Annotated in this window: 47 protein-coding genes (1 of these 47 running past the window's edge); 42 read left to right on the top strand and 5 right to left on the bottom strand. The window is 38.8% G+C overall.

Annotated features, from left to right (window positions below; genetic code table 11):
• The first annotated feature begins 297 nt into the window (after positions 1-297).
• From D6853_RS12910 to D6853_RS12930, 5 genes are all read left to right on the top strand, one after another.
• A complete protein-coding gene (locus D6853_RS12910) occupies positions 298-1,503 on the top strand; it encodes a galactitol-1-phosphate 5-dehydrogenase (protein WP_120658426.1) in 1,206 nt (401 codons plus the stop codon).
• Positions 1,504-1,548: 45 nt separating this feature from the next.
• Positions 1,549-2,115: a rubrerythrin gene (gene rbr, locus D6853_RS12915; protein WP_120658427.1), complete on the top strand. Its 567-nt coding sequence runs from the start codon at positions 1,549-1,551 to the stop codon at positions 2,113-2,115.
• 66 nt (positions 2,116-2,181) lie between these two features.
• On the top strand, positions 2,182-4,347 hold the full coding sequence (locus D6853_RS12920) for a hypothetical protein (protein ID WP_120658428.1): 2,166 nt from the start codon (positions 2,182-2,184) through the stop codon (positions 4,345-4,347).
• 251 nt (positions 4,348-4,598) lie between these two features.
• Positions 4,599-5,984 (top strand): sugar transferase, encoded by a 1,386-nt coding sequence (locus tag D6853_RS12925; RefSeq protein ID WP_120658429.1) that lies wholly within the window; start codon positions 4,599-4,601, stop codon positions 5,982-5,984.
• Between the two features lie 75 nt (positions 5,985-6,059).
• Complete coding sequence (locus D6853_RS12930; protein WP_120658430.1) at positions 6,060-6,683, top strand: flavin reductase family protein; 624 nt, start codon at positions 6,060-6,062, stop codon at positions 6,681-6,683.
• 87 nt (positions 6,684-6,770) lie between these two features.
• Here D6853_RS12930 and D6853_RS12935 read toward each other — a convergent pair whose 3' ends face one another.
• Positions 6,771-8,153 carry an ATP-binding protein gene (locus tag D6853_RS12935; protein WP_120658431.1) on the bottom strand — a complete coding sequence of 461 codons (1,383 nt, stop codon included), beginning with the start codon at positions 8,151-8,153 and terminating at the stop codon, positions 6,771-6,773.
• 235 nt (positions 8,154-8,388) lie between these two features.
• On the opposite strand from D6853_RS12935, the gene D6853_RS12940 reads away from it, so the two are divergent.
• The 12 genes from D6853_RS12940 (at position 8,389) to D6853_RS12995 (ending at position 22,239) form a co-directional block, all read left to right on the top strand.
• Positions 8,389-8,628, top strand: a complete 240-nt coding sequence (locus tag D6853_RS12940) for an HNH endonuclease (protein ID WP_120658432.1) — start codon at positions 8,389-8,391, stop codon at positions 8,626-8,628.
• 309 nt (positions 8,629-8,937) lie between these two features.
• Complete coding sequence (locus D6853_RS12945; protein WP_120658433.1) at positions 8,938-9,306, top strand: DNA translocase FtsK; 369 nt, start codon at positions 8,938-8,940, stop codon at positions 9,304-9,306.
• A gap of 28 nt (positions 9,307-9,334) precedes the next feature.
• Positions 9,335-10,135, top strand: a complete 801-nt coding sequence (locus tag D6853_RS12950) for a hypothetical protein (RefSeq protein ID WP_120658434.1) — start codon at positions 9,335-9,337, stop codon at positions 10,133-10,135.
• Between the two features lie 261 nt (positions 10,136-10,396).
• On the top strand, positions 10,397-12,412 hold the full coding sequence (locus D6853_RS12955; protein WP_120658435.1) for an HAD-IIIC family phosphatase: 2,016 nt from the start codon (positions 10,397-10,399) through the stop codon (positions 12,410-12,412).
• Positions 12,382-13,821 (top strand): hypothetical protein, encoded by a 1,440-nt coding sequence (locus D6853_RS12960; protein ID WP_147367761.1) that lies wholly within the window; start codon positions 12,382-12,384, stop codon positions 13,819-13,821. Before D6853_RS12955 ends, D6853_RS12960 begins: the two co-directional genes overlap by 31 nt.
• A gap of 4 nt (positions 13,822-13,825) precedes the next feature.
• A complete protein-coding gene (locus D6853_RS12965; RefSeq protein ID WP_120658437.1) occupies positions 13,826-14,899 on the top strand; it encodes a hypothetical protein in 1,074 nt (357 codons plus the stop codon).
• A 60-nt stretch (positions 14,900-14,959) separates the two neighbouring features.
• Complete coding sequence (locus tag D6853_RS12970; RefSeq protein WP_158588751.1) at positions 14,960-15,994, top strand: glycosyltransferase domain-containing protein; 1,035 nt, start codon at positions 14,960-14,962, stop codon at positions 15,992-15,994.
• A 25-nt stretch (positions 15,995-16,019) separates the two neighbouring features.
• Positions 16,020-17,105 carry an FkbM family methyltransferase gene (locus D6853_RS12975; RefSeq protein ID WP_120658439.1) on the top strand — a complete coding sequence of 362 codons (1,086 nt, stop codon included), beginning with the start codon at positions 16,020-16,022 and terminating at the stop codon, positions 17,103-17,105.
• Positions 17,106-17,137: 32 nt separating this feature from the next.
• Positions 17,138-18,274 (top strand): glycosyltransferase family 2 protein, encoded by a 1,137-nt coding sequence (locus tag D6853_RS12980; protein WP_120658440.1) that lies wholly within the window; start codon positions 17,138-17,140, stop codon positions 18,272-18,274.
• 12 nt (positions 18,275-18,286) lie between these two features.
• Positions 18,287-19,798, top strand: coding sequence for a glycosyltransferase family 4 protein (locus tag D6853_RS12985; RefSeq protein ID WP_120658441.1), 1,512 nt, complete (start codon positions 18,287-18,289; stop codon positions 19,796-19,798).
• Entirely contained in the window at positions 19,788-21,104 is a 1,317-nt protein-coding gene (locus D6853_RS12990; RefSeq protein WP_158588752.1) for a DUF4422 domain-containing protein, read from the top strand. Before D6853_RS12985 ends, D6853_RS12990 begins: the two co-directional genes overlap by 11 nt.
• A gap of 25 nt (positions 21,105-21,129) precedes the next feature.
• Positions 21,130-22,239, top strand: coding sequence for a DUF4422 domain-containing protein (locus tag D6853_RS12995; protein ID WP_120658443.1), 1,110 nt, complete (start codon positions 21,130-21,132; stop codon positions 22,237-22,239).
• Between the two features lie 114 nt (positions 22,240-22,353).
• On the opposite strand, the gene D6853_RS13000 is transcribed toward D6853_RS12995, so the two are convergent.
• A complete protein-coding gene (locus D6853_RS13000) occupies positions 22,354-23,214 on the bottom strand; it encodes an Rpn family recombination-promoting nuclease/putative transposase (RefSeq protein ID WP_158588753.1) in 861 nt (286 codons plus the stop codon).
• 173 nt (positions 23,215-23,387) lie between these two features.
• On the opposite strand from D6853_RS13000, the gene D6853_RS13005 reads away from it, so the two are divergent.
• The 13 genes from D6853_RS13005 to D6853_RS13065 all read left to right on the top strand — a co-directional run bounded on the left by D6853_RS13005 (position 23,388) and on the right by D6853_RS13065 (position 38,134).
• On the top strand, positions 23,388-24,518 hold the full coding sequence (locus tag D6853_RS13005) for a DUF4422 domain-containing protein (RefSeq protein WP_120658445.1): 1,131 nt from the start codon (positions 23,388-23,390) through the stop codon (positions 24,516-24,518).
• A gap of 48 nt (positions 24,519-24,566) precedes the next feature.
• Positions 24,567-24,806, top strand: coding sequence for an aspartate dehydrogenase (locus tag D6853_RS13010; protein ID WP_243108357.1), 240 nt, complete (start codon positions 24,567-24,569; stop codon positions 24,804-24,806).
• Between the two features lie 165 nt (positions 24,807-24,971).
• The gene (locus D6853_RS13015) at positions 24,972-26,252 is read left to right on the top strand and encodes an O-antigen ligase family protein (RefSeq protein WP_147367763.1); all 1,281 of its coding nucleotides are present in this window, start codon (positions 24,972-24,974) and stop codon (positions 26,250-26,252) included.
• Positions 26,253-26,336: 84 nt separating this feature from the next.
• A complete protein-coding gene (gene cps2T, locus D6853_RS13020) occupies positions 26,337-27,530 on the top strand; it encodes a beta 1-4 rhamnosyltransferase Cps2T (RefSeq protein ID WP_120658447.1) in 1,194 nt (397 codons plus the stop codon).
• A gap of 21 nt (positions 27,531-27,551) precedes the next feature.
• Positions 27,552-28,637, top strand: coding sequence for a glycosyltransferase family 4 protein (locus D6853_RS13025; protein ID WP_120658448.1), 1,086 nt, complete (start codon positions 27,552-27,554; stop codon positions 28,635-28,637).
• Between the two features lie 71 nt (positions 28,638-28,708).
• Positions 28,709-29,569 (top strand): glycosyltransferase family 2 protein, encoded by an 861-nt coding sequence (locus tag D6853_RS13030; protein ID WP_120658449.1) that lies wholly within the window; start codon positions 28,709-28,711, stop codon positions 29,567-29,569.
• A gap of 11 nt (positions 29,570-29,580) precedes the next feature.
• A complete protein-coding gene (locus tag D6853_RS13035; RefSeq protein ID WP_120658450.1) occupies positions 29,581-30,786 on the top strand; it encodes a glycosyltransferase in 1,206 nt (401 codons plus the stop codon).
• Between the two features lie 42 nt (positions 30,787-30,828).
• Entirely contained in the window at positions 30,829-31,608 is a 780-nt protein-coding gene (locus D6853_RS13040) for an ABC transporter permease (protein WP_120658451.1), read from the top strand.
• Positions 31,609-31,627: 19 nt separating this feature from the next.
• Entirely contained in the window at positions 31,628-32,935 is a 1,308-nt protein-coding gene (locus D6853_RS13045) for an ABC transporter ATP-binding protein (RefSeq protein WP_120658452.1), read from the top strand.
• A gap of 2 nt (positions 32,936-32,937) precedes the next feature.
• Positions 32,938-35,133 carry a glycosyltransferase gene (locus D6853_RS13050; protein ID WP_120658453.1) on the top strand — a complete coding sequence of 732 codons (2,196 nt, stop codon included), beginning with the start codon at positions 32,938-32,940 and terminating at the stop codon, positions 35,131-35,133.
• A gap of 15 nt (positions 35,134-35,148) precedes the next feature.
• Positions 35,149-36,168, top strand: a complete 1,020-nt coding sequence (locus tag D6853_RS13055; RefSeq protein ID WP_120658454.1) for a GHMP family kinase ATP-binding protein — start codon at positions 35,149-35,151, stop codon at positions 36,166-36,168.
• Positions 36,165-37,490, top strand: a complete 1,326-nt coding sequence (gene gmhB, locus D6853_RS13060) for a D-glycero-beta-D-manno-heptose 1,7-bisphosphate 7-phosphatase (RefSeq protein ID WP_120658455.1) — start codon at positions 36,165-36,167, stop codon at positions 37,488-37,490. The genes D6853_RS13055 and gmhB overlap by 4 nt, the downstream gene beginning before the upstream one ends.
• Entirely contained in the window at positions 37,490-38,134 is a 645-nt protein-coding gene (locus D6853_RS13065; RefSeq protein WP_120658456.1) for a D-sedoheptulose-7-phosphate isomerase, read from the top strand. The genes gmhB and D6853_RS13065 overlap by 1 nt, the downstream gene beginning before the upstream one ends.
• A gap of 59 nt (positions 38,135-38,193) precedes the next feature.
• Here the strand turns inward: D6853_RS13065 and D6853_RS13070 are convergent, their stop codons facing one another.
• From D6853_RS13070 to yidC, 3 genes are read right to left on the bottom strand one after another with little or no spacing between them, the layout of a single operon-like run.
• On the bottom strand, positions 38,194-40,962 hold the full coding sequence (locus D6853_RS13070) for a membrane protein insertase YidC (RefSeq protein ID WP_120658457.1): 2,769 nt from the start codon (positions 40,960-40,962) through the stop codon (positions 38,194-38,196).
• A 28-nt stretch (positions 40,963-40,990) separates the two neighbouring features.
• On the bottom strand, positions 40,991-42,226 hold the full coding sequence (locus D6853_RS13075) for a CDP-glycerol glycerophosphotransferase family protein (RefSeq protein ID WP_120658458.1): 1,236 nt from the start codon (positions 42,224-42,226) through the stop codon (positions 40,991-40,993).
• A 14-nt stretch (positions 42,227-42,240) separates the two neighbouring features.
• Complete coding sequence (gene yidC / locus D6853_RS13080) at positions 42,241-45,006, bottom strand: membrane protein insertase YidC (protein ID WP_120658459.1); 2,766 nt, start codon at positions 45,004-45,006, stop codon at positions 42,241-42,243.
• 134 nt (positions 45,007-45,140) lie between these two features.
• Between yidC and aepX the strand changes: the two genes are divergently transcribed.
• From aepX to D6853_RS13140, 12 genes are all read left to right on the top strand, one after another.
• Complete coding sequence (aepX, locus tag D6853_RS13085) at positions 45,141-46,442, top strand: phosphoenolpyruvate mutase (RefSeq protein WP_120658460.1); 1,302 nt, start codon at positions 45,141-45,143, stop codon at positions 46,440-46,442.
• Positions 46,443-46,458: 16 nt separating this feature from the next.
• Complete coding sequence (locus D6853_RS13090; RefSeq protein WP_120658461.1) at positions 46,459-47,205, top strand: metallophosphoesterase family protein; 747 nt, start codon at positions 46,459-46,461, stop codon at positions 47,203-47,205.
• Between the two features lie 15 nt (positions 47,206-47,220).
• A complete protein-coding gene (locus D6853_RS13095; protein ID WP_120658462.1) occupies positions 47,221-48,228 on the top strand; it encodes an NAD-dependent epimerase/dehydratase family protein in 1,008 nt (335 codons plus the stop codon).
• Positions 48,229-48,236: 8 nt separating this feature from the next.
• Positions 48,237-48,995, top strand: a complete 759-nt coding sequence (locus D6853_RS13100) for a DUF6564 domain-containing protein (RefSeq protein WP_120658463.1) — start codon at positions 48,237-48,239, stop codon at positions 48,993-48,995.
• Positions 48,992-50,179 (top strand): saccharopine dehydrogenase NADP-binding domain-containing protein, encoded by a 1,188-nt coding sequence (locus D6853_RS13105; RefSeq protein ID WP_120658464.1) that lies wholly within the window; start codon positions 48,992-48,994, stop codon positions 50,177-50,179. Before D6853_RS13100 ends, D6853_RS13105 begins: the two co-directional genes overlap by 4 nt.
• Before the next feature lie 12 nt (positions 50,180-50,191).
• Positions 50,192-51,313, top strand: coding sequence for a phosphonopyruvate decarboxylase (gene aepY / locus D6853_RS13110; RefSeq protein WP_120658465.1), 1,122 nt, complete (start codon positions 50,192-50,194; stop codon positions 51,311-51,313).
• A 209-nt stretch (positions 51,314-51,522) separates the two neighbouring features.
• Entirely contained in the window at positions 51,523-51,891 is a 369-nt protein-coding gene (locus tag D6853_RS13115; protein WP_120658466.1) for a hypothetical protein, read from the top strand.
• Positions 51,892-52,390: 499 nt separating this feature from the next.
• The gene (locus D6853_RS13120; protein WP_120658467.1) at positions 52,391-53,638 is read left to right on the top strand and encodes a glycosyltransferase family 4 protein; all 1,248 of its coding nucleotides are present in this window, start codon (positions 52,391-52,393) and stop codon (positions 53,636-53,638) included.
• Between the two features lie 15 nt (positions 53,639-53,653).
• On the top strand, positions 53,654-54,820 hold the full coding sequence (locus D6853_RS13125; protein ID WP_243108358.1) for a glycosyltransferase: 1,167 nt from the start codon (positions 53,654-53,656) through the stop codon (positions 54,818-54,820).
• Positions 54,821-54,826: 6 nt separating this feature from the next.
• Positions 54,827-56,224: a hypothetical protein gene (locus tag D6853_RS13130; RefSeq protein WP_120658469.1), complete on the top strand. Its 1,398-nt coding sequence runs from the start codon at positions 54,827-54,829 to the stop codon at positions 56,222-56,224.
• A gap of 223 nt (positions 56,225-56,447) precedes the next feature.
• Positions 56,448-57,539, top strand: coding sequence for a polysaccharide pyruvyl transferase family protein (locus D6853_RS13135; protein WP_158588755.1), 1,092 nt, complete (start codon positions 56,448-56,450; stop codon positions 57,537-57,539).
• A gap of 24 nt (positions 57,540-57,563) precedes the next feature.
• Positions 57,564-57,671, top strand: the 5' end (the start) of a protein-coding gene (locus D6853_RS13140) for a lipopolysaccharide biosynthesis protein (RefSeq protein WP_120658471.1). It continues 1,443 nt past the right edge of the window; only the first 108 of its 1,551 coding nucleotides appear in the window; the start codon lies at positions 57,564-57,566; the stop codon falls past the right edge of the window.

Genomic DNA, 57,671 nt, shown 5'->3' on the forward strand with positions numbered 1-57,671 from the left:
ATATATAGTAATCGCGTGTAGCTTGTTTAGTAAGCATTCACGCGAAATCAATCAGATTTTGAAATTGCGTGTCGGTATGTCCGAAAGCATGCACGCGAAATGCAACAGAGATTGAAATTGCGTGTCGCTACGCCCGAAAGCATGCACGCGAAATGCAACAGAGATTGAAATTGCGTGTCGGAATGTCCGAAAGCATGCACGCGAAATGCAACAGAGATTGAAATTGCGTGTCGGCATGTCCGAAAGCATGCACCCCGAAATAAAAACTTGATCACCGATATACGGAGAAATTGATAGATGAAAGCACAAGTTCTATACGACATAGGCGAAATAAGTTATGCGGATGTGGAGAAGCCCGTTCCGAGAGCGAACGAGGCGCTTGTTAAGGTGCGCGCGTGCGGCATCTGCGGCTCCGACATTCCGCGCATATATAAGACGGGCGCGCACAATATGCCGCTCATTCCCGGTCACGAATTCTCCGGAACAGTAGAGGAATGCGAGACTGCACCTGAACTTGTAGGAAAAAGAGTCGGCATCTTCCCGTTAAAACCTTGCATGGAGTGCGCTCAGTGCAAAAACAAGCACTACGAGATGTGCTCTAACTATGACTACCTAGGATCACGCTGCGACGGAGGATTTGCGGAGTACGTGGCGGTTCCTACCTGGAATTTGCTGCCAATCCCCGATGAAATAACGGACAGCGAGGCGGCAATGCTTGAGCCCATGTGCGTTGCGGTTCATGCAATGCGTAAGGCCGGCCTTGAAATATGCTCCGGTGCGGGTACGCAACAGTGTACTCCAATACCTTCAGACGCGAACAAGTCTATCTTCATCTGTGGCCTTGGCACAATCGGCCTCTTGCTTGCAATGTTCCTTAAAGACGCGGGCTACCGCAATGTCTATTGCATATACAACAAAGGCATCCAGTTGGAAAAGCTTGTAGATATGGGATTTGCGCTCAGTAACCTGTGGGATTATCGCGAGGGCGACCCTGCAGACTTCGTCCGCGAGAAGACCTCCGGCGCGAGAGGCACCAACGCAGGCACAGACGCAACTTCCGGCGCTGAATCAAGCGCAACCGCAGCCACAAGCCCCGGTGCCGATGTCTTCTTCGAATGCATCGGAACGTCCGAAGCCTACGAGCGCGCAGTATCCTTAACCGCTCCGCTTGGTACTGTCGTTCTTGTCGGAAACCCCGCCTCGGACATGAGCTTGAAGCGCGAAGTCTACTGGAAGATCCTCCGCAACCAGATTAAACTTGTCGGAACCTGGAATTCCTCATTCTATGGAAATCCGTTTGCCATGAAGGCGGTGGAGGCTGCAGGAACCCTCGCCCTCGACGACTGGAACTACGTTCTTTCAAGGCTACCCGAGATCAGAAAGAGCGGATTCTCGCCCGAGAACCTCATTACCCATAGGTTCACACTCGACGAGATGCAGCAAGGACTTGAAATTATGCGCGATAAGGCTGACGAATATATCAAGATAATGGTAGAATATTGAAACAACCACACATCAAAAGCTTTTTTATATCGAAAGGAGATTTCTATGGCAGAGAACAACAAATGGAGATGCAGAGCAGCGGACCTCAAGGGCACCGAGACAGAAAAGAACCTGATGGCAGCATTCGCCGGTGAGTCCGAGGCAAGAAATAAATACACATTCTTCGCTTCAAAGGCTAAGAAGGAAGGATATGTGCAGATTTCAAATATATTTGCCGAGACGGCAGCCAATGAAAAAGAACATGCTGAGATCTGGTACAAGATCCTTGAAGGCATCGGAACAACAGTAGATTGCCTCAAGAACGCGGCAGAAGGCGAAGAGTACGAGTGGAAGGAAATGTATCCCTCATTTGCAAAGAAAGCAAGAGAAGAAGGCTTTGACGAGATCGCTGAGCTCTTCGAGGGCGTAGCCGCTATCGAAAAAGAGCATGAGGAGCGTTACAGAAAGCTTCTTAAGAACGTCGAGGACAAGATCGTCTTCTCACGCGACGGCGATTGCATCTGGCAGTGCAGCAACTGTGGTCACATCGTGGTTGGCAAGCAAGCTCCCGAAGTTTGCCCCATCTGCAACCACCCGCAGGCATACTTCCAGCTCAAGGCTGAGAATTATTAAAGACAATTTAAATAATAAAACGGCGTAGCTTAGGCTGCGCCGATTTCTAGGAAAGAGAAAATGGGGATGAAAAAGAGACATAACCTGCAAGCCGCGATACTTGCAACAATAGTGGCTGCCGCCCTTATCACAGGCTGCAGCACGAACAAAACTACAGAAACGAACAAAACTACAGAAACGAACACACAGGAAGAAACAAACTCAACGACAGAAACAAGCACAAACTCAGCCGCAGAGGACTCCACAGCGACTGCCGCTGCGCAGAACTCCACCACCGCGCCAGCTTCTTCCTCCAATCTTAGCGCGGAGGAACTTGCAGAGATTGAGGAGGACTTCATGCACATGGAGAACAATTTCTTTTTGTGCCAGGAGTTCTCGGATGAGGATGACATTGATTGGGAGGCTATATACAAAAGAAGAACGCAGGATACTTTTGAACCCGATCAGTATAAATGTGTGTCGGGTGGAAAACTGGGCTATACATATCGCGTGAGACTTGAGCGCGTGGGCATTCCCAAGAATGAGGAAAAAGCCGCGCATTCATCATACAATGACGATCCCGACAGAATCGTGGTATTTGAAAAGAAAGGTTCAAAATATACTTTTAGAAAGAATGAATTTCTATGGGATAAAAACTGTGATGATACATTTGACGTGTATCTGAGACAGCTTGGACAGTGCAAGTTTGCGGTTTTCTACGATTCTCGTTACAAAGAATGTGCGGATATAGTTGTTCTTTCGGGGAATAAGAAAGTTGCCAGTGTTACCGGAGCTTATTTTTCCAAAATAGATAATATATACCCGGTTGACTACGATGCAAACGGTTTTGACGACATTGTGATAACAGGAGACCACGGCAGTAAGAAAAATCTGGGATTCATGGAATTTAATGCGGGATGGGACAGTGATACTCCTTATTTTTTTGAGGAGCGTCCAAATACATCCGAAGATGCCAAGAAGAAACTGGGTGATGACTACAGCCTTGATAGGATAAAAGAGTATGTGCTTCAAAATGACATAAAAGACGTAGAATTTTGGGGCGAAGAGTATACGCATTCCTACGATTCATATAAAGAGGCTTACTATGCCTTGGCGTCAAAAGTAGAGGCTGAGGAAGATATGAATGAATCCCGCGAGCCTCAAAAGGCATCTTGCCGCTATGAACTTAAAAAGCTTGATAATGACGGAATTCCGGAGTTCCTCGTTAAGGACAGCGAAGGGAAAGTCAATATCTACACCTTCAAGGATGATGAACTGCGCGTATATGAAGAAGAGGGCGCCGCTTCAGAAACAGGTGAAGACTCCACCGATACCAAAGATTCCCTTCCGGAAGCAGACTCTTTTACCATAAAAGACTCTTTTCCTGTAATACAAAAGAAACTTGGCTATAGCGCCGATAAAGTGACGCTTCTTTATGATAAAAAAGAAAATGACAAAAACAAGAAAAAATCTGACAAGCCAAAGGCAGTAAGAGACGTAGCCAATGATTTTAACATGATCATAAATTTCTCTGTGGGTTATAAAGAGTATTCATTTGGAATAAAAGATGATTCATGGGGGCATATTAAACTTGGCCTCATGGATAAGGAGAATTTAGTGGAAACTCAGACCGAATTTTCTGTTTCCAAGGTTTTCCTTGTGGAAAAAGCGGATGGACATGCATTTCTTGTTATGTTCAACATGAATAGGTGGTATCATGGCACGGCTTTTGTCTACAATCTTAACGGCAACAAAGTAACTGCGCCGATAGAGCTTAACGGAGATTATATCTATTGCCTGACTGACATAAAAGACTCATCGAACTTTGAACTTATGTCAATATCAGAGCTGATTGGTTCTACTTTGACCAAAAAGACTTTTTACATGGATCCTTGCGGAGAGATCAAATCTACCGATGAGTACGGCTATTATATCAAAGGAAATTCAATCTGCGATGGGGAGCCTATTGCCAAGAGCGGAGATGTAATGACGGCCAAGAAGGACTTGGAGCTTGAAGCTAGCAAAACACCCGAAGATCCCGATTCCATGGAGGATATCACCCTCCCCAAGGGAACGAAAGTTACATTCTACAGGATCAAAGACAGAGATGTTTATCTTTTAATACCAGACGGCAGACAAATCTGTTTCCACATGCTGGGGGAAGACGAAGATCCCGGCGATGAACCTGTCAACCACATAGATGATATGTTTGAAGACTTACCATATATTCCCGAACCGGAAGTTGAGTGGTAATGGTGCGAATATACGTTGAGAGTACCAAGATAGGACCGGATTTTCAGATACTTTAATGAAAAGCCGCAGATTATGTCAAAAACATCAACAATGAAAAGACTATGGAAAAAGAGATAGAGGCGTTTTCGAAGTCATTTGTTTTATAACCTCTTACAAGGTATAATGTACAAGGCAGGTTTGAAATTTACAATCTGATATTATGCTCTTTTTGAGTATGACCACCAATATTATCACAATATAAGAGGCCTTCAATGAAAAAGAACAAAATTCAGAAAAGATATATATACAGAGGAATGTGCACGATGGTTCTTTGCGCCATCGCGACAGGCCTCTTTTTTGCGGCATGGTACGGCTTTGTACACAAGAACAACAACACAGGCTATCTCCTTGGTCTTGGTAACCTCGGAATGGCCATTGGTATATATTTAGTACTTTATTACTTCATAGGCAGATCTCTCAGAGCCTTCAGGATCGGTGTAGACAGAAAGGCCAATCTTTTGGCGTCTCAGGTCATGACCATCTTTATGGTGGATTTCTTTGAGATATTTATTTCATGTGCCATCACCGGTCAGTTCAGATTTTTCCATATATTTTTTGTAAGATACCTCATCCTTGCGCTTATTCAGAGTGCGGTACTCTGTGGTCTTACACTTCCTCTTGTGGATGTCTACAGGAAGTTCTTTAAGCCTCAGCGTATTCTCGAGATATATAGTGAGGACTCCAATGAAAAGACTGAGTTCATGAACGAAAGACCTGATAAATACAGGGTTGCGGAATCTATCGGTATCTACGAAGGCGTGGATAAGATTCTTGCTGTTGTACCCGATTATGAAGCAATCCTTCTCAATGATATTCCGTCCGAACTCAAGAACATCATACTTAAGGAATGCTTCCGCATAGGCAAAAGAGTCTACTTTACGCCTAAGATCTCAGATATTATCGGTAAGAATTCCGAAAACATAGACCTATTTGACACACCTCTTTACTTGTGCAGAAATAGCGGAATAGGCATGGGCCAGCGAATACTCAAAAGATTCTTTGACCTTTTGTTCTCTGTACTGGCGTTTATCGTATTCAGTCCACTGTTTCTCATAGTTGCTATCGCAATTAAACTTGAGGATGGCGGTCCGATATTCTACAAGCAGGACAGAGTTACAAGGGGCGGTAAGGTATTCGGTATCCTTAAGTTCAGATCAATGATCGTTGACGCCGAGAAGGACGGAAGACCACATCCTGCGGGCGAAGCGGATGACCGTATCACCAAGGTCGGACATGTTATAAGACCTACCAGAATTGATGAGCTTCCGCAGCTCCTTAACATAATTGCAGGAGATATGTCCATTGTCGGACCCAGACCCGAGAGAGTTGAGCACGTTGAGAAATATACGAAGGATATTCCCGAATTCGAGTTCAGACTTAAAGTTAAGGGCGGACTTACCGGTGTAGCTCAGGTTTTTGGTAAATACAACACAAGTCCCTTAAGTAAGCTTAAGATGGACCTCTATTACATCACAAACTATTCACTCCTTCTTGACCTACAGATCATCTTCGAGACAGTCAAGATTCTCGTTCAGAAAGAGAGCACTGCAGGATTCTCCGAAGAGAAACAAAAAGAGATGGGGCAGGCGCATAAGTAAATAAAAAATAACAAGTAAATTCAGGATATTTGGCAACGTCAATTCTTTTCAACAGGTGGAAAGGAGATTTCATCTATGAATACCAAGGCAATGTACAAGTTATCTTACGGTTTATTTGTATGCACAGTAGTAAACGGTGATAAGAAGAATGGCTGTATCACCAACACTGCGGTTCAGGTTGCATCCGATCCAAACAGGATTTCTCTTGCGATCAATAAAGCCAACCTGACTCACGACATGCTAAAAGAGACAGGCAAGTGCAATATCTCTGTGCTCAGTACCGATGCATCATTTGACACCTTCAAGCACTTCGGCTTCCAGAGCGGAAGGGACGTCGACAAATTCGCTTCGTTCACCGATTTCAAGCTTGCCGATAATGGAATCCCTTACATCACAAAGGGCACCAATGCCTATTTCTCCTTGAACGTGGAAAAAGAAGTTGACCTTGGTTCGCATACTCTTTTTATCTGCGAGCCTGTATTTATGGATGTTTTGGCTGATACTCCTTCCTGCACCTACGAGTATTATCAGAACAATATCAAGCCCAAGCCTCAGCCCGTCGGCGAAACACCCAAGGGCGAGACTATCTGGAAATGTACGATCTGCGGCTATGAGTATGTGGGTGAGGATATGCCCGACGACTTCATCTGCCCGATCTGCAAGCATCCCAAGGATGATTTTGAGAAGATAATAAGATAATAATGTAATAAAGTAATAGTGTAATAAAATAATAAAGTAATAATGTAATGCCACATATCCGAGAGGGTATGTGGCGTTTTGCTTTGATCAGTACATATCATCTATTGATATAAGTCTACATCCTTTAGCGGTTTTCTTTATATAGTCAGTAAATCCTCCAAGTGAAAAGATACAGATTAGGGGATTGGTGGTTGGTAGATATTTAATCTTATCAATCAATTTTTCGTATTCAGTCTTATCGAACGGAGCGTTTTTAAATTTGCACTCTCCGACTAGAAGGACATCTTTTCCGTTTTTTCCAAGCAGATCTATTTCTATTTGCTTTGGCTTTTTGTTTTCATCAAGGACAGAGTCTTGATAGTCTGATATTTCAGTGAGAATAGGAAAATTATCTTGTCCTGCATGCATCATTAGGAATTCTTTTGCCATTTTTTCGAATATCTTACCCATGAAATCATGGAGATGTTCCTTTACGTTAGAGTAGTAGTATGCAGAGCCGTTATCTGCGTTTATCAGACTTGTTGCTCTGTTTACATAACGGAACCAGAATTCAAGCATACTGTCGTTTAGCATATAATATGGCTTTTTTGATATTCTCTTTTCCAGAATTTCTGCACCTGTGAGAACTTTAAGCGGGTAGTTGACATCATCTGAGCCGACAAAAGATGCAATTTCACTATTCTTGGTATGACCGGTTGCGACGGCTGAAATAATTGAATTGTACAGCGCAGGGTTCTGCTTCTCATTTGTTATCACGCTTTTAATCTGCTCTTCGGAGAAATAGCCTCCGATAGAGTAGAATTCTTCTAAGATGTTTTCTTCCAGGCTAAGATTGGTATCGAACTGGTCTATGTATTTTGCAACACCGTTAGTAAGCCCATAACAAATAGCTTTTTCTTCATTGGTGTATCCATCAAGAAATTCAGCAGTTTCCAAGTAATTAAATGGACGAAGCTTTAATTCCAGATTGCTTCTTCCGTGAAGTGGCGCGGATTCAGCCAGGACCTCACCTTTCATAAAGCTTACAAGAGATCCGCATAAAACAAAGAATAATTTGCTGCTTTTCCACTTTGTATCAATTGTTTTTTGAAGAACAGATTGGATATATGGGCACTGTTTGGCAAGATAAGGGTACTCGTCAATGAAAAAAATGATTTTTTCTTTCTCAGCTTGCTTTCCGATAAACTCAAAGAGGTTATCAAAGTTATTAAAACTGACACTACCGAGCATATCGGGAGCCAAGGCACTTAATACAGATTCAGTCATCATGGATAATAACTCTGACTCCCCGCGCTCTACGGCTGTAAAAGAGATATGTTTGCATTTATGTTCGGCGATGAATTTATTTATAAGCATTGTTTTTCCGATTCTTCGTCTTCCGTATAAGACAATCATTGAGAATCCGGACTGTTTGTACTTTTTATCAAGTATAGCAAGCTCTTTTGTTCGTCCTCTGAATATTTCGCTCATGATTTAACACCTCTCTTACTGAAATGCATTTCACCGAAATCAATTTCACCGAAATCAATTTCACCGAAATGCATTTCGGTTAATTAAATTATAGCTCAATAAGTGAATATGTTCAATAAATATATTAAAACCATCAAAATGATGGCAAAAACCACTAGATTTACCATCATTTTGATGGTTTCATTATTATAGAGATAGAGGCTTTGATATTGTATAACATTATGAGGAGGAACTTATGCGAGGACAAAAGCAAAAGAAACAGACAATAAAACGCATAATCCTTGAAAAAACAGGCGGTATATGCGCCAAGTGCGGCAGGTCGCTTTCGCTCGAAAAGACAACCATCGATCACCTTATTCCCAAGTACAGAGGCGGAACGGATGAGCTTGGCAACCTCATCCCTATGTGCAAGCGCTGCAATAAGCAGAAAGGATCTAGGATTGTGGGAGTGGAAGAATTGAAATATTTGAAGTAAAACGAAAAGTGCGGAATCTCCGCGCTTTTTTCTTTTTATGCGAACGATTGGCGAACGCAAATTGATAAAAGGTAGAAAAATGCGAACGCAAACGCGAACGCAAAATAAAAACAATCATAAATTGCGAACGCAAACGCGAACGAAAAATGCAAAAAGTTGCATTTGCGTTCGCGATGAAAATATGCTTGCGCAAATCACCCCAAAAGAAATACGAAAAACCGTGATAAGATAGAAGTATCTACAGTATAGTCAATCGGAAGTGGAAAAAGGTGCAGATGGTTTGATTCCCCTAATATAGGAAGAACTACTATGATCAATTCCAATAACATGTATGACCTTCTGGATTATCACAATATTCAAAACGATTTCACTGACAATGAGTATGTTCAGACGATGAAAGAAAAACTCGTAGAACTACTCAAGTCCTATGGCGTCTATGGAGAGATTGTTGAATACTACATGACTCCTTTTGCTGTTACGTTTGTAGTCGACCCTGATTCCGGCGAAAGCATAAAGGAATTCAAAAGACTCCGTGTGGATTTGGAAGTTCATATGGCGTGGCCTATAGAGATAGTCAATATTTCTGAAGGTTCAGCAGCTATACCGGTCCACGCCCAGGCTGCGTATGTAAGTTATGAGGAGATTGATAGGGTGATAGATGCGGTGAGAAAGAATTGATTTATCCAACGAAAGGAGGGCATGTTATATGAATGATAAAAAGCACTACATTGATGTTTACAAGCAAGCGGAAGCTTTTTTACAGTCAATGACGCCATCAGGAATAGATCTTGAAAAGTATTATATTGTAGACCGTGGAGAATATAAGTCATTGGATGACATTTTTATACAGTTTATTTATTCTGCTCAGAACTATCAAAGAATGCCCAATGTAATTGCTTTTAATAAAAGAAAAAAAGAAATAGGGAAAATACTGCATAATTTCGATCATAAAAAAGTAAGTACAATGAACCCTGAAGATCTTAATAGGACATTTCGCGAAAAGTTTGATGTCAAAAGCGCCGATACCAAACAAAACAGCTGGTATAAGTGGAGTAACGCCATTGTGGACTCAGCCAAGTTCTTGACCGAATTCGAAAAAATAGCAGATTTCGAAGAGTTTGTAGGTCGCTTTGATTATAACGTTCACACAAGCATGGCGCTTCCGCTCCTGATATCACATAAAATAAACGGCATAGGCTTTGCACTGGCTTGCGACCTCCTTAAAGAACTTGGATTTACGAGGTATCCTAAGCCGGATGTTCACTTGATTGATATTATTAGTAGCTTGGACCTTTCGGAAAAAGATCAGATATCAACGTATGAATCTATAGTAAGAATGTCAGATTATTGTATAGAAGCCGGAGATACAACCGCCACTCCATATAAGGTTGATAAGATTTTCTGGCTGATATGTTCCGGAAACTTCTACAAAGATGAGGCAAAAGAGATCCCTAAAAAGGGGAAGAAAAAAGAGTTTATAGAGATGATGCATAATAAAAAAGCTTAGAGTTGAATATAGAGAACGATTTTGATAAGGCGCAGGGCACAAAAACCGTGGATTCTGCGCTTTTTTCTTTTGTAAGTCAAAAATATTGATAATGACGGCAAAATTTAGCAAAAGAAACATGAAAACACGCATGGATAGCGGTAAAGAACATGGCATGTTCTGCCGATATACATCTATATGGGGTTAGTACTAGTGCATCAGGTATGATAAAATAAACATATACTACGAAATAACGATAATAACTAATAGGGAATATAAGTTATGGATACTATAAAGCTGGTTATTTGGGATTTGGATAATACATTATGGAAAGGGATACTAGCTGAGGAGGAAGTATGTCTTTTTGACGGCAGAAAGGAACTCATAAACAACCTTGTTGATCGCGGAATAATGGTATCAATCTCCTCTAAAAACGATTATGACAAAGCCAAGGCTAAGTTAGAAGAATTAGGGTTATTTGATCTGTTCATTTTTCCTGATATATCGTTTGATGGGAAAGGAGAAAGCGTAAAACATATCCTTTCTCAGGCTAAATTACGGGCTGAGAATACTCTTTTTATTGATGATAATATAACTAACAGAAAAGAAGCAGAATATTACAATAAAGGAATTAAAACAGCTGATCCAATCGAAGTTGATAATGGAACTATATTGAGAATTGAAAAAGTTGAAAATGATGGAAAGCATTATCGTGAGCGATTGAAACAGTACAAAAACATGGAGCTTCGTGACAAATCAAAACGTGAATCTTCATCTGACAAAGATTTTTTGTTCCAATCTGATATCGAGATAGATATTAGACATAATTGCATTGATGTAGAAGATAGAATATATGAATTAATTAATAGAACCAATCAGCTTAATTATACTAAAAAGAGACTTACTAAAATACAAACGCGAGAATTATTGACAGATAATACTGTAGAAACTGCCTATATTTTAGCGAAGGATAAGTATGGCGACTATGGCATTATCGGATTTTATGCGGTAGCAGAAGGCAAGCTTGAGCATTTTTTGTTTTCATGCAGAATTTTAGGTCTTGGAATAGAACAGTATATTTATAAAAAACTCGGTTGCCCAATACTAAATATTGAAGGTGATATAGCTGTAGAATTATCAGATGAAACAATTGATTGGATAAGTGAATCTTATATTGATTATCATGAACATGACACGGATGAATCGAAAATCCTAATGATTGGCGGTTGCGATTTGGAAGGCATGAAATATTATATTGCTGATTCCGGTATAAGAACAGAGTTTTCAACCGTTGAGGACGGCGTGCCTTATAAAAGATCTTATACAAATCTTTTGCTGGGTAATTCAACTTTTACTGAAGAGATGAAGGGGGATCTTTGCGAAAAAATACCTTTTTTAAATTATAAAATTAGTTTTTCTTCAGAGATATATGGCGGAAAATATCCGACTATAGTTTGGAGTTTAGTCGACGATTATATCTGCTGTGTCTATAAATATAAAGAAAACCCGAGTATAGAAGTATCTATAGGTGATTATTATGATGATAAGAATAATGACACTCTAAATCAAAGATATGGGAAAGATAAATTAAAGTGGTTTTATGAAAATTTTGAATTTGTAGGCTTAAAAGATAAAAAGCAATTTTATGATGATTTGGTAAAGATTATTTCTAATATTGGAGAAAATATCAGAATTGTATTGGTAAACGGAACTGATCTTGACGTTAGCGATTGGATAGGTGAAGACAGAGTTAGAAGAAATATTGAGATGAATAATGTTATTGATGAAGTAGTGCGCTTGTTTCCAAACGTTAAATTATTGGATATGAGGAAAATAGTCAAGAGAGTAGAGGATTTACCGAAGAAAGATAATAGACATTTTTCAAGGCAAGTTTATTACAAGATGGCTCAAGAATTGGAGTCGATTTTATCTGATCAAATTGGAGTAATAGAAAGAAAAAAGATTATTTCTAGCGATGAGGAATTAGTTAAGACTTGTTTGCTTGGGAATATATTTTTATATGGTGCCGGATTATATGGTAGGTCGTTAGAATCTTGGGCAAAAGATAAATCAATACAGGTAGATGGGTACATTGAAACTAATCCAGTAAAATCATTATCGGATAATGGAATAAAAATATATGCGATAAATGAGATACCCTCTGATGCTCATATAATCGTAAGCGTTGGAAATAAGTTTAAAGATGATGTAATCAGAAATATACAGGCTCAAGGTATTAGTGAGTTTTATATTATAACGGAGGATTTTTGGGAGGAAATAAAGAAATGCGCTCGTTAGTCATATTTGCAGATATGCTAGGTGGTGAATACATTAATCTGTGTAATGGGGAAATGCCTTATGCGGATATAGATGAATTCTTGGAAAGACTGGGCGGCACAGTTTACACTAATTGCTATACTCCTGCTCCGGATACCGGAAGGTCAAGTGCATGTATGTGGACAGGATATTATCCCAAAAAGAATCATTGTGATCACAGACTCAAGTATCCAAGGTATTATCTTAATGATGAGATTGATAATATATGGAAACGAATGGAAGAAGCAAAATATAGAGTAAATGTTTTTGCGGATAGCCTAGTTGTTGAAGATGGTTTATTTCCAATATCTAGTAATATGCATATATACTCGGACGGAATCGCAGACTTCTTGAATAATGCCGAGATACAGGATAATACACTTTGTTTTTTTTATCTTCCGGATATACATGTGGTATTAAATGAATTGGGATATTCGGCACATGCATATAAAGAGGGCGTTACAGAGCTATTAAGAGGACTGAATTGTATTTTTGAAAAGTATGATGTGAAAGAAAAATTTGATTATGTGATAATTTTATCTGATCATGGATTCAGACTATCAGATAAGATGTATAAAAATGTTTTATATAGAGACCGGACGCATACATATATTCAATTGTGGAAGAAAGGCGATACAGGAATCGAATTCGATGATAAGTTAAGATCTAATCTTGATCTTTATCCAACAATATATGAGTTAGAAGGGTGGAATTTAAAAGAGCAAATAGATGGGGTAAGCTTACTGGACAAAAATGGCCATTCTTATATCTTGATGGAAGATCATGAGAATTTCTATCCTAGTGTGTCTCAAGGGATATGTGCATGGGGGGTTATTACAGAGAGTGGCGTGCATCATTGGATAGGCGCGGATGATATTTGGAATGATGAAAGCAAAGAAGAATCATTTGATGAGATATTCTTTATAGATGAGATTCAAAAGAAGATGTGTGATTATCAGAGGCAAAAAGAGATATTTGAGTATGCCCAAATATATTTATCTCATGCACAAAGAGAATGCAGAAATTCACTTGGAGATAAATTAGAGAAAAAGTTTATATTTGAAGATATCGAAAGACTTAGGGGTAATAAGGTAATACTCTATGGTGCCGGAAGAGTCGGAAAGGATTATTTTCGACAAATTATGTCAGAGAAAGATATACAACTTGTAGCATGGATTGATAATAATTATGAAAAATTAAATGACAGAGACTATCCGATGATTCTTTCTGACATAAGCGAGGTATATAAACACAGTTTTGACTATATTATTATTTCTATATACGACAGAAAAGAATCAAATTTTATAAAGAAAATATTAGTAATGCTTGGAGTTGATGAGAAAAAAGTCTTAAACAGTATTCCAAAAGAAATACTTATGAAAGGGGAATGATATAGTGGATAAATTAATGAATATGGGACTTTACGCTAGTCAATTTATTGAAATGTGGAATGAAAACCTAATCTTGGTTTCATATGTTTCTAATCAGATATACATAATTGATCCCAAAGAACATGTTATTAGTGATGTAATATCAATTAATGGAACAGGTCATGAAAGCACGCAATATCGCTCTTTTTGCTGTTACAATAATTTCTTGTTTCTTTTTCCTTATAATGCGCAGGATATTATAAAAGTTGATCTTATTTCTAAAAAACAGTTTGTTATTAGGGAGAATATTACAATTAAAAGTAAGGATGTTGACCGAAAATTCTATAGGGTCATTCGTTATAATGATATAGCTTATGTTCTTGGAGAAGCAGTAAATATAATCATGAAAGTGGATTTGGAAAATGATAATTGTATAGGTTTGTATAGTTATGATTCAGATCAGGATATTTATTGGTCAAGTAGCTATGTGATTTATGGCGATGTTATATATGTTCCATGTAGGACTAGAAATGCTGCTCTTTGTATCAATATAAAAACGGATTCAGTGTTATATAAGGATATAAGTACTAATGGGGGAAATGGAGGATTTTTGGATATATATGAAGAAGATCAGATTATACATCTGTTTGATGAAATAGGAAATGAATATCTATGGAATCCCGAGGAGTCTAAGGCAATATATGAGAAAGGTAATAAAGATAATATATATACAAGTAGGCAATGCGTAAAGTACAAGAATAAAATTTTTAGGATTGCGCTTCATGAAGATTTAGTTTTATGCAGAGAGGGAAAGAATAGCTTTAATATTATTCAAAGTAATATTGTTCAAAAGAATGTACCTAGCAATGGTTCTAGATTTCAAGAAGGAATACAACATGGACAATTCTATTATTTTCAGAGTAGAAATGGGATAATTTATATGATAGATATGGAACAAAATATAATAGAGGAGGTGTGGATAAAAAAAGATAGTAAAGCATTAGAAAGCAGAAAAGAGTATTTTATATCTTACGCTAAACGGGATATTTTAAAAGAAAGTGAAGAATATGATCTTACTGATTTGATAGAGTTTGTATAAAAATTATAGTCATACTCAATGAAGATTGACTATTGAAAAGTATATTGATGAGGTATGAGTATGAAAACTGATGTCTTGCTATGGGGTGCTGGGGCGGAATTTAGAAAGTTTATAGCAGAAGCGGTATGCTTACCGCAAGTATTTGATTTAGATCATTTATTTGTCGTTGATTCTGACGAGATAAAATGGGGGACAGAATTTCGAGGGTTATCTATCCATTCTCCAAAAGAAGTAGACGGACAAAAGTATAAAAAAATAGTTATTTCCTCAACCGATTATTTTGAAGATATTGTAAATACAATTAGAGGGTATAAAGTAGACTGTTCAAATATCCAGAGCCTATTAGAGTTCAAACAACAAGCGATAATTGATTATCAATATACAAAAAATTTAATTATTACTAAAAATAATAATTACATTCCTACAAGATATAATAATGATAAGTTGGTGATATATACGGCTATAATAGGAGATTATGACTATTTGGCTTCACCGTTGTTTATAGATGATGGAGTGGAATATGTATGCTTTACCGACCAAAGAAAATTGCAATCAGATATATGGAATATTGAGTATATACATACGGATCCTTCTTGTAATCATGAAGAAGTTGTAAGAAAATTCAAGTGTTTACCACATATGTTTTTTGGAGAATATGATTCAAGCATATGGATGGATGCCAGTATTACAATTAAAAGTTCTATGATTGAAATGATATATAAGTATCAGAATTCAGCAGATTTAATGCTGTTTCCGCATTATGAGAGAGTTTGTATCTATGATGAGGCTGCGGTATGTATAGCCAATCATAAATCAGATAAGGAAAGAATAATAAAACAAATTAATTATTACTACAATAACGGATATCAGTTTAATAATGGACTTTATTGTGGAGGGCTTATTGTTCGAAACCACAACATTTCTGAAGTAAAAAAAACAATGGAGGATTGGCATTCTGAAATCGTTAAGTATTCGAAGCGTGATCAGATAAGTTTGCCATATGTTATAGATAAAAATAGATTACAGATAGACCTTACTAATCTGTATATATATGATAATAAATATTTTACTGTAAGAAAGCATAAACATAACTAAATGTCATTTATGAGAGGGTATTTGCATGAATAAAAAAGCTTTAATTTGGGGAGTAGGCAATTCGGCGGTAGATTTATTAAAAAAGAAATGTTTATATTCTGATTATGAAATAATAGCATTTGTTGACAATAATAGATTGTTATGGGGGGGAGAAAAAAGTTTTAAGGGACTTCCTATTCTTTCGCCATTTGAACTTAAAACTATAGAGTATGATTTGATTATTATAGCTTCAATATATAAAGATGAAATATACAATCAATTGCTAGATATGGGGGTGACTCCCGAGAAAATTACTGATGTTGAAAGTTTGGAAGAGCGTATAAAAGCTAAGATAATTGATAAGTACAGATACTCAGATGATGAAGAAATTAAAAAAGTTGTTGATTATTATAAAAAGAATAAATTGAATATTTTTGGCACATATTTCCCTAGTACGCAAGAGTACGAAGTGTTTTGGGATGAAGATTATCCATATGTTATGTTAGATGGGAAAAAGATGTATTATCCTAGGGCTTTTTTTGAAAGAAAAACATCCGAAAGAGTATTTGTTCCGGATGTGCTTTATGAACAATATGAACAATCTCCGCACTTATATATAAAGAAGAATCATTGTGTGAAACGAGGAGATGTGATTGTAGACGCAGGAGTTTGTGAAGGGAATTTTGCATTAAGGTACATTGATGAAATAAAAAAAGTTTATTTAGTTGAGTGTTCTTCGATTTGGAGAGAACCATTAGAGAAGACGTTCCATCCATATAAAGATAAAGTGGTTTTTTGCTGGAAGGAACTTTCTCGAAGCTCATCATCAAAGACAATAGCACTAGATGATCTTGTTCAAGAGAAAATAGATTTTTTAAAAATGGATATAGAAGGGGCTGAAGTTGATGCAGTTTTGGGAGCTAAGAAACTACTAAAAAGTAGTAATGCAAAATGCTCAATATGTTGCTATCATCGTCGCGATGATGAAGAAAATCTTAAGTTTATTTTGGAATCATTAGGCTATTCTACAAGTACTTCTGAAGGAAGAATGTTTTTTAGCTATGACCCTATGATAGGTGAATCATTGGATTTAAGGCATGGGATTGTTTATGCTGAAAAGAATATTTGGTAGATGAGGAGTAGTTATAGAGTAGAGGGCTACATATGATGAAAGTTAGTGTTATTACACCTTTATATCATGGAAAAAAATATATTAACAGACTATTTACCATGATTGAATCAGCAGCTGAAAATGCAAAACAAGTTGCTAAAGTTGAATGGATTATTTCAAATGACGATCCATCAGAAGAAATAGATAATCAATTAGTTTCCGATAAGATGGATATAGTGATAATAAACACGAATATAAATAGGGGGATTCAAGGTGCGCGTGTAAAAGGGCTTGAGAAGTGTACTGGTAATTATATCTTGTTTTTGGATCAGGATGATACAATACATCCTGAATGGATAAGTAGTCAATGTAGAGCAATAGGAGATGCAGATGCTGTTGTTTGTGATGCAATATATGATGGAAAGCCTTTATATAAAGAGGGAACGATAAAAGATTCGTTAGATTTATGCATTACAAGAAAGTTTAATGTAGAACAGCACATTGGTTTTACATTGGGACAGACATTGATAAAAAAACAAAGTATTCCAAGGATTTGGCTAAGAAGATGTATGGTAACAAATTGTTGTGATGATCATTATCTTCTTATTTGTATGTATGCATCAGATTGTGTTTTTGTAAAAAATGACAGAGTTTTATATGAGCATGTAAAGACAGGAAGCAATCAGTCTGAGGATTCTTACGTTTGGGTTAAATCAACACATGAGCTAATTCATATTGTTGAGGACGAAAAGATTCTTTTGGGAGATGAGCTTCATAGTTTTATAAGAAGCAGGGAATTGCATATAGAAGAAGTTATTAGCTATTATGAGGATCGACAACGAGAAGTTAATTTGCTCAGGAATATTTTGCTTTGTCAAAACGGTGAGGTCTCAATAAAGAAGGTAAATATAAGAGGCAAAAAAATTGCTATTTATGGATATCGTATTGGTGTCTTTTTTAAAAAGCTTCTTGAGGATGCTGGATTTATTAACCTATGCTACATAGATCGTAATTCAAAAAATATAGCGTCAGATATTCCGATATATAAGATGGAAGACACTCCGGAAACAGTAGATTGTATTATAGATACTCTAGTAAATGATAAATATAAGAGAGACATTAGAGAATACTATGAAAAACAGTTACCTAATGCTCTAGTTATAGAAGCTCGAGATATTTTTGATATATAAAGGGGGATTGTATTGAATCGAGAGAATGAACTTATAGATAGAATAAAAGATGAAGAGCGGATATTTATCTATGGAGCTGGTATGGTGGGGAGATTGGTGTTGAAGAGACTACTATACCAAGGGATACGGAAAGAACATATAGTTTTTCTTACAACAAATCCGATTGATAATTGCTGGCTTGATGGTTGTCCTATATATACCTGTTCAAATCATATCCTTGATAAAGGCGTGGTTATTGTTGCAACTAAGGAACGATTTCACGAAGAGATTATTAATAATTTAAGTTTGAACGGGTGTGATATACCGATTATTATTTGTAATTCTGAATTGTGTTCGGATCTTGAGAATAATCATATGAGGTTATATCCGGTACCGGATAATGGGGAGATTATAGATGTTCTATTAATGACATCAGATAATTACAAAGGATCAGGAGCATTTCTTTGCGCAGTAGAATTATGTGAGCAAATGAATCAATCTGGAATTAAGATGATGATTATTCTTCCTGAATATGGTGAGGGAGAAGATATTTTAATAGAAAGAAAACTTCCTTATGCGTACATACCATCAAAAAATTGGTGTGTAGATAAGAACAATAATTATACATATAATTTATTTGATAATAGATATGCTAGACAGACAATTAAAGAGGTTATTATATCTCATAAGGTGAAAATAATACATAATAACACCTCTTATACATATGTGGGGGCTGAGGCAGCTATTGAGGCAGGTATCACTTATGTTTGGCATTTACGAGAAAATATAAGCTATCAGGGACAGAGGTTTATTGATGAAAAATATACCGCCAAACTTATGAACGGAGCTGGAAGGATTATTTGTGTTTCGCAGTTTGAAAGTAAAGCGTATGAGTTTTTAGATTGTGAAAGAATTTCAGTGGTTTATGATGGGATTGAAGAAAATAGTTTTATGCCGGCTAATAATGATCGTTTTAGTGGAAGTGAGGTGAGAATAGTCAATGTTGGAGGAATTAACGAGTTAAAAGGACAGGAAGATATTATACGAGCGGCTGCTATTCTTAAGAATTCAGGGATGACTTTTTCTGTTAAATTAGTTGGAAGAGGCGATGAATTGTATATAAATGGTTTAAAATTACTTGTGGCTGAAAACCATATGGAAAAAGAAGTATCTTTTATTGGCTTCTCTGATAATGTAAAGCGGATTTATGATAGCTCGGATATAGCCATAATTTCTTCTAGAGCAGACTCTTTTGGTAGATTTACTGTTGAAGCTATGTGTTCTGGCTGCTTAATGATTGGTGCGAATGCAGGTGCCACCCCAGAAATAATACGCAACGAAATAAATGGATATTTATATAATGTAGGTGATTATCATCAATTGGCAAGAGTGATAATCAATGCTTACAAAAATAAAAAAAAGGTCAGAGAATTAATAGACGAAGGAATAAGAACCGGTAAACAGTATACTGTAACATCAAATATGAAAAATATCAAAGAAATATATGATGTGTTGTCAGGTAAAGGAGAGGGCTGTGAAGTATAAAAACTACGAACAAGCAAGGGCTGAGATATGGAAAGAACTGATTGGTGGGCTGTATATTGGTGGTGAATCTCCCATTATTCTTTTTGGCTGTGGTTGGATGGGTACAGAACTTGTAAAGTGTTTTGGCAAAGATATTAGAGAAAGGCTTGTGGGTTTTTGTGATAATAATAAATCTTTATGGGGAACAAAGAAATATAATATTGAAATTAGATCTCCTAAAGAATCATTAATCCTTTTTCCTGAAGCTATATTTATTATAGCTATTGCAAGAGGGGCATTAGAAGTAAAAAAGCAGTTGATTGATATAGGCATTGCAGAAGAAAAAATTAGAGTTTTTAGGTTGAATGACAATGGTGTTGCTATAAGAGGATATTTATCTGAACGCCTAGGGGCTAAATATGAGATTGATTATGATTTTCCTGCAGAAGCGGATGTTCCTGTGGTGAGAAGTGTCGATAGAAATGAAAAAAGAGATTTTCGTGTTTCAATAGATGAATATTTAGGAAGACGTCTTGATAATAATGAACTTTTTGATGCTCCGGTCATTGATGAATATGAGAAATGCTATGGAAAGTATCTTGATATTTCTGAAAACAAAAATGAGGGCGAAGAAAACTCTGTAATAATTATGATAGCGAAGAGCCATATGGATTATTCAAATATGGAATTGGACAATCCTGATATTTATATTCCTATTCAGGCTGGGAGCGCACTTACTGATAAAGATATATGTGATTTGAAAGATAATCAAGGAGAAAATATATCGGATCGAAATTACAACTATTGTGAATGTAGTGTCCTATATTGGGCTTGGAAAAACGGTTTTGCCAAAGAATATCAATATTTGGGATTAAGGCACTATAGAAGAAAATTTGAAATATCAGTTGAACAACTTAGGCATCTCTCCAGTAATGGTATTGATATTGTTCATTTAGATCCAATGTATCATGAGGATATAAGAGCTAGATTTTCATTTCACACAAAAAATGATAAAGATTGGGATGTTATGAAACAAGCTATACATACTGTATTTCCGGAATATGATGAGGCCATGAGAATATATGAGAATCAGCATTTTGTTATCGGTTACAATATGAGTATTTTAAGACGAGATATATTTGATGATTACTGCAATTTTTTATTTGGAGTTTTGACATATGTTGAGGATTACTATCTTAAACGCTGCGATAGGAGGGATAGGTACCTAGGTTTTTTGGCTGAAAATTTGTTTGGAATATATTTGATAAAAAATAAAAATAAATATACTCACGCTGTAACTAAGCTTGTTCCTTACATAAAGTATTAAACAACATTTGAATATGGGAGATTGAATGGAACAGTTGATAAGAACTAATAGTAATATAATGATTTTTGGGGCGGGGGATGTTGCCAAAGAAGTGTGTTTTTGTATGGAAAGAGAACCATATAACTGTAATGTTATTTCATTTTTGGTTAGTAGTATTGCAGAAACAACACCCGAAAAAATTGGCAATATTCCAGTCGTTAGTTTTTGCGAAGAAAATTTGGATAAAAACGCATTAATATTGGTTGCTGTTCTTGAAAAATATAGAGATGATATATGCGATTTACTAGATAGTCTAAACGTGAAGAATAGAATATTTTTGACTTTTGAAAGTAATCTTTGGTCGGCTGTAAGACTAAAGACGTACGAAGAATACTGTTTGAGGGAGGGATATCCATATAAATTTGGGGTAGATAGCTTGGCGAGTGATAAGACAATAGACTCAGAGAAGAAATCTGATATTTGTGTCTATGTGACCAGAAGCACAAAGGATAAGCCAATCAAAACAGAATATAAGCCAAGAATATGGGAAGAAGAGATATATGCAGGAGCTGCATTGGATTTCATCGAAACCAATGTTATAGGAGATAACATGGGAGAAAATATATCCGATAAGAATCGCAAATATTGTGAATTGACAGCGATGTACTGGATGTGGAAAAATACAGATCATGATTACATCGGACTTTCCCATTACAGACGCAGATTTGATTTTACGGATGAAGAAGTATCGAAAATAACGGCAGGAGATGCAGATGTTATTTTAACTACCCCTGTTATAAATGTACCTTCTGTTGAGTATATGTATGGTAAGAATCATGACATTAATGATTGGGAGATAATGAAAAAAGTGGTGAAAGATTTATCACCTGATTATGCTGATTCACTTGAGGCAGTTGCGGATTCCAATTACTACATTCCGTACAATATGTTTGTTATGAAAAAACAGGTATTTGATAAGTATTGTTCTTGGCTGTTTCCTGTTTTGGAGGAATGCGAAAAGATAATAGGCGATAAGGAAGATGTGTATCAGAACAGATATATCGGATTCTTGGCAGAGCGCCTGATGACAGCATATTTTCTGCATCACAAAGATGATTACAATATAGTTTTTTGTAATAAACATTTCTTGGAGTGAGAAGGGAAAGCGATGAGGCTTGTAATTTTCGGAGTTCAGAACTACTTTCATAAAAACCCCCGCATTTCTGCGGGGGATAGATACAAATTTATGCAACTTGAAAAAAATAAAAGTTTACTTTTTGTATTTTTCAAGCTCGGCTTGTAATTTGGCGATGGTGGCGTCTTTTTCAGCAAGTGAAGCATCCTTTTCAGCAACTACAGCTTCATATTTTTCTTCAGCATCAGTATAGCCCGCAGTGTACTGAGAGTTCATCTGCTCTCTGTAACGGCGCTGACCTTCAAGAGCCTCTTTAGCCTGATTGTCATAATTAAGTTCAAAGATCAAGGTGCCCACCTCCTCTATATCAGGATGATTCTTGGCTAAGGCTTTGAATTCTTCCCAGGTTGTTGCCTTGAAAAGATCAGCCCAATAGACAAGATTGTTTTGTTTATCTTCATCTGTAGCTTTGTCTGTGTGGTTTAATTGTAGCACATTTATACCAAATTTATCAGTATACAAGTGATGGCTTTTGAGATTGATAAGACGGTATTTCGCATAGAATTCCGGTTCTGCATGGGGGAGAAGCTCCTGATCGGTGATGCAAAATAAAGTTGTGGGTTTGACTAGGGAATAATTGTCGCCATTGCCGATGTTGTCATATGCGCGGCACAGATAGATTATTGAGCGAGATGTCCAATACTTGTCAGGGTATACCTGGAGCTCAATATTGAGAATCTCATTATTGTTGAGAGTGAGCTTTACATCCATGATTGTTTCTTTACCTGCGCTGTTGAGGTCAATGGGATTCGTGACAATGACACTTTTTACATCATCCGGAGATAGGCCTTTTAGGGCGCATACAAGGCCGGTTAAGGCTCTCTCGGATTTTTGCATGACATAATGGAACATCATGTCGCTCATGAGAGTGAACTCGATTTCTCCTGTTGCTGTTTCGTAGGTTAATGTTTTGCGATTGTCATTTGTTTTTGACATAATAGAATAAAATCCTTTCTGGATACGTAGATTTGGCGGATTCGCCATACATCGGCTTAGAATTGTCATTGAAAGACTGCCGATGTTTTCTATGATATCAGACAAATCTTAAGAAATACTGTCGAAAAAACTTAAGATTTTATGTAGATAGGTCAAATTGAGCAGGGGGCTATATGAAAACTATCATCTACGGCGCCCAGGGTTATGCCCTTGGCACGTATGAAGCGATGAAAACTTTATATCCGGAGCGAGAGATTTTGTTCTTTATGGTTTCTAGCTTTGAAGGTAATCCGGTGGCGCTTGCCGGGGTTCCGGTAAAAGAGCTTGCGGATGTCTCTGCGTCTTTTTCTGATGAAGAGAAAAAAGAGATTGAAGTCATTATCGCTACACCCGAGAACGTTCAGCAGGAGATAGAGGAGACGCTGGATGGATGCGGATTTAGTAATCACAGTAGACTTACTGGCAAGCGCTGGGGCGAGCTGATGGATGCTTTCCATGCAAAGAGTGGAGAGTTCAAGCCGCTTGCGTCATATAAAGCGGTTAACGCTGAGAACGATAATGAGATACAGGAAAATGCGGCAGCAGAACAGTCTTTTGATAAAGATAATTTTGGATTGAATATCTTTTTCGCCAGATCCCACAAAGATAAAGAACTTAAAACCAAGATAATCAGACCGGATTATATGCATCCTATTCAGGTGGGCGCGGCAAATACAGATGAGCGGATCGCTGAGATTACGGATGCTACAGGGGATAATATTTCTGCCAAGAACGGCAACTACTGCGAGATTACAGGACTATACTGGATTTGGAAAAATAGTCTGCGTGACTCTGAATCTGAATACTTCGGCCTTGCCCAGTACAGGCGAAGCTTTGAATTAACTGAAGATGACCTTCGAAGGCTCTTTTGCAATGATATCGATGTTTTGCTTCCGTATCCACTTATGTACGAGCCGGATATCAATAAACATCATGAAAGATATTTAAAGGACGCGGACTGGACAGCTCTTTTGACAGCGCTTAAGGAGGTTAGTCCTGAGTACGCAGAAGCTTTCCCGGGAGTACTGGGGCAGCAGTGCATGTACAACTACAATGTTATCTTAGCCAAGGCGCAGGTCCTTAAAGACTACTGTGAATGGCTTTTCCCCGTGCTTTCGCGGGTGGAGGAGTTATCAGTACCCAAGGGAAGTGAGCGCGCCGACCGTTACATCGGTTATATGGTAGAGATACTTGAAACACTGTATTTTATGAAGAATGCAGACAGGCTTAAGATTGCGCATAAGGCGTGCAGGATGTATGTATGAGGAAGCGCATTAAAGCCGCAAACGCGCTATTATCCAAGAAAGGTACCCATGTTATTCGATTTCATTTTTGGAAAAAATAAGAAAACTACATCCATCCCTTCATACACCTACAATCCGACAAAAGAAAAGCCGATAATCCGGGCATCTATCTGTACCGGTGAGCAAGTTGCGGGCTTTAAAGATTTAGTGACAGGTCAGTTCCACGAGATCATGCTGATCTGCAGCGATAAGGATGTTGAGGATTTCAAGAAGACTTATGGCATTGAGAAAGTGGAGAAGGAGTACTGATAAAGTCGAGTGTCGAGCTCGGCTTTTTATGTTTTATCCATGCGAAATAATACATAGAGAAATACCATGTGAATATGGTACAATTAACAAGTGCCAATCACTGAGCGATTATGCTTCGCTAAGGCACAGAGAATAGATATACATGTTGAGGGTGAGAAAAAGCATATGAAGATAACATATAAAGGCATATTAGATAAAGCTTTTGAGGTTTTGGGGATCATAACATTACCATATATTTTTATACTGAGTATCATTGCTAATCTGGGATACTATCAGAAATTGTTCTTTAGATCACTTTTGATTCTGTTTGTCATATGGCTTGTGATTGGGATATGCAAGCGTAAGAATATCACGATTCCCCCAATTTATCGATTTATTATAGCGGTGACGACGATAATTGTGTCAACCAGCAGTGTGAGCATTTATATCTTGCAGAGGAAAGGAGAACTGCACAATCCGGAGTGGACATATTTTGTGTACGTAGATGCAGCGGTTCTTTTGATCAGTATGATCATATATGTATGCAAGAAAGAGTTGTTTGATTTAGGACTTAGACTCACATCATTATTCGTGCTGTTGACCGGAGTATGGGGATATATTGATTATATAAAGCTTGCCTTTGAGTATATCAATAAGGATAGAGCATATGTGTTGTCATATAGACCCTTCTCAATTTACATGAATCCTATACCTGCAGGGCAGATATTTCTGATGTTCCTATGGATACCTTTTTTTATGGGCAAAAGAGAACCTGATAAAAAAGAGCAGATAATAAATGCCGTTATAAGGACAATAGTATACGTTCCGTTTATTATTCTGACAAAATCCAGAAGTATATGGCTTGGACTCATATTGACAGCTGTAGTGTGGTTTTTTATTTACAGAAAAAGCATTGTTTCAGGTTGGAAGCAGCTCTCTGTAAAGAAGAAATATATATGCGCGGTATTGATGGCTGCAATAGCATGTGTTGGGATTCCGGCTTTTATAAAGGTTGTTATTGCAAGATTCACAGGCCTCAAGGCGCAGCAGCCGTATTATCTGAGATTAAACTATATAAGATACACTCTGGAACAGTATGCAAATAGTAGATTACTTCGCAAGATATTTGGACATGGCCCCGGAAGAAGTAAGGATATGATAACCGCATCTCCATATTTTGAGCCACCTTATAACATCTGCGACAATGCATATATGTCGATGCTCTATGAGTGGGGGATTATAGCGATAATAGCTGTATTTGTCATCTATATATTTGCTTTTAGAATAGTAATTGATTCTGCAAAAGAAAACAGAAAAAGCATAGCTGTTTATTGTGCGTTTGCTGTTATAGCTTGTATAATACCAATCTTCTTTTATGAGGCCCAGATGTGGTTTATGGTTGGTACACCGATGGCTATATTTATAGCAGGTGGGGTGTATAAAGGGATGCAGCAATTGCATAAATGAATTGGCTGAGAGATTGCCATATTTTGGTAATTATACTATCATATTAGGGATTATTGATTAAATTAAGATGGTTGTACATTGTTTATGGGAAAAATTAAGATAAAAGAACAATATCATACAGATAAACGCCAGGTGTTTTGCATCGGAAGTAAAGGAATCCCTGCGGAATACGGCGGATTCGAGACATTCATGGAGAATCTTACTCTGTGCAAAAAGAGCGCCGACTTACGCTATCATGTTGCCGTTATGGCAAGAGAAGATTCAAGATATGAATATAATGGTGCCAAGTGCTACAATGTCAAGGTTCCCGAAATCGGAGCTGCCAAGGCTATCATTTATGATATCAAGGCGCTTGCCAGAGCAATCAGATACTGCGAGGAGAGACCTTCTATTGAGAAGCCTGTTTTCTTTATTATGGCTTGCAGAATTGGACCTTTTATAAAGCATTATAAGAAAAAGATAGAAAAGCTCGGCGGAGTGCTGTATGTCAATCCCGATGGACATGACTGGGAGAGAAGAAAGTGGAGTGCTCCTGTAAGAGCTTATTGGAAGCTTTCCGAGAAGCTTATGATCAAGCATGCGGATAAGGCTATCTGCGACAGCAAGGAGATAGAGAAGTATATTAACAAGGAATATGCTTCATACAATCCTGATACAACATTTATCGCTTATGGCGCGGATCTTTCAAGATCTACATACGCAGACGATGAGGTTAAATTCACAGAATGGCTTTCGGAGTACAATACCAAGCCTCACGGCTATTACCTTGTAGTCGGCCGCTTTGTTAAAGAGAACAATTTCGACATCATAATAAGAGAGTTCCTTAAGAGCTCATCCGATAAGAAACTGATAATCATTACGACTGAGAATGGTAAGCTGCTAAAAGAGTATGATGAGCACTTGCATTTCCTTAACAGCGACAGAGTTATTGTTGCAGATTCAGTATATGATAAGCAGTTACTTAAGAAAATAAGAGAAAATGCCTCTGCTTATATGCACGGACATGAGGTTGGAGGCACCAATCCAAGTCTTCTTGAGGCGCTTGCTTCGACGGACGTCAATCTGGTTCTTGATGTTAAGTACAACCATGAGGTTGCAGAGGATGCAGCGGTATATTGGGACAAGGAAGGCAGGAATCTGTCCGATGTTATCATGCAGGTAGAGGCTTTGTCTGATGATCGCAGGGCGGAGTACGGGAAACTTGCCAAGAAACGCATATCCGATGATTATACATGGGAGAGCATAGCAGAGAAATATGAAAAGGTATTTCTTGCATAAAAGATAGAGAGACTATTTGATATGAGAGTTGGCATAGATGTTCATATGCTCGGTGATCGCTCCGGTGGAAATGAGAGCTTTTACAGAGGCATTCTTTCGGGGATGACTCCCGATTCCGGAGATGAATATTATTTATTCGTCAATAGTGGCGTGGATGTAACCGAGTACGAAGACAGATTTAATATAGTTTATTTTAAAAAGAATAGCTCAATATACAGAAATTGTGTTGAACTAAGGAAGTTGTGCAAGAAGTACAATATCGACGTACTTCATACGCAGTACTATCTTCCTTTTTTTGCACCTTGCAAAACAGTAGTAACGATACATGATCTTTCATTTGAGCATATAAAAGATATATTTACCAAGTCAGAATATATCAAGGACAAGATACTGGTTTCACATGCGGCAAGGAAAGCCGATATGGTTGTCACTGTTTCTGAGTTTTCCAAACAGGATATATGTACAACCTATGGTACTGATCCATCCAAGATAGAAGTTGTTTATAACGCTGTGGATTCTGATTTTACAGTTCTTCCCAAAGATGCCAAGATCAGGTCCGAGGTTAGAAACAAGTTTGGAATCGCAGATGATAAATATATTGTTTGTGTCAGCAATCTTCAGCCAAGGAAGAATATTCCAAGGCTGATAAGAGCATTTAATAAATATTCTGATAATACGGGCTTAGATCATAAGCTTGTGATCGTAGGTAAGAAAGCCTGGATGTACGACGAGATCGAAAAGAGTGTTTCGGATAGCAAGGATAAGGTTATTCTTACGGACTATGTGACCAAGGATGAGCTGATAGCGCTTCTTAATGAGGCATCAGGATGTGTCTATCCTTCGATATTTGAAGGATTCGGAATTCCTCCTCTTGAGGCTATGGCTTGTGGCACGCCTGTGGCGGCATCGGATATTCCAGTTATGAGAGAAGTTCTTGAGGATAACGATTTATTCTTTGATCCGATGGATGAAGATGGAATTGCTACTGCTATTAAGACTCTTTTGGAGACTGATTGCAAAGCTAACACTGAGATTGTAGGCAGATACTCATGGAAGAAGAGTGCTGATATTCTCAAGCAGGTATATAAAAAGGCACAATTGGGTTAGTTAGGACGGATTTATTGTTTCCCAAGCGAGGAAGAACTTGCTTGGGAAATATTTAAGTGCAGAGGAATAGTATGAAACTGGGACTGGTTGTACTAAACTATAATGATTCTGAGACAACTATATCATTTTTGAATCACATCAAAAAATATGGAATAATAGAGAGGATTGTTGTTGTAGATAACTGTTCCACCGACGATTCATTTGATAAGCTTAAAGAGCTTGAAAACGACAAGATTGACGTGATCCGAACGGATGAGAACAGAGGATACGCAGCCGGAAACAACTATGGAGCAGGATTCCTGACCAAAGAATGCAATCCCGAGTACATCATCATATCCAATCCCGATGTGTTTTTTGAGGAATCCGTGGTAGAAACAATGCTTGGCTACCTAGAAAAGCTTCCGGGGGCGGCAGCTGTTGCTTGCAAAATGAATTGCCTATCGGGAATAAATCTTCCAATAGCATGGAAACTACCTAAGTTTAGAGACTGCCTCATTCAGGATTCATATATATTCAAGAAAGTGTTTGGAGATCCTTTGGAATACAAGGAGGACCGTCTTAAATCTGAAATCAGCTTGGTCGATGTACTTCCGGGATCAATGTTCATGATCAAAACAGAAGCTTTTGATAAGGTCGGGGGATTTGATGAGCACACATTCCTGTACTATGAGGAAAACATCCTCGCATTTAAGCTTCAAAAAGAAGGCTATAAGAATTATCTTATAAACAACTGCACTTATGACCACATGCATTCAGTCAGCATAGACAAGAACATAGCATCCGTCAAAAAACGCTTTGAAGTAGCTTATTATAGCAGAGAATGGTACTGTAAGGAATATCTTGGAGCAAGTTCCATACAGCTCAAATTACTGCATATTTTCTATAAAATCGGTGTTTTTAACTATTTGATCTATAAGAAAATAAAGGGATGAGAAAGTAATATATGAAGATATTATGGATATCGCCTTTCTTGCCGTATGACAATGTTGATCACGCCGGCGGAAAGCTCCTAAATCATTATATTAATTCAATTATTGAGAATACATCCTATGATGTGAGATATGTTGGCTTTGCCAAAACTGATGAATACAAGCAATTTACCTTGGACAAGAAGATCAAGTGCTACATAGATTTTTATCATGATCATGGGATCAAGAAGCTTGTCCGAAATGCTTATGACCTGTATTCACTCAAGTGTCCGTTAGACAGAAACGGCAATATCACGACAAGTTACTTGAAATTATGTATAATAGAGCGTCTTAAGGCACTTAAAAAAGAAGGCTATGAACCGGATGTTATAATACTTCATTGGACACAGACGATAGTTTTCGTCAAAGATGTGAAAAAAATCTTTGCGACCTCCAAGATAGTAGGAATAGAAGAAGATGTCAGCATACAGGCATGCCTTCGCAAATACGAAAATGCCAAGAGCAAGCTACAAAAAATGATCACAAAAATGCGCTATGATAACATAGAAAAGTCTGAGATTGCCGCATTAAACAATTGTGATCTTGTAATACTCAACAACGAAAAAGACCTAGAAATGTTGAATAAGCGTGGTATTCGCACGCCTGTTAAAATATGGTCTACATATTATGATAGAATAACTGTTAAAAGGGAAACTGAGCCTCAAAAGAACATTCTCTTTTACGGAGATATGTCAAGGCCTGAGAACTACAGACCGGCCTTGTGGTTGATCGATGAGGTTTTCCCTCTTGTTGAGAAGCTTGGTCTTAAGCTTGTGATACTTGGGGGACATCCCACCAAGGAATTGCTTGACAGAGCTTCGGATAAGGTGATAATAACAGGCTTTGTTGAAGATATAGAACCGTATTTGGCTTCAAGCCTATGCCTTGCAGCACCGCTTGTTCTGGGAGCGGGAATAAAGGTTAAGGTGTTGACCTGTATGGCTGCGGGAATTCCTGTTTGTACCAATGATGTGGGAATAGAAGGAATACCGGCCGAGGAAGGCAAGCATTATCTGCACTGCGAGGACAAGAACGAGTATGCAGATGCTATAAAGAAGCTTTATGAGAATAATAGTTATGCGGAAGAAATAGCAATAAATGCCCGCAAGCTGATAGATGATAAATTTGATTATCATAAGAGCAGCAAAGATTTTGCAAAGTGGCTGCAAGAATTAGTATAATTGGAAGTAATGTAAAGCGAAAAGGAGTGTTTGTAAGATAACATGAAAATTTCCAAAGATGATATAAGGCTGCTTCTAAGCCTTGTAAAAAACGACTTAAAATCAAGATATTCAGGCTCGGCCCTTGGACTTGTATGGGCGTTTGTTCAGCCGCTTATCACTGTATTGGTATTCTGGTTTGTATTTACGGGATTTAAAAATCCACCGGTTGATGACGTTCAGTTTATTATATGGTTTGTAGCAGCATATATACCGTGGACTTTCTTTAATGATGGACTTTTGTCTACCACTAACGTTTTTTATGAATATTCATATTTGGTCAAGAAGATGAAATTTAAGATCTGGCTGCTTCCACTGATCAAGTTGCTTTCATCATTTTGCATCCATGTATTCCTGCTTTTATTTGTGTTCCTTATGTATTTGATATATGGATACACTCCAAATATTGCGTGGATAAGTGTTTTCTACTATTCGTTCTGTGTATTTGCACTGCTTATTGGACTTGCATATTGTGTAGGGGCTGTATCAGTATTTTTCAAGGATGCGGCGCAGCTTGTTAATATTATTTTGCAGCTTGGCTTTTGGATGACGCCTGTATTTTGGAGTCCTGCGACAATGAACGGAAAAATACTGAAGATACTCAGCTTCAATCCGCTTTACTATGTCATGGAAGGAAACAGAGCGGCACTTATATATAGTGTGGGCTTTTGGAACAGACCCATATTGGAAACGGTATATTTTTGGGGGTTTGCACTGGCTATGTTTATAATAGGTACCAAAGTATATAAGAATCTTCGAGTACATTTTTCGGATTTACTATAAATTATATGGAGCATTATAGATGGAAGATATTGTTGTAAGAGCTGAAAATATTACAAAAGAATATAAGCTGTATAACTCTGAAATGGATAGACTCAAGGAGGCTTTTCATCCTTTTAAAAAGTGCTATCACAAGAAGTTCTATGCATTAAAAAATGTTTCCTTTGAGATCAAGAAGGGTGAGAAGATAGGAATCATAGGATCCAACGGAGCAGGTAAATCAACGCTTCTTAAGATCCTTACGGATGTCCTTAATCAGACATCCGGAACACTTGAGACAAAGGGAAATGTGGCTGCGCTGTTGGAGCTTGGTGCCGGCTTTAATCCTGACTATACCGGAATGGAGAATATTAAGCTAAACGCCACTTTGATGGGAATTCCTCAGAATCAGCTCGAGGAGATCACTGAGAAGATAATTGACTTTGCGGATATAGGTGACTTTATCAATCAGCCCGTAAAGAGCTATTCAAGCGGTATGTTTGTGCGCCTTGCTTTCGCAACACAGATTTTTTCCGATCCGGATATCTTGATCGTTGATGAAGCACTTTCTGTAGGAGATATAAGATTCCAGCAGAAGTGCTACAGGGCAATGGATCAGCTCATGAAGAATAAGACGGTTATTCTTGTTACGCATGATACAGCGGCCGTGACCAGATTCTGTAAAAGAGTAATCTGGCTTAATCACGGTGAGAAGATGTTTGACGGTAATACGATCGAGGGACTTCATAAATATCAGGAATACATATTACACCAGATCAGTGATGATAAAAGTACTTTCGGTACACACGATTATGATGATATGCTGGATGGTGATGTGGAAGTAGAAAGAGACGAGCGAAAAGAAAGCATTGAAGTTCCGGATGTTGTTCCGGGTGTATACAACAAGGGCAACGGTGACGCTGATATATATCAGTGCGGCTTATTTAATGATAAGTATGAGATCATTGATGTATTGGAACCCGGAATGAAGGTTCATTGTATTATAAGGATTGATTTCAAAAAGACGGCTGCACGTCCTATTTTCGGATTGTCCATAAGGGACCGTTTGGGCAACGAAGTTATAGGAATAAACACAGAAACACTTGGCGTGAAGTTGGAAAGTGCAAGCGGTAAGGTGGAGTATGATATGAGCTTTACTGTACCGCCGCTCAATAAGGGGGAATTTTCTGTAGCGATGGCGGTGGCAAACGGATATCAAGACGATCATGTTCAGTTATGCTGGCTGGATGATGCATTGGTATTCTCGGTTCCGAGACGAGAATTTGATATTCCGGGGCTTATATATATAAACAGGGGGAATGTTAAAGAGTATGTTGTTAAGGAGAATTAGTTTTGAGCTCAGAAAACAGTAAGTTGAAGTTCTTTGCGAAGGTTATTGCCAGATGCATAAGACACCCTAAGTTTATTTTTATCGCGCTCCATCCAAGGAGAATATTTAATTTTTTTAAAGCACTCAAAAATGAAGGCATGGCGGGCGTAAGGCTTCGTTATAAGTATGTCGTAAATGACAGTATCGGACGCCCCATGACTATTTTTAACAATGAATTGGATCTTTTCCCAGTTCTGAAAGACGGCGTGGAGAGACCGATTGAAGAATACAAACAGCTAAGCTTTACGGAATACGACAATCCGGAAGTTTCGATAGTAATACCGGTTTACAATCAGCTTGATTATACCTATAACTGCTTAAGATCTATTCAGAAACACAGCGGTGATGTGACCTATCAGATCATAATCGCAGACGATCGTTCTACAGATGCAACACAGCGTATCAAAGAAATAGTATCGGGAATTACAGTTGTAAGAAATGAAGAGAATTTAAGATTCCTGCTTAACTGCAAAAATGCGGCTAAGTATGCCAATGGCGAGTATATTTTGTTCCTTAATAATGATACACAGGTTCAGAAGAACTGGCTTAGACCCCTTATTGACCTCATGAGTGATCCCAAAGTCGGCATGACGGGTTCTAAACTGTTATATCCGGACGGAATGCTTCAGGAAGCGGGCGGTATCCTTTGGAAAGACGGCTCCGCATGGAACTACGGTAATAAAAAAGATCCGTTGGATCCGGAATATAACTATGTCAAAGAAGCGGATTATATTTCAGGCGCAGCGATCATGATCAGAAAGAGCCTCTGGGAAGAGATAGGCGGATTCGATGAGAGATTTGTACCTGCATATTGTGAGGATTCGGATCTTGCGTTTGAAGTAAGAAAACACGGATATAAGGTGCTTTATCAGCCTTTGTCTGTTGTTGTACATTTCGAGGGCGTTTCAAACGGAACCGATGTTAATTCCGGTCAGAAATCATATCAGGTAACCAACAGCAAGAAATTCTATGAGAAGTGGAAAGACGTTCTGGAAAAAGAGAATTTCAACAATGCGGAGAACGTCTTTATAGCCAAGGATCGCAGCAGGTTTAAAAAGCATATCCTTGTGGTCGATCAGTATGTTCCGTGGCATGATAGGGATGCAGGCTGCAAGACTTCTTATATGTACCTTAAGATGTTCGTTAAAATGGGCTTGCACGTGACATTTATCGGAGATAATTATTACAAGCATGAGCCTTATACAACTGAGCTTAATCAGCTTGGAATAGAGGTGCTCTATGGCAGTTATTATTGCAAGAACTGGAAGAATTTCCTGAAAGAGAACCTTAAGTTTTTTGATTATGTATATCTTCAGAGACCTCATATTGCATCAAGATACATGGATGTTGTTAAAAAGTATGGCAGTAACGCCAAGGTAATATATTATGCCCACGATCTTCATCATGTGAGAGAAAAAAGAGAATACGAGATAACCGGTGATCCGAGCAAATTAAAAGCTTCCGAGAAATGGAAGGCAATAGAGTATGATCTTTTCTCTAAAGCTGATGTGGGACAGGTTGTAGGAAACTATGAGCAGGCTATAATGCAAGAGGCTTTTCCGGACAAGCCTATCAGGAGTATACCGATCTTTGCTTATGAAGATATTCCGGATAATGTCAGAAAAGACTTTTCACAGAGACAGGACCTTATGTATGTAGGAGGCTTTGGACATCCGCCTAATGTTGACAGCGTTCTTTGGTTCGCCAAAGAGATTTTGCCGCTTATCGTTGAGAAATATCCCGATATAAAATGGCATGTTGTCGGAAGTAAAGCACCTGAGGAAGTGGAAGCTCTTGCGAGTGAGAATATAATAATACACGGTTTCCTTTCTGACGAAGAGCTTGCAGCTCTTTATAACTCATGCAGAATAGATATTGCGCCTCTTCGTTTTGGCGCAGGTGTGAAGGGAAAGGTTGTTGAGGCTGCATATTATCAGACACCTCTTGTTACAACTTCTATCGGAGCCGAGGGGCTGGATGATACCATGGGCAACATGATCGTTGTTGACGATGCCAAGGAAATGGCAGAGCGTATTTGCAGCTTATATGAGGATTATGATGCGCTCAGAAAAATGTCAGATGCAGGTAAAGAGTTTGTAGAAAAGTATTTCACACCCAAGAGTGCTGAAGATATTTTAAGATTGGATATAGAGGTATAAAGAAGGGAATTAAGCATGGTTATATCAAAAACACCGTTTAGAATGTCGTTTTTTGGTGGCGGCACGGATATGGAGGAGTTTTTCAAGGAGCACGGAGGAGCAATAATATCGACAACCTTTGATAAGTATTGCTATGTAAATGTCAGACATTTACCGCCCTTTTTTGATTACTCCACAGAGCTTGCATATTCCAAGATGGAGAGGGTTAGTGAGATCGGTAAGATTGAACATCCCGCCATTAGAAATGCTATGGATATGCTTGACATGCAAGAAATCAGACTTACATATGAGGCTGACCTTCCTGCGAGATCGGGTCTTGGAACAAGCAGCTCATTTGCCGTTGGAATGCTTAATGCTTTTTATGCACTTAAGGGTAAGTATGTAGATAAGAAGAAGCTTGCGGATGATGCCATCTATCTTGAGAGAGTACTCTGCAAGGAAGCCGGTGGCTGGCAGGATCAGATTGCAGCAGCATATGGTGGACTTAACAGGATAAGCTTTAATGCTAACGGATATGAAGTGGATCCGATTATCATTTCTCCCGAAAGAAAAAAAGAGCTTAACGGAAATCTCTTGATGTTCTTTACCGGATTTACAAGATTTTCTTCTGAAGTTCAGAAGGCCAATTCCGGCGGAAACAAGGAAGAGAAAGAGCGCCAGTTACTTGAGATGCTTGGTCTTGTTGACGAAGCGGAAAAGGCTCTTACGGATAAGAATGTAAGCCTAAATGAGTTCGGAAGACTCTTGGATTATACTTGGAAGCTTAAGAGAAATACAGGATCTGCTGTTACAACAGATCATATCGACGAGATCTATAAAAAGGGAATCGATGCCGGTGCTTTGGGAGGCAAACTTCTCGGAGCCGGCGGCGGTGGATTCTTTGTTTTCTATGTTGAGAAAGACAAGCAGGATAAGGTTAAGGAAGCTCTCAGTAATCTTATGTATATTCCGTTTGAGTTTGAAGACGGCGGAACAAGGATCATTCACTATACACCGGAAGCATTTGTTCCGAATAGCGGGAGAGTTCTTGCATGAAAACTATAATTATGGCAGGAGGCAAGGGAACTAGAATAGCTTCGATAGCAGGAGATATTCCCAAGCCGCTCATAAAAATAGCCGATAAGCCGATACTTCTGTATGAGATAGAATGCCTGAAAGAGCAGGGATTTACGGATATTATTCTTACCGTTTCTCATATGGCTGATAAAATAATGGATTACTTTGGCGACGGCAGTAAATTCGGTGTAAACATCAAGTATTTTGTCGAAGACAAGCCGCTTGGCAATGCAGGAGCATTGTTTAAGCTCTATAAGGAGGGAGTGTTTTCTGCCAATGAAGACTTTTTACTCCTTAACGCTGATTCGATGTTTGATGTTGATTTCCGGAGATTCCTGGATTTTCACAGATCCAAGAATGCTTTGGTATCTCTTTTTACTCATCCCAATTCACATCCGTATGACAGTGGCCTTATAATCTCTGAGGGCGGTATTGTTAAGAATTGGCTTACCAAAGAGGAGGCGAGACCCAAGTGGTACAAGAATAGGGTAAACGCCGGATTACATATTGTTAATTCGCAGATTTTTGGAATGACAGATATTGATATTGACAGTATTGGAACAGAAGTAGACGGCAAGCCTTATAAAGTTGATCTGGACAGGCAAGTCATAAAACCTCTTGTTAAGACCGGTAAAGTGGCTGCCTATGATAGCCCTGAGTATGTAAAAGATATGGGAACACCTGAGAGATTTGAACAGGTTACAGGTGATCTTATATCAGGCAAGGTTTCAGCCAGAAATCTGATGCATAAGCAAAAGGCTGTATTCTTGGACAGAGACGGTACTATCAACAAGTATGTCGGATTCTTGAGAAATATCGATGAATTTGAGCTTCTTCCCGGTGTGGTAGACGCTATTCAAAAGATCAATGATTCGGGATACCTTGCGATAGTTGTTACCAATCAGCCGGTGATTGCAAGAGGCGAAGTTACATACGCAGAGCTGGATGAGATTCATAACAAGATGGAGACGCTCCTTGGTGAGAAAGGAGTGTATATTGACGCGCTTTATTATTGCCCGCATCATCCCGACAAGGGGTTTGAGGGAGAAATTCCGGAATTAAAGTTCGAATGCGAATGCAGAAAGCCCAAGCCGGGTATGCTTTTACAGGCTGCTAAAGATTTTAATATTGATCTTGAAGGCTCTTGGATGATCGGTGATGGTAACAATGATGTTCTTGCCGGAAAGAACGCCGGCTGCAAAACAGCGATAATATCAGATAAGAACGATTGCGACGCTGAGGAATGCGTTAATGATCTTCTTGAATTTGTAGATAAGTATTTAATTAGTGGAGATAAGTAATGGAACAAAGAGTAGAAAAACATTTGGATTCTTTGATTGCAAGGTATCCTAAGCTTGAAGTGTGTCGTGAGGATATAGCAAAAGCATATGAGATCATGGAGGGCACCTATAATCATGACGGCAAGCTTATGATAGCGGGAAATGGAGGCTCTGCTGCGGATTCGGAACATATTGCAGGAGAACTGATGAAAAGATTTAAGATTGCTCGTCCTATAGATAAGGAATTAGCTGATAGAATACTTGAAATTGATCCTGTTCGCGGAGAGGGTCTTGCCAAGAATCTTGAAAAATCTCTGATGGCTATCCCGCTTGTTGCTCATGAGGCATTATCCACAGCCTATATTAATGACGTTGATGGCTATGGCGTGTTTGCTCAGCAGCTCATGGGGTTCGGAAGAAAGGGCGATACTTTCCTTGCTATTTCGACATCCGGTAACAGTGAGAATATTATGAACGCTGTTGTAGTTGCCAAGGCTATGGATATAAATATTATCGGCCTTACAGGAGACAATGGAGGCATGCTTAAGGAACTTGCCGATGTAACAATAAGAGTTCCCGAATCTGAGACATATCTTATTCAGGAGCTTCACTTACCTGTTTATCACTGTCTGTGTATGATGCTGGAAGAAAGATATTTTGGATAATAGTCACAAAAAAGCTGCAAGGTGAATTTTCCACCGTTGCAGCTTTTTTGTGACTATTATCAATTTGAGTATGTCCAGTTGTCCGTATCAAAAATATTCTGATTCTTTAGTGTGTATTGTTTAGCATCACTGAAGGTGTTGCCGTTGTTCTTTTCTATGGATGCTTCGCAGTAAACACCATATAGGACATCATCGTTCTTTCTGTCCTCATTTATAGGGACTCCGGTGAATGGATTGACCGGATTATCTATGAGCCCCTTAAAGGCTTCTGTAGGAACGTCAGCACAGGTCATAAACTCATCGGATATAGTAAATTCTGTGCTACCGAAATCTTTAATCATAAAGAGCGGATTGGCACTCATGGGATCGAGTTCATCCGATGAAATACCATCACCTGTTAAAAGGTCAAGTCCGATACATCTTCCGTGATCTGCGGTTATTATTATTCTGGTGTTGTCCCACACTCCGTTTTCTTTTAAGTAATCAAACCATTTTCCGAGCTGTATAAGACCTGCCATGTTGGACTGATAGTGCTCAAACTGTTCTACGGTCGTGAGCTGTAGGTCCTTCATACCGGGAGCTGTTCTTACGGCGTGCTCTTTTTCATATTCGGTATTATCAACTTCGTTCTTTGGCTCAAATTCCGGCTCCTGAAGCATGGTAACATCATGTGTGGCGCCGTTTACCAATGACAAGTAAGTATTCTCATTGGTATCAGTGACCTGAGTCATAAAAGGTAAGTTCTCAAGAGCGCTGTATTCCGTAAGGAAATCATCGTTTACTCCGGTGCTGGTGTAGTTGCCGGAGGGAGTATAACCAAATACCCACTGATCATCATTATAGCGGGAGCGATAGTCTGCGTAGTTGTAGATTCCTTCATTGTAGACTTCCTTATGAAGGAACACGGGACAGACCCTAAAAAGGGAATAACAGAAAAGGTTTCTGTTAAGAGAATGTTCCTTCTGCACAATCCTGTCTGCCTCGTTGTCATCGTAGGCTCCGCTTGTGAGATAAGCATTGATATCCTTGTATTCATCAAAAATACTAAGATCGGGAGTCCACTGATAGTTGGCATAAGGTGGATCGCAAACAGTAACCTTAAATCCTTCATTCATAAAGAGAACAGGCATCACCTTGAGAGCTTCGTTGTGCTTGTCTTTGAGAGATTCATTGGACCTTGCATCCATTTCACTGGGCATGTATTCATAACCACCAAAGATCGGAGGAGCACCCGCATTGGTTGTGAGTCCGAATGAGAAAGCGTTGGGATAGAAGGTAAATCCGGCGAACTGCTGCTTGAGCTCAGGCTTTTCCTCCATCAAATAAGGAACCAATGCACCAATTGCCCTGTCCATCATAATAACCACAACATTCTGACCGGTAGTACTTAAAGTGAATTGAGGAGCTTCCTGTTTACTTTGCTCTGCAATAACTTTAAGTTCTGATACTTCGCTATTTATCTTCACCACATTAACGACTGACATAACCGTGATGGCAATGCAGCCGATTATTCCTACGGCCTTAAGTAGCTCGCCCTTACCCTTTTTCCATACCAGGTATACGATACCTGCTACTAAGCCAAGTATCAGCAGATTAAATATATATTCCTTGGCTGAGATCTCAATGGGAAGGTCATATCTGAGTGTTGAAGATATATTGCCGTATCCCTTTCCGAAAAACATATATTCAATAACCGCACAGAATACTGCGATCACGGAGCCCAGGCTGAAAGCTTTCTTGCCTTTATCGGATGATAGCTTATAGAAAACAATGCACCATACCATAAAGGTTCCTATTGCCATAAGAGCTGTTCGAAGCACGTACCGAAGAGGAGAGTGCAGGTCGGACATTTCAACAAATTCTGCCGTAGATGTGCTGATGATGGCAGAAGGGATTAGTACACCGATAAGCACTGTCATAAGGAGACAGCAAGCATAGAAGATCACTTTTGCTGTGTCGGCATTTATGAGTTCTTTTTGCTTAGATTTATTATCCTTACCTCTCTTTATGTACTTATTAAGGAGAGGAAGCTGCAATATTAAGGCTACGATCAGAGAAAGTGCTTTCCTTCTAAGGCCGGTAAAGAATACAAATCCGGCTATCAGTACTGCTATTCCCGCAATAGAGCATATGATCTTTATTACCTTCTTGGGATTAGGTATCTTGTAGAAAATGTTCTTAACCAGTGAGAACAGGTTGTTCAATGTCCAGTAGAATACTAATCCTGCCGGTGATTCATACAGTAGTACAAGGAAAATAAGAGCCATTCCGTAGAGCTGTATCTTGCTCTTAAGAGGCATCCCCTTGGTGTATATGATACCGGAGACAATGTTTATGGCAGTCATAAGTATGGGCAGCAGATGTAAACTGATACCGCCCAGCTTTATCAGATTGTCAGGAACTCCAAGATCTGCAATAGGTCCAAATGATGCTCCGTTTAAAAGATTTAAATTGGAAAGATAGTGATATGCTGCTATAAAGAACGGAATCTCAAGTAGAAGTGACAATGAGCCCTTAAGTGCATAGTAGGGCTTATAGTCATTCTGTCTGTAGAAGGTCTGCAGCATCATGAAGCGCTCATCACCCTTGAAGACCTTCCTGATATGATCAACGCCGGGCTTGAGCCTCAGCGACTGATCTCTTTCTTCTTCCTGCATGGCGTCAGCCCTGCGATAGAGGGGGAGTACCAGCAAGTTGATAGTAAGGCTAAGGAAGATAAGGGATAGTCCCGGATTTCCGGTAATTCCATTCGCGATCGCATAAACTACATCAAAAAGCAGCTCAAGCGGCCCTAATACAATTGTATGTAGAATCTGTAGTATTGTCATAGCTTGTTCTAATAGAAATCAAAGGCAATCATTCTGTCAAAGCGGTGCGCTTCTCAATGAGATAATCAACTGTGCTGTTTACTGAATTGCCTATATTGGCCCAGCACTCAGACCTTGCCTGATTTCTTCCTTCTTTGAAACGATTGTCTGTAAGACAGTGATCTATTGTTTCTTTTATATTCTCTATATTACTGTCGGTAAGCTCTACACCGATCCTGTCGAGAACTTCAAAAGTCCATTCCTTTTTCTTGAGCCACCATGAATCATATATTCCGTTGTCAAACTTGGCCTCGGTATATATAACAGGTTTGTCGAATACAAGTGAGTAATCAAAGATTACACCGGAGAAATCAGATATCAGGATATCGGATTGGTTCAGTGAATCGAAGTTATCGGAGTTTCTGTCCCATACGAGCTTGTCTGAGTCAGGATATGCTTTTAAAAGCGGATCCAATACTTCTTTCTCTGAAACGAAAGACTGGGGATGGGGTCTGATAATGATCTTATAGCCTGTAGCTACAAGCGCATCGATCATAGTCTTGCCGTATTTGCTCAATATAGAGTTGGCACCCCATGAAGGAGCAAGAAGCACTGTGGTTTCATGCTCCGACGCAGGACCTGCGTCCAAGAGCTTCTGTCTGAGGTAATCCATGTGAGGAAGACCAACAAGCTTAACTTCCTTTTCGGGAAGATTACGCAGGGATTCAAGCTCACGGATCTGCTCTGTCTGAAAATCACCGCTAAGGAGCAGAGCATCATAGTAATCCACGCCGAACATACGATACATTGATATATCACCTGCAGCATGAAGAATGTGGGCATACCACTTGACGTCTCTTGATCTCTTCCACTGGTAGACATCAAGTCCCGGTGTTGTTGACAGTACAACATCTGCCTTCAACATGTTCATCTTGGCAAAGGCCTTGTTGCCTTCTCCAATAAACTCTGTTTTTACAGTCTTATATTCCTCATTAAGAAGGGGATCATCCTTCTCTGCGGTGAGGTATATCAGTGATTGTCCGCGCTTATCCATTTCATCGCATATAGGTTTAAAGATGGTCTGATATCTCTTGCTGTCTGTAAATATAGCAAAAGGTACGTGGTCTTCATCCTGGCTTTTCACATTTCCTCCGGAAAAAGAGAACTTTATCTTCATAAAAGTATCTCTAAGGAAATAATATCCTGCGCCCAGGAGACCGATCAATATGGTAAAAAGCATACTTCCGGTTCCCGGATCAATGTACATTAACAGCATCATGTTCATATATATTTATCCTCTCATTCTTCGAATGACCAATTATCTGCATCAAAGATATTGTGATTCTTTATTGAATAGCGTATCGGATCGCTAAAGGTGTTACCATTGTTCTTTTCTATAGACCATTCTGTGGACATACCGTAAAGTACATCATCTTTTTTCGCGTCCTCGTTTATTGGAACTCCGGTAAATGGATTTACAGGATTATCAATGAGGTCTTTAAATGCTTCCGTAGGAACATCTGCATTGGTCATGAATGTGTCATCTACAGTAAAGTCTTTGCTTCCAAAATCCTTTATCATCAAGAGCGGATTGGCATTCATGGGATCTATATTACCTGTTGTACCTTCGCATATTAAATAACCAAGTCCGACGGCTCTTCCGTGATCGGCGACAATGATTATTCGGGTATTGTCCCACACACCGTTCTCTCGCAGATAATCAAACCACTTTCCAAGCTGTATCATGCCTGCCATATTGCACTGATAATGTTCAATTGAGTCTATATATGTAAACTCTAGATCTATTTTTCCGGGAGCAGTTCTTACGGCATGAGCCTCTTCATAGGCTGTATTGTCAATATGATTCCGGGGTTCGAATTCCGGCTCCTGAAGCATTGTGATGTCATGCGGCACAGTGTTCATAAGAGACAAATAAGTGTTTTCATCGGAATCGGTAAAATTAGTCATGGTTGATAAGTTCTTCAAAGTATTGAATGAAGAGACAAAATCAGGATTTACACCGGTACATGTATATAAATCATTGGATGTATGTCCCATTATCCATTCATCATCATCTTCAGAAGTGTATGAATGGTCTGCATAGTTGTAAACGCCGTCGTTATAGACCTCTTTATGGAGGAATACCGGGCATATCCTGAAAAGAGAATAACAGAACAGATTTCTGTTGATGGTCTTATCTTTCTGCGCGATATGAGCTGTTTGATCCTCGTTAAAAGCTCCGTGGGTAATATATGCATTGATTTCCGGATACTCGTCAAAAATGCTTAGATCCGGAGTCCACTGATAGTTGGCATAGGGAGGATCGCATACAGTAACTTTGTAGCCCTCATTCATAAAGAGAACAGGCATAACTTTAAGAGCTTCATTATTTTTGTCTTTAAGTGATTCGTCGGCCCTTTCGTTCATTTCATAGGGCGTATATTCATAGCCTCCAAAAAGCGGAGGAGCACCTGCATTGGTGTTCAGACCAAAAGAAAAAGTGTTGGGATAGTATGTAAATCCTGCAAACTGTTTCTTGAGCTCCGGTTTTTCCTCCATTAAATAAGGAACCAATGCACCAAGAGCTCTGTCCATCATCAGAACGACAACATTTTGACCGGTTTTACTTAAGGTGAACTGAGGAGCGTCCTGCTTTCGCTGTTCGGCGATGACTTTTAGATCTGCAACGTCACCTCTGATCTTGAATACATTAATAAGTGACATTACTGAGATTGCAATGCAGCCTATTATACATATAGCTTTAACAAGCTCTTCTTTTCCCTTTTTCCATATAAGATATACAGCACTTGCTACTAAGCAGAGGATCAATAAGTTTACAAGATAATCCTTGGAGGATATTTCGAGAGGATCATCATACTTGAGTAAGGATGAAATATTGCCGTATCCCTTACCGAAAAACATGTATTCCACGATTGAGCAGAAGGTTAAGATCGCAGAACCGAGGCTAAATGCTTTCTTGGCTTTGTCGGATGACAGTTTATAGAAAACCACAAACCATACCATAAAGGTTCCGATTGCCATAAGAGCTGTGTGAAGTACGTACCTAAGGGGTGACTGGAGATTGGACATCTCAACGAATTCCGCAGTGGATGTGCTGATGATCGCGGAAGGAATGAGCACGCCCACAAGTACAGTCATAAGCAGGCAACATACGTAGAAAATAACTCCTGTATTACCGAGATTAACAGTTTTAGTACTTTCTGCTTCTTCGGTTCCTTTTTTGAAGTACTTTTTAAGGAGAGGGAGCTGTAATACTAATGCTACGATAAGAGAAAGCGCTTTTCTTCTGAAGCCTGTGTAGTACATGAATCCGGCAATGAGAACAGCTATTCCCGTAATAGAGCATATGATCTTTATTACCTTCTTGGGATTAGGTATCTTGTAGAAGATGTTCTTAACCAGTGAGAACAGGTTGTTCAATGTCCAGTAGAATACTAATCCTGCCGGTGATTCATATAATAGTACAAGGAAAATGAGAGCCATTCCGTAGAGCTGTATCTTGCTCTTAAGAGGCATCCCCTTGGTGTATATGATACCGGAGACAATATTTATGGCAGTCATAAGTATGGGCAGTAGATGTAAACTGATACCGCCCAGCTTTATCAGATTGTCAGGAGCTCCAAGATTTGCAATAGGTCCGAAGGAAGCTCCGTTTAAAAGATTTAAGTTAGAAAGATAGTGGTATGCTGCAATAAAGAACGGAATCTCAAGTAGAAGTGACAATGAGCCCTTAAGTGCATAGTAGGGCTTGTAGTCATTCTGCCTGTAGAAGGTCTGCAGCATCATGAAGCGCTCATCGCCTTTGAAGACCTTCCTAATATGATCAACGCCGGGCTTGAGCCTCAGTGACTGATCTCTTTCTTCTTCCTGCATGGCGTCAGCCCTGCGATAGAGGGGGAGTACCAGCAAGTTGATAGTAAGGCTCAAAAAAATAAGGGATAAGCCCGGGTTATTGGTGATCCCATTTGCGATGGCATATACAACATCAAAAAGGAGCTCTAACGGCCCCAATACAATTGTATGCAGAATCTGTAATATTGTCATAGCTTGTCTCCATTTTTTTTCTAAATATAGAACAATAGTAATATACCACAATTAAAACAACTAGAAAAAGGAATTTATTCAATGTATAATATTGTAGGTGTTTTCACTTAATTACTAAATGTGAGGAAATTGATATGAGTAAGACAGCATATACTTGTTTTAGCACGGATGTTATTCATGCCGGACATTTGAATATTATTAAGGAAGCGCAGAAATACGGTAAAGTTATCGTAGGATGCCTTAGTGACAAGGCGTCTATTCGCTATAACCGTTTTCCTACTGTTCCTGAGAAGGATAGGATCGAACTTTATAAGAGTATAGAAGGCGTGGATTCTGTAATACTTCAGAATGACATGCTCTATGATGATGTTATTGAGCAGCTTCATCCCGATTATATAATCCACGGTGATAACTGGACCCAGGGCGTTGAAGCGGCTATCCGCAGTCATGTTGATAAGCTTGTATCTGCCTATGGCGGACAGATTGTAGATGTGCCCTATACATACAATGAAGAGGTTAGTAAGATCGATCTTCAGCTCAAGGAGCGTCTATCAATGCCTGAGTATCGCAGAAAGCGTCTTCGTCAGCTCATAGAGATGACTCCTGTTGTCAAGGTTATGGAGGCTCACTCAGGTCTTACGGGCCTTATCGTGGAGAAGACAGTCATTGAGGGAGACAACGGCAAGCTTGACCAGTTTGACGCTATGTGGATCTCCAGTCTGTGCGATTCTACTGCCAAGGGTAAGCCTGATATTGAGCTTGTAGATATGACTTCACGTTTCCGTACCATAGAAGATATCACGGAGGTTACAACTAAGCCCATTATCTTTGACGGAGATACAGGCGGACTTACCGAGCACTTCGTATATACAGTCAGATCCCTTGAGCGTCTTGGAGTATCTGCAGTAATCATTGAAGATAAAAAGGGACTTAAGAAGAACAGCCTCTTCGGAACAGAGGTTGAGCAGACCCAGGCGACCATTGAAGAGATGAGCGCCAAGATAGCAGCCGGCAAGAAGGCACAGCTTACAGATGACTTCATGATCATTGCCAGAATAGAGAGCCTTATTCTCGAGAAGGGAATGGATGATGCTCTTGAGAGAGCATTTGCCTTTGTGGAGGCAGGTGCTGACGGTATTATGATCCACAGCCGCAAGAAGGACCCTGCTGAGATAGTGGAGTTCTGCGATAAATTCAGAAGCAAGGACAAGACTACTCCTATAGTTGTGGTTCCGAGTTCCTTTAACGTCATTACTGAGGATGAGCTTGCTGAGCACGGCGTTAATATCGTTATATATGCCAATCAGCTCACAAGATCGGCTTTCCCTGCTATGCAGCAGACGGCCAAGGATATCTTGAAATATCACAGAGCCAAGGAAGTCGATGACAGGCTTATGTCCATTAAGCAGATAATTACACTTATTGATGAGATTTAAAGAGGATAGATAACTGTTGGAAGAGAAATATTTAGTTTTATCGGATATTCATGGAAATGTAAGCGCCTTTGATTCGGTGCTGGAAGATTGCTCCGATGTTGATTTTAATGGAGTGATCCTACTTGGAGACCTTATCGATTACGGTATGAGATCCAATGATATTGTTCAGAAATTGATGGATCTTGCCAAGGGAGCATGGAAGGATAAGATCCTTGTGAATATCTGGGGCAATCATGAGAAGCTGGTTGTTGATAAGGACCTTGAGCGCCTTTCATCTGACAGAGGCCGTGTTATGGCAAGATATACCGCGCAGCAGCTGACAGAAGAGTCGGTGGACTATATCAATAACTGTATGAATAAAGCAGGTATTCAGGAGTTTGAATTAAAGGGCCTTAAGTGCCTTGCTGTTCACGGATCTCTTGAGGATAATTACTGGAAGGCAATAGGACCTGACAATCTTCGTGGGGAATATGTGGACTACGATATGGTCTTTGGAGGCCACTCCCACTATTCACACTGCTTTACACATTTTTATCCGGTAGAGGATCCGGAACTTAGGAATAAGAAAGCAGTGACTTTTGTTAATCCGGGATCCGTGGGACAACCAAGGAATCAGAATCCATGTGCTCAGTATGCTATTCTTAGCCTTCCTTCAAGGACGGTGGAGCTAAGAGCAGTGGAGTATGATATAGAGTATGAACAGTCTCTGTTTCCTGATGAGATTGATGTATTTTATAAGAAAAGACTCACAAGAGGCGTTTGAAAGGTGGAATAAACAATGAGTAAGTTATATGCGATCAGCGGCGTTACCGGTATGACGGGCAATGAGCTGGTAAGACAGATTTTGGTAGAAGGAAGTACCGATCATATCCTTGGATTTGATAATTTCTATGCTTCATCAATCGATACGGTTTCAGACCATATTGATGACGATAGATTTGAGTTCTTTGAGTATGATCTGAATAATAAAGAGCAGATGCAGGATTTCGAGAGCAGGGTGAAGGCGCTTTCATCAAGCTATGACGAGGTTATCTATATCAACTGCGCTGCTGTTGTTCATACTGAGCATTTTTATCATGTCTACGAGACATTTGAGACCAATGTTGAGGGAATGAATGCTTTCCTCCAGCAGGCAATTAGAGTTGGGGCTCAGAAGTATATTAACTGTTCAACATCTGAAGTTTATTCCATGAACTCTTGGAATGAGAACGGCGGAGTCAAGGAGAGCGATTATCTGACAATGGCTGTTGCAGAGCATAGCCAGAGAACTTCCTACGCTACAGGTAAGCTCCTTACCGAGTTCTTCATGAAGGATGCGGTGGATGAGGGCAAGATCAAGGGATGCAGCATTCGTTTTGCCAATGTTTATTCCAAGGATGAGCGTTATCCCAAGCATATCATTCCGTTTATCATCAACAGTTTTAAGAAGGACGGCAAAGTCACACTGCTGGAGAACAGCAGAAAGAACAGAAGAACTTTCCTTAACAATTATGACAGTTGCAGCGCTGTACTTGCACTCGCATCTACAGATTCAGCATTGGACGGAACTGTATACAATGTGGCTACCGATGAAGAGATCTCTATAATCGATCTTGCCAAGTTATGTGCAGCCAAGATGGGAATAGACAACCCTGTGATAGAGTTTGAGGGCTATCGTGAGTCAGATCCCGAGAGAAGACTCCTTAGCACAGAGAAGATCAAGACAAGAACTGATTGGAAGCCGGTTGTTGACCTTGATAAAGGTCTGGAGGAGTGCATATCCAATTATCTTAAGGTAAAAGGGTGAATTGGTCTATGAAGATAGCAATCATTACAAACGCAGGAATATCCAGTAGGTTCAACGAGGGGATCCCTGAAGAATCCAAAAGGCTGAAAGCTATATATTATGAAAATGACAGCAAGGAAACACTTCTTTTTCATCAGCTGTTAAAATGCTCCTATGCCGATAAGATCGTTCTTGTAGGCGGCTACAAATATGAATCCCTACAAGAGTATGTGCAGACGCTTGAGAGCGGCTTACAGAGCAAGATCACTATGGTGAAGAACGATCACTTTGAGGATCTTGGTTCCGGATATAGCCTTTATTTGGGACTGGAAGAGACCTTTAAGTATGAACCAGATGAAGTGCTTTTTATTGAAGGAGACCTTGATATAGACAATACTTCTTTTGAGAGAGTTGTGTCAGCCGATAAGAGTGTTCTTACTTACACGTATGAACCGATATATGCCAACAAGGCGGTGGTACTGTACAAGGATGATACGGACAGGTACCGTTACGCCTTCAACAGCAACCATGGAATGCTTACAATAGAATCTCCGTTTTCATGTATCCTTAATTCAGGACAGACCTGGAAATTTACGGAGACGGATAAGCTTAAGAAAGCCAATACCAAGTTCATTGACGAGGCAAAAGGCGACACCAACCTTAGGATCATACAGAATTATCTGGACATGGGAGTGGAAGCAGCAATTGTTCCGCTGGATAGGTGGACCAACTGCAATACGCGGGATGATTACAGAAAAATAGTTTCATATTGGGAGAATGAGAAATGAAGAGCTTACAGGAAAGACTCAGTGTAGTCGAGAAACATGTAAAAAACAATGACATTAAGGTCATGATCATAGGACTTGGAAGTGTAGGTGCTTACCTGCTTGATTATCTTATCAGCAAGAACGATCCGGCTATCAACGTGGTTGTAGTCGGACGTGATGCGGATAAGATGCAGACCAAGGTTAATATTACAAGAGTTGCCGGACTTATCCGTGGCGTCAATAAGAGCCACATCGAAGTTGAGGGCGGAGTTGATCTCAATGATATAGCTGCTATTCAAAAGGCCGTTGAGAAGCATCAGCCTGATTTTATCGTTAACTCAAGCCGTGCATATCCCGGACTTAAATACGGAAGTATCAGCTGGGCCAATGTCAGAGCATATGGTATTTGGAGTCCTCTGGCAATCCGTTTTACCAAGAATGTGATGGAAGCCTGTGATAAGGCTGATACAAATGCTATTGTCATTAACACATCTTATTCTGATGCTGTTATTCCATGGCTTAAGAGTGCAGGAAAGGCATATCCCGATTTTGGTTCAGGCAATCTCAATCACCTTGTTCCTCGAATGAAGTTCGCCGTTGCAAATATGCTTGGCGTTGAAGACTTCTGGAATGTAGATGTGATGTTTGCCGCAGGTCACTTCCACGATGTATGCATCAGTAAGGAAGGCCAGACAGAGGGAGTTGAGCTTCCCCTTAAGGTATACTACAAGGGAGAAGAGAAGAATCTTCCTGTAGCTGAGATCTATAAGGCTTGTCACATATCCATGCCTGTGGATCAGACCAGAAATATGATGAATGCTTCAAGTAATTATCAGATAATCACAGCTATCATCGATGCAATCAGAAGCGGAGAGGATCAGAAGGTATTCACACCCGGATTTGACGGTAATATCGGTGGATATCCTGTTCTTGTAGGCTATAAGAACGGAGCGCTTGATGCATGGATAGATGAGTCGGTATTTAGCTTTGAAGAGATGAATAAGGCTGATAGGGCTTCTATGGCTCTTGACGGTGTGGAAGACGTTACAGATGGTAAGCTCATATACACTGATGCGCTTATAGAAAAGGCTCAGAAGGCATTTGGCAAGACTCTTCCCAAGGAAGTTCCTTTTGCGGAAATTGAAAAGACTGCACAGTGGATCATCGATGAGATAATCTTGCCCCAAACCGAGAAAAAAGGATGATAGGACGATAAAATGAAAGTAGAGAAGTTAGTAGATATAATAGGCGCGGATTTTTACACGGGAGTACCTGATTCACAGCTTAAGGCCCTTTGTAATTATCTTATGGACAGATACGGAATAGATCCTCATCACCATGTGATCGCTGCCAATGAAGGCAATTGTACAGCTTTGGCAGCAGGATATCATCTGGCTACAGGGAAGGTTCCCGTAGTATACATGCAGAACAGTGGTGAGGGTAATATCATAAATCCCGTAGCAAGTCTTTTGAATGACAAGGTATATGCCATTCCTATGATCTTCATAGTGGGATGGAGAGGAGAACCGGGAATTCATGATGAGCCGCAGCATATCTATCAGGGAGAAGTAACAGTTAAGCTCCTCGAGGATATGGGCATAGAGACGTTTATTATCGGCAAAGAAACTACCGATGAGGAAGTTGCCGTTGCTATGCAGAACTTTAGGAAGACTCTTGATGCGGGTAAGGACGTAGCCTTCATCATTCGTAAAGGATCACTTACAGATGCGCCTTCCGTTAAGTACGAGAATAGCAACACAATGCAGCGCGAGGAGATAATTCAGCATATAGTAAAGGTATCCGGAGAAGATCCTATTGTGAGCACTACAGGAAAGGCATCACGTGAGCTCTTCGAGACCAGAGTGGCCAATGATCAGAGCCATAAATATGATTTCCTTACTGTTGGATCCATGGGACACAGTTCTTCAATCGCTCTGGGTGTGGCTATCAATAAGCCCGATCAGAAGATCTGGTGTATTGACGGAGACGGAGCGGTTCTTATGCACATGGGAGCTATGGCTGTCATCGGTGCCAATAAGCCCGCCAATTTGGTCCATGTGGTCATCAATAACGGTGCACATGAGACTGTGGGCGGAATGCCTACAGTAGCTGCGACTATGGATGTTGTGGCAATTGCCAAGGCATGTGGCTATCCTAATACAGTATCTGTTGATTCATTTGAGGCACTGGATAAGGAACTTGAGAAAGCCAAGATTACCAATGAACTTAGCCTTATTGAAGTGAAGTGCTCGATTGGCGCAAGAGAGGATCTTGGAAGACCTACAACAACAGCTATTGAGAATAAGAATAACTTTATGGATTATTTGTCCGGCATCTAAAATAATAAAGATTTTGAGAAGATAATAATATAAAAAAGATAATAATTCTTTGATAGAACGCATATAAACAAATGGATGCAATGTTTAAAGATAACAAACATTGCATCCATTTGTTTATATCATATTCTTTTTGAATAATCTAAAGTCTCCAAGAGCATTCCATCCAAATTGCTTTTGTGGCTCCACCATTAAGCCTGTGTAAGCGTGGAATGAGCTATGTTGATAAGGAGATCGTAGATGACTATGAAAAGAAGCTGATGGATGAGTTCGTTACAGAGGTAGATAAGCTTGCGCCTGATGCAAGGCTATATTGCTATGGTTGGTGGCAAGAACCTGATGTTACGTTGTTTCTTGATAGAAGCATGATAGATCTGGAAAGCGTAGATCGGGAAGAGGAGCCCGTTGAAGGAGGTTATTTCTTGATTGGACGAAGATTTGATAATCATAATATTAGTGATATTGAAGAGTCGTTCGATATAGAACTTGAGAAGGTGAGTAATCTAGACGTTGATTATGACGCTTTTTATACGTATAACGCAGAAGAATTGTTTTCTATTTATAAGATAAGAGAAAAATAGGAAATAACAATATGTTGGAAAGGACTATTCGACCGGAATAGTCCTTTCTGCAATATTCACGTGAGCGTCAGTATTTTGCTATACTAATGATTTAATTTCGAAGTTAAATCTGCCAGTTGAACAATATTTCCTTGATCATCTTTACCAACTAAATAATACTTTCCGCCGAAAAGGTATTTTTCTCGGAGCAAACAACCATAGATTTCACCGATGGCGATTTTTAATCCATAAGATCGTTTGTTATTCGTAGAGTAATAATAACATACAAACTGTCATATTCAGACAATATGTCGATTTGTGCAATTGTTTTATTCATTCGATACTATTCCAGCGTATAATTTTGCTATGTGATACAGGATATGGTCAAGTTTAAAACGAAATGGAGTTCTTTCTTCTATACTTGCCCATTGATAGTATTCAAGTTATAATAAAATAGCTGTTTTATGGTCTATTTTTTGGCAAAAATAGCCATAACATAATATTACACAGGGAAAAATATATGAGCAAGAAAATCCTTGTAATATGTCAGTATTTCTATCCGGAGCAATTCAGGATTAATGACATATGTACTGAATGGGTACGAAGAGGCTATGATGTCACAGTATTGACCGGCATTCCAAACTACCCACAAGGCAAATTTTATAAAGGCTATGGATTCTTCAAGAAGACAAGAGAAATATGGAATGGTATTAAGATAATAAGGATACCACTGATCCCGAGAGGACATACTCCTATAGGACTTGTCCTAAACTACTTTTCATTCCCTATTTCCGGGTTCTTTTGGAATATTTTTGCCAAAATACAGGCTGATTACGTATTCATGTTTGAAACGTCACCTATGACACAGTGCAAGATAGGTGTCAGATATGCCAAGAAGCATAAAGTTCCGCTTTATTTGTACGTGCAAGACCTGTGGCCTGAGAATGTTGAGATTGTAACAGGAATACATAATCCGCTTATTATAAAGCCCATAGACAAGATGGTGGACAAGATATACAAGGCCTGTGACGAGATATTTGTAACAAGTCCCAGCTTCGTTGAAGCAGTAGTTAATCGCAAAGTACCTGTCCAAAGGGATAAAGTTCATTATTGGCCTCAATATGCAGAAGATTTTTACAAACCGGTCACTATGGATGAGGCTAGAAGTGCTCTTGCAGGAAATGCAGACAAAGGCACGAAAGAGCTTATACAAGATACTGCGTCATTTAAAATCGCATTTACCGGTAACATTGGCTATGCTCAGGGACTAGATGTGCTTCCTGCGACAGCTAAATTATTAAAAGACACAGATATCAAATTTGTGATTATTGGTGACGGAAGGTATAAGAGCAAGCTTATTTCGGAGATAAATGAGCTTGAAGTAAGTGATAAGTTTATTCTTATAGATAGACAGCCAGCAGAGATTATTCCGGATTATTTGGGGCTGTGTGATGCAGCATTTATCTCATTTATGGACACGCAACTTTTTACTTGGACTATTCCGGCCAAGCTCCAGTCTTACATGGCATGTGGCATGCCGATAATTGCATCTGCTAAAGGTGAGACTGAAAGAGTTATAAAAGAAGCTGATTGTGGTGTTTGCGTAGATATAGGTAATGCTGATCAGCTTGCAAAGGTAATAAAAGAGCTTAATGCTTCATTCAAAGCTGAGTATGGGTATAAATCCAGATTATATTTTGAATCAAACTTTTCAAAAAAAGAGCTATTAGATAAATTTGAACAGTTTTTTCATAGAAAGAATCAGTGAAACATGAAAATCTTGATGATAAATGTTGTTTGTGGAATACGAAGTACGGGGAGAATTTGTACAGATCTTGCTCGTGCACTAGAAGAACAGGGGCATGAGGTCAAGATAGCATATGGTCGAGAAAATGCCCCACAAGAATTTCAAAACTATGCAGTTAGAATCGGAACAGATTTAGATATTATGATGCATGGTTTGAGGGCTAGGTTATTTGATGGTTGTGGTTTTGGGAGTAGGAAAGCTACACAGAGATTTGTAGAGTGGATTAAGAGTTATGATCCCGATGTTATTCACTTGCATAATTTGCATGGGTACTATATAAACTTAGAGGAATTATTTAATTACCTTAGAACATGCGGCAAAAAGATAATATGGACGCTACATGATTGCTGGGCTTTCACCGGTCATAGTGCATATTGTGATACCGTTAATTGTGACAGATGGATAAACGGATGTCATGATTGCCCTATTATGAATTATTATCCGGCGAGTTTTATTGATAATAGTCCAAAAAACTGGATCAAAAAACAACAATTGTTTAGAAATATTCCTAGATTAACGATTGTGACTCCGTCCAATTGGCTTGCGGGCTTAGTTAAGAAATCTTTTTTGTCAGAGTACACAGTGCGAACAATCAGTAACGGTATCGACACTAAGCATTTCCGACCTTTAGAGAGTGATCTTCGTGCTTGTTTTGGACTAGGAAATAAAAAAATATTATTAGGGGTTGCTACAGCTTGGGATGATATGAAAGGATTGTCGGATTTTTATAGGCTTTCCTCAATGCTTGATAATGAAAAATATCAGATTGTTTTGGTTGGACTTACACAGAAGCAGATAAAAAAACTTCCATCCACCATTATTGGAATCAAGAAAACAAACAGTATAAAGGAACTTGCAAGTATATATTCAGCTGCAGATGTTTTTTTAAATCTTTCATATTGCGAAAACTATCCAACAGTAAATTTAGAGGCGATAGCCTGTGGGACACCTGTGTTAACATATGATACTGGGGGAAGCTCCGAGAGTGCGTTCGGGGAAAATGTAGTTCAACGCGGCAATTTGGATGAAGTATACAAGGTTATAGAGAATTTTGAAATAAGTATGCCAACAGTTGATGTAGCTGATCTTGATTATAAAAGGTCGATTGATAGCTATTTAAAGGAATTATACATGAGGAATTAATTATAAATGATTAAGCTGATTTGGAAAGTTGAACTTGGACTTATAATTTTAACTATGTTTTTTGCTATTTCGCTGTTTGCAACATTACAATGGTTCAATGCATTAGTGTCATTGTTTCTATTGGCAATCATATGCGCTGGTGCATACTATGGAAAAATAAAGGGATTGTTTAGTTATGCTTTGGTGAGTTTGTATGCTTGGTTTGTTGGACCGTTTAGTATTGTCGTTGCATCATTTTCACCTGATACTTTTTCTACACGCCTTTCGCATAGTGTGATGGAAAATATAAACAGAAAAGCTATAATTGGAAGGTATTGTTTGTATTTAGCCGTTTTTTATATTGTTTTTTATATAATTTCTGTTTTAACGGAACCATTTTTTCGTGGGCCATGGAAGAATATTAAGTTGCCCAAGAAGATCAGTGTTCGCCATTTGTTCCCTTTAGTTTGTGCCTTTTCATTATTTGAGCTTGTGATCAGAAAATCTTTTAGCATCAATATTCCCGGACATGTTCCGACAATCAGGTACGCAGGAGTTATTTTGTATTTGATACAAGCACTTGGCATGTATTTTTTATTTCTAGCATTATATAAAAATATAGCAGTGAAAAAGAGTGAAAGATTTATTTACTACGGCAGAGTTATGTTGATAGCGATTGTAACTCAGTTACCTACTATAGCTATTGGAAAAAGAAGTTCCTTTTTCGATACTATTTTAATTGTCGTTATTTATACTGGCTTTTATAAATTTGATATCTTTCAAATTGAATATAAAAAAAGAAAAAAAACAACTAGAATTGCACTATTTACGGTAGTTATTTTGTTGGTCGGAATAGGAATAACTAATCTAGTCAGGATAGGTGAATTTGAGACTATAAATTTTCTTATTCAACGATTTACTGGATTGTTAGATGGAACTATTGCGTTGGCTGATACTTGGAGCTATTCCCCCTTTAAACTAATGGATTACATTAAGACGTTTTTATTTTCAGATAATATTACGTCTAATGCATACTATACTAATTATATTTTGGGATTTCCGGTTGAAGCTATACATTCTAACGCATTACCTATTTTTATTGGTTCTTCATTTTATGAAGGTTTATCTGGAATTGTGGTAGTAGCTATAGTAGAAGGACTTTTTTTTACAGCGTTGGGAGAAATAATAAAAAAGAGAGTAGATAGGCAGAGGCGACATGGCGTAAATATCATTGACGGGATTGGACTTTATTGTGGTATATATTCGATATGGATGCTTGTTACTAGCCATTTGATTGATGGTAATATTACAAATTGGAAGAAGTTTTTGCCAATATTTATATGCTATTTTATGGGTTTAGTTAGTAAAGATGATTCAAGAGAGTTGGAGGTTAGTTTAACAGGAACGGTAAGAACTCAATCATGAGTGCGGGATACCAAAAAACTCCGCATTTTTTGCAGAGGCGTGGATGTAGATATATGAACCATGTGAATATAAGGCTTTTTAAAGTGTGGGTGAATTTTGTCTGGACAGCTTTTAATCAAGACATAAGATTATATATTGGGAATTGAAATCGCTGCATCTATATTTGATGGAAGAACCCGTTTCTATTGTTGAACGTCTAAATAAATAAGGTATGAGTGTAAGAATGAAAGTTGGTATATTAACATTTTCTGATGCAGATAATTATGGGGCAATGTGTCAAGCATATGCTTTGCAAAAATATTTGGATTATCAATCTTTTGAATGCGATATTATTCGATATTATAATCATTCAATTTGGTTGCAATATCACTATTGCAGTTTGCGTGAGTCTGATTTTATTCATTGCATAAAAAGAAATATTGAGGTTTTATCTCAATCTCAGAGAAGGAAGGCCTTTAGGAAGTTTAGAAATATAATATCGTTTAGTGAATTGTGTGATTCGACAACAGTAAAGAAAGTTTTCTCTAATTATGATGCTATAGTAGTTGGAAGCGACCAAGTATGGAATCCCAGAAATACTGATGGAGATACAGTATTTTTGCTGGATGTGATGGGGGACTATAAAAAGATAGCTTATGCGGCTAGTTTTGGAAACACAAGCTTTTTTGATGAATTTTGTGCAGATACCAGTACATTGTTGGAAGATTTTTCAGCTATTTCTGTTCGGGAAAAATCCGGGAAAAACTTTTTAAAAGAAAGATATGGAATAGATAGTAAATTGGTTTTGGATCCAGTGCTATTGTTAGAAAAGAAGGATTGGGAGACGTTTAGTACGGGAGAAAAAAGAGAGCAATATGTATTTGTCTACCAATTAAAACCTGATAAGGCTTTTGCTCGAGAAGCTAGAAAATTTGCTAAAGAAAAAGGATTAAAAATATATATTCTTCCATATTTAGCACGTTGTTTATTAGAGAATATTGGAAGAGGTACTTCATTGCAATATTCTATAGGCCCCGAGGAATTTGTTTCGTTTATTAGTAATGCAGAGTATGTACTGACAGATTCATTTCATGGCATAGCTTTGTCTATAGCCATGAATAAGCAATTCTTTGTAAGAATGGATTCTAAAAAGAATAATACTAATGAGAGAATCACCGGGCTGATGAATGAGCTAGGTATTAGTGATAGAGAATTTGAAAATCATCTATCTCCAAATTTGGATACAACCATTGATTATGAGAAGGTAAATACAATACTTGGAGAATTAAGAAAAACTTCAAAAGATTTTCTTCGAAATGCTTTTGGGGATTTATGAATTTTATAGAGATATAGAGGTATTATGGAAATTAATCGAACAAGAAATGCTATAAAAGGTACAGTAAGTGGTGTTTTTTTAAAAAGTGTATCTGTTATAGGGTCATTTCTAATTCAAACTATCATTGTAAAG

It is taken from the genome of Butyrivibrio sp. X503 (genome assembly GCF_003625475.1).
Taxonomy (GTDB): Bacteria; Bacillota; Clostridia; order Lachnospirales; family Lachnospiraceae; genus Butyrivibrio.

Coding starts and splice junctions, on each gene's coding strand:
- D6853_RS13035 (WP_120658450.1), top strand. CDS start 29,581: ATGAAGATATTATGGATATCGCCTTTCTTGCCGTATGACAATGTTGAT.
- D6853_RS12945 (WP_120658433.1), top strand. CDS start 8,938: ATGATCAATTCCAATAACATGTATGACCTTCTGGATTATCACAATATT.
- D6853_RS12995 (WP_120658443.1), top strand. CDS start 21,130: ATGGAACAGTTGATAAGAACTAATAGTAATATAATGATTTTTGGGGCG.
- cps2T (WP_120658447.1), top strand. CDS start 26,337: ATGGGAAAAATTAAGATAAAAGAACAATATCATACAGATAAACGCCAG.
- D6853_RS12940 (WP_120658432.1), top strand. CDS start 8,389: ATGCGAGGACAAAAGCAAAAGAAACAGACAATAAAACGCATAATCCTT.
- D6853_RS13070 (WP_120658457.1), bottom strand. CDS start 40,962: ATGACAATACTACAGATTCTACATACAATTGTATTAGGGCCGCTTGAG.
- D6853_RS12935 (WP_120658431.1), bottom strand. CDS start 8,153: ATGAGCGAAATATTCAGAGGACGAACAAAAGAGCTTGCTATACTTGAT.
- D6853_RS13100 (WP_120658463.1), top strand. CDS start 48,237: ATGAAGATAGCAATCATTACAAACGCAGGAATATCCAGTAGGTTCAAC.
- D6853_RS13095 (WP_120658462.1), top strand. CDS start 47,221: ATGAGTAAGTTATATGCGATCAGCGGCGTTACCGGTATGACGGGCAAT.
- D6853_RS13010 (WP_243108357.1), top strand. CDS start 24,567: ATGTTATTCGATTTCATTTTTGGAAAAAATAAGAAAACTACATCCATC.
- aepY (WP_120658465.1), top strand. CDS start 50,192: ATGAAAGTAGAGAAGTTAGTAGATATAATAGGCGCGGATTTTTACACG.
- D6853_RS13005 (WP_120658445.1), top strand. CDS start 23,388: ATGAAAACTATCATCTACGGCGCCCAGGGTTATGCCCTTGGCACGTAT.
- D6853_RS12930 (WP_120658430.1), top strand. CDS start 6,060: ATGAATACCAAGGCAATGTACAAGTTATCTTACGGTTTATTTGTATGC.
- D6853_RS12950 (WP_120658434.1), top strand. CDS start 9,335: ATGAATGATAAAAAGCACTACATTGATGTTTACAAGCAAGCGGAAGCT.
- D6853_RS12920 (WP_120658428.1), top strand. CDS start 2,182: ATGAAAAAGAGACATAACCTGCAAGCCGCGATACTTGCAACAATAGTG.
- D6853_RS13115 (WP_120658466.1), top strand. CDS start 51,523: ATGAGCTATGTTGATAAGGAGATCGTAGATGACTATGAAAAGAAGCTG.
- D6853_RS12975 (WP_120658439.1), top strand. CDS start 16,020: ATGAATAAAAAAGCTTTAATTTGGGGAGTAGGCAATTCGGCGGTAGAT.
- D6853_RS13025 (WP_120658448.1), top strand. CDS start 27,552: ATGAGAGTTGGCATAGATGTTCATATGCTCGGTGATCGCTCCGGTGGA.
- D6853_RS13125 (WP_243108358.1), top strand. CDS start 53,654: ATGATAAATGTTGTTTGTGGAATACGAAGTACGGGGAGAATTTGTACA.
- D6853_RS13065 (WP_120658456.1), top strand. CDS start 37,490: ATGGAACAAAGAGTAGAAAAACATTTGGATTCTTTGATTGCAAGGTAT.
- D6853_RS12970 (WP_158588751.1), top strand. CDS start 14,960: ATGAAAACTGATGTCTTGCTATGGGGTGCTGGGGCGGAATTTAGAAAG.
- D6853_RS13135 (WP_158588755.1), top strand. CDS start 56,448: ATGAAAGTTGGTATATTAACATTTTCTGATGCAGATAATTATGGGGCA.
- aepX (WP_120658460.1), top strand. CDS start 45,141: ATGAGTAAGACAGCATATACTTGTTTTAGCACGGATGTTATTCATGCC.
- D6853_RS13075 (WP_120658458.1), bottom strand. CDS start 42,226: ATGAACATGATGCTGTTAATGTACATTGATCCGGGAACCGGAAGTATG.
- D6853_RS13045 (WP_120658452.1), top strand. CDS start 31,628: ATGGAAGATATTGTTGTAAGAGCTGAAAATATTACAAAAGAATATAAG.
- D6853_RS13120 (WP_120658467.1), top strand. CDS start 52,391: ATGAGCAAGAAAATCCTTGTAATATGTCAGTATTTCTATCCGGAGCAA.
- D6853_RS13105 (WP_120658464.1), top strand. CDS start 48,992: ATGAAGAGCTTACAGGAAAGACTCAGTGTAGTCGAGAAACATGTAAAA.
- rbr (WP_120658427.1), top strand. CDS start 1,549: ATGGCAGAGAACAACAAATGGAGATGCAGAGCAGCGGACCTCAAGGGC.
- D6853_RS13130 (WP_120658469.1), top strand. CDS start 54,827: ATGATTAAGCTGATTTGGAAAGTTGAACTTGGACTTATAATTTTAACT.
- D6853_RS13055 (WP_120658454.1), top strand. CDS start 35,149: ATGGTTATATCAAAAACACCGTTTAGAATGTCGTTTTTTGGTGGCGGC.
- D6853_RS12910 (WP_120658426.1), top strand. CDS start 298: ATGAAAGCACAAGTTCTATACGACATAGGCGAAATAAGTTATGCGGAT.
- D6853_RS12925 (WP_120658429.1), top strand. CDS start 4,599: ATGAAAAAGAACAAAATTCAGAAAAGATATATATACAGAGGAATGTGC.
- D6853_RS13000 (WP_158588753.1), bottom strand. CDS start 23,214: ATGTCAAAAACAAATGACAATCGCAAAACATTAACCTACGAAACAGCA.
- yidC (WP_120658459.1), bottom strand. CDS start 45,006: ATGACAATATTACAGATTCTGCATACAATTGTATTGGGGCCGTTAGAG.
- D6853_RS12955 (WP_120658435.1), top strand. CDS start 10,397: ATGGATACTATAAAGCTGGTTATTTGGGATTTGGATAATACATTATGG.
- D6853_RS12980 (WP_120658440.1), top strand. CDS start 17,138: ATGATGAAAGTTAGTGTTATTACACCTTTATATCATGGAAAAAAATAT.
- D6853_RS13030 (WP_120658449.1), top strand. CDS start 28,709: ATGAAACTGGGACTGGTTGTACTAAACTATAATGATTCTGAGACAACT.
- D6853_RS13040 (WP_120658451.1), top strand. CDS start 30,829: ATGAAAATTTCCAAAGATGATATAAGGCTGCTTCTAAGCCTTGTAAAA.
- gmhB (WP_120658455.1), top strand. CDS start 36,165: ATGAAAACTATAATTATGGCAGGAGGCAAGGGAACTAGAATAGCTTCG.
- D6853_RS13015 (WP_147367763.1), top strand. CDS start 24,972: ATGAAGATAACATATAAAGGCATATTAGATAAAGCTTTTGAGGTTTTG.